This window comes from Flavobacterium sp. NRK1 (assembly GCF_024054175.1).
GTDB lineage: Bacteria > Bacteroidota > Bacteroidia > Flavobacteriales > Flavobacteriaceae > Flavobacterium.
Map to the genome: position 1 here is coordinate 1,194,054 of NZ_JAMXLA010000001.1, position 40,429 is coordinate 1,234,482.

32 protein-coding genes (1 of these 32 running past the window's edge) are annotated in these 40,429 nt (G+C 39.4%); 14 read left to right on the forward strand and 18 right to left on the reverse strand.

The genetic code is table 11. The features are described from left to right. From NHE85_RS05670 to NHE85_RS05680, 3 genes are all read right to left on the reverse strand, one after another. Positions 1 to 74, reverse strand: the start of a protein-coding gene (locus NHE85_RS05670) for a hypothetical protein (RefSeq protein ID WP_374676572.1). 1,543 nt of this gene lie to the left of the window's left edge; the window shows 74 of its 1,617 coding nt (coding positions 1-74); the start codon lies at positions 72 to 74; its stop codon lies beyond the left edge, outside the window. 31 nt (positions 75 to 105) lie between these two features. Then, positions 106 to 972: a DUF58 domain-containing protein gene (locus NHE85_RS05675; RefSeq protein ID WP_252810519.1), complete on the reverse strand. Its 867-nt coding sequence runs from the start codon at positions 970 to 972 to the stop codon at positions 106 to 108. Between the two features lie 81 nt (positions 973 to 1,053). Next, complete coding sequence (locus NHE85_RS05680) at positions 1,054 to 2,058, reverse strand: MoxR family ATPase (protein WP_252810521.1); 1,005 nt, start codon at positions 2,056 to 2,058, stop codon at positions 1,054 to 1,056. A gap of 398 nt (positions 2,059 to 2,456) precedes the next feature. Here NHE85_RS05680 and NHE85_RS05685 point away from each other — a divergent pair, with 398 nt between their 5' ends. The 7 genes from NHE85_RS05685 to egtD all read left to right on the forward strand — a co-directional run bounded on the left by NHE85_RS05685 (position 2,457) and on the right by egtD (position 8,819). Then, the gene (locus NHE85_RS05685; RefSeq protein ID WP_252810524.1) at positions 2,457 to 3,326 is read left to right on the forward strand and encodes an aldo/keto reductase family oxidoreductase; all 870 of its coding nucleotides are present in this window, start codon (positions 2,457 to 2,459) and stop codon (positions 3,324 to 3,326) included. A gap of 83 nt (positions 3,327 to 3,409) precedes the next feature. Further along, positions 3,410 to 4,162, forward strand: a complete 753-nt coding sequence (locus tag NHE85_RS05690; RefSeq protein WP_252810526.1) for an SDR family NAD(P)-dependent oxidoreductase — start codon at positions 3,410 to 3,412, stop codon at positions 4,160 to 4,162. 47 nt (positions 4,163 to 4,209) lie between these two features. After that, positions 4,210 to 4,617 carry a four helix bundle protein gene (locus NHE85_RS05695; protein WP_252810528.1) on the forward strand — a complete coding sequence of 136 codons (408 nt, stop codon included), beginning with the start codon at positions 4,210 to 4,212 and terminating at the stop codon, positions 4,615 to 4,617. 30 nt (positions 4,618 to 4,647) lie between these two features. Continuing rightward, on the forward strand, positions 4,648 to 5,796 hold the full coding sequence (locus tag NHE85_RS05700) for an ATP-binding protein (RefSeq protein ID WP_252810530.1): 1,149 nt from the start codon (positions 4,648 to 4,650) through the stop codon (positions 5,794 to 5,796). A gap of 68 nt (positions 5,797 to 5,864) precedes the next feature. Further along, positions 5,865 to 6,593 carry a metallophosphoesterase family protein gene (locus NHE85_RS05705; RefSeq protein WP_252810532.1) on the forward strand — a complete coding sequence of 243 codons (729 nt, stop codon included), beginning with the start codon at positions 5,865 to 5,867 and terminating at the stop codon, positions 6,591 to 6,593. A 115-nt stretch (positions 6,594 to 6,708) separates the two neighbouring features. Next, a complete protein-coding gene (gene egtB / locus NHE85_RS05710; protein WP_252810542.1) occupies positions 6,709 to 7,863 on the forward strand; it encodes an ergothioneine biosynthesis protein EgtB in 1,155 nt (384 codons plus the stop codon). A 5-nt stretch (positions 7,864 to 7,868) separates the two neighbouring features. Further along, positions 7,869 to 8,819 carry an L-histidine N(alpha)-methyltransferase gene (gene egtD, locus NHE85_RS05715; protein WP_252810543.1) on the forward strand — a complete coding sequence of 317 codons (951 nt, stop codon included), beginning with the start codon at positions 7,869 to 7,871 and terminating at the stop codon, positions 8,817 to 8,819. 216 nt (positions 8,820 to 9,035) lie between these two features. On the opposite strand, the gene NHE85_RS05720 is transcribed toward egtD, so the two are convergent. The 4 genes from NHE85_RS05720 to NHE85_RS05735 form a co-directional block, all read right to left on the reverse strand. Then, entirely contained in the window at positions 9,036 to 10,583 is a 1,548-nt protein-coding gene (locus NHE85_RS05720) for an aldehyde dehydrogenase family protein (protein WP_252810544.1), read from the reverse strand. 109 nt (positions 10,584 to 10,692) lie between these two features. After that, positions 10,693 to 11,622 carry a magnesium transporter CorA family protein gene (locus NHE85_RS05725; RefSeq protein ID WP_252810545.1) on the reverse strand — a complete coding sequence of 310 codons (930 nt, stop codon included), beginning with the start codon at positions 11,620 to 11,622 and terminating at the stop codon, positions 10,693 to 10,695. A 149-nt stretch (positions 11,623 to 11,771) separates the two neighbouring features. Next, positions 11,772 to 12,311, reverse strand: a complete 540-nt coding sequence (locus NHE85_RS05730) for a 3-hydroxyanthranilate 3,4-dioxygenase (protein ID WP_252810546.1) — start codon at positions 12,309 to 12,311, stop codon at positions 11,772 to 11,774. Between the two features lie 387 nt (positions 12,312 to 12,698). Beyond that, the gene (locus tag NHE85_RS05735; RefSeq protein WP_252810547.1) at positions 12,699 to 13,775 is read right to left on the reverse strand and encodes an endonuclease/exonuclease/phosphatase family protein; all 1,077 of its coding nucleotides are present in this window, start codon (positions 13,773 to 13,775) and stop codon (positions 12,699 to 12,701) included. Positions 13,776 to 13,907: 132 nt separating this feature from the next. Between NHE85_RS05735 and NHE85_RS05740 the strand changes: the two genes are divergently transcribed. Next, positions 13,908 to 16,679: a carboxypeptidase-like regulatory domain-containing protein gene (locus tag NHE85_RS05740; protein ID WP_252810549.1), complete on the forward strand. Its 2,772-nt coding sequence runs from the start codon at positions 13,908 to 13,910 to the stop codon at positions 16,677 to 16,679. Positions 16,680 to 16,682: 3 nt separating this feature from the next. Next, positions 16,683 to 17,258 (forward strand): hypothetical protein, encoded by a 576-nt coding sequence (locus NHE85_RS05745; RefSeq protein ID WP_252810552.1) that lies wholly within the window; start codon positions 16,683 to 16,685, stop codon positions 17,256 to 17,258. A gap of 148 nt (positions 17,259 to 17,406) precedes the next feature. On the opposite strand, the gene NHE85_RS05750 is transcribed toward NHE85_RS05745, so the two are convergent. From NHE85_RS05750 to NHE85_RS05760, 3 genes are all read right to left on the reverse strand, one after another. Continuing rightward, on the reverse strand, positions 17,407 to 19,272 hold the full coding sequence (locus NHE85_RS05750; RefSeq protein ID WP_252810553.1) for an OmpA family protein: 1,866 nt from the start codon (positions 19,270 to 19,272) through the stop codon (positions 17,407 to 17,409). A 20-nt stretch (positions 19,273 to 19,292) separates the two neighbouring features. Then, a complete protein-coding gene (locus tag NHE85_RS05755; protein ID WP_252810555.1) occupies positions 19,293 to 20,234 on the reverse strand; it encodes a type IX secretion system membrane protein PorP/SprF in 942 nt (313 codons plus the stop codon). A gap of 89 nt (positions 20,235 to 20,323) precedes the next feature. After that, positions 20,324 to 28,687: a fibronectin type III domain-containing protein gene (locus NHE85_RS05760; RefSeq protein ID WP_252810557.1), complete on the reverse strand. Its 8,364-nt coding sequence runs from the start codon at positions 28,685 to 28,687 to the stop codon at positions 20,324 to 20,326. 164 nt (positions 28,688 to 28,851) lie between these two features. Between NHE85_RS05760 and hflX the strand changes: the two genes are divergently transcribed. Then, on the forward strand, positions 28,852 to 30,081 hold the full coding sequence (gene hflX / locus NHE85_RS05765; protein ID WP_252810559.1) for a GTPase HflX: 1,230 nt from the start codon (positions 28,852 to 28,854) through the stop codon (positions 30,079 to 30,081). Between the two features lie 45 nt (positions 30,082 to 30,126). Here hflX and NHE85_RS05770 read toward each other — a convergent pair whose 3' ends face one another. The 8 genes from NHE85_RS05770 to NHE85_RS05805 form a co-directional block, all read right to left on the reverse strand. Further along, on the reverse strand, positions 30,127 to 31,863 hold the full coding sequence (locus tag NHE85_RS05770) for a thiamine pyrophosphate-dependent enzyme (RefSeq protein WP_252810561.1): 1,737 nt from the start codon (positions 31,861 to 31,863) through the stop codon (positions 30,127 to 30,129). A 130-nt stretch (positions 31,864 to 31,993) separates the two neighbouring features. Continuing rightward, the gene (locus NHE85_RS05775) at positions 31,994 to 32,881 is read right to left on the reverse strand and encodes a DUF3078 domain-containing protein (RefSeq protein ID WP_252810563.1); all 888 of its coding nucleotides are present in this window, start codon (positions 32,879 to 32,881) and stop codon (positions 31,994 to 31,996) included. Between the two features lie 73 nt (positions 32,882 to 32,954). Next, entirely contained in the window at positions 32,955 to 33,467 is a 513-nt protein-coding gene (locus NHE85_RS05780) for a DUF2480 family protein (RefSeq protein WP_252810565.1), read from the reverse strand. A gap of 109 nt (positions 33,468 to 33,576) precedes the next feature. Further along, positions 33,577 to 33,900, reverse strand: coding sequence for an SUF system Fe-S cluster assembly protein (locus tag NHE85_RS05785; RefSeq protein WP_252810567.1), 324 nt, complete (start codon positions 33,898 to 33,900; stop codon positions 33,577 to 33,579). 8 nt (positions 33,901 to 33,908) lie between these two features. Beyond that, positions 33,909 to 34,328: a SufE family protein gene (locus tag NHE85_RS05790; protein ID WP_252810569.1), complete on the reverse strand. Its 420-nt coding sequence runs from the start codon at positions 34,326 to 34,328 to the stop codon at positions 33,909 to 33,911. 5 nt (positions 34,329 to 34,333) lie between these two features. After that, complete coding sequence (locus tag NHE85_RS05795) at positions 34,334 to 34,789, reverse strand: hypothetical protein (protein WP_252810571.1); 456 nt, start codon at positions 34,787 to 34,789, stop codon at positions 34,334 to 34,336. Between the two features lie 10 nt (positions 34,790 to 34,799). Beyond that, positions 34,800 to 35,255 carry a hypothetical protein gene (locus NHE85_RS05800; protein WP_252810574.1) on the reverse strand — a complete coding sequence of 152 codons (456 nt, stop codon included), beginning with the start codon at positions 35,253 to 35,255 and terminating at the stop codon, positions 34,800 to 34,802. 4 nt (positions 35,256 to 35,259) lie between these two features. Further along, positions 35,260 to 36,474 (reverse strand): aminotransferase class V-fold PLP-dependent enzyme, encoded by a 1,215-nt coding sequence (locus NHE85_RS05805; protein ID WP_252810575.1) that lies wholly within the window; start codon positions 36,472 to 36,474, stop codon positions 35,260 to 35,262. Positions 36,475 to 36,736: 262 nt separating this feature from the next. On the opposite strand from NHE85_RS05805, the gene NHE85_RS05810 reads away from it, so the two are divergent. The 4 genes from NHE85_RS05810 to NHE85_RS05825 form a co-directional block, all read left to right on the forward strand. Continuing rightward, positions 36,737 to 37,615 carry a hemin ABC transporter substrate-binding protein gene (locus tag NHE85_RS05810; protein WP_252810577.1) on the forward strand — a complete coding sequence of 293 codons (879 nt, stop codon included), beginning with the start codon at positions 36,737 to 36,739 and terminating at the stop codon, positions 37,613 to 37,615. Then, positions 37,605 to 38,639, forward strand: coding sequence for an iron ABC transporter permease (locus NHE85_RS05815; protein ID WP_252810580.1), 1,035 nt, complete (start codon positions 37,605 to 37,607; stop codon positions 38,637 to 38,639). Before NHE85_RS05810 ends, NHE85_RS05815 begins: the two co-directional genes overlap by 11 nt. A 4-nt stretch (positions 38,640 to 38,643) precedes the next feature. Beyond that, a complete protein-coding gene (locus NHE85_RS05820) occupies positions 38,644 to 39,420 on the forward strand; it encodes a heme ABC transporter ATP-binding protein (protein ID WP_252810582.1) in 777 nt (258 codons plus the stop codon). Between the two features lie 12 nt (positions 39,421 to 39,432). Continuing rightward, positions 39,433 to 40,429 (forward strand): hemin-degrading factor (locus tag NHE85_RS05825; RefSeq protein ID WP_252810584.1); only part of this gene is annotated, 997 nt, incomplete at its 3' end.

Here is a 40,429-nt window from a genome sequence, read left to right on the forward strand (position 1 = left end):
TGAACCTGCTTTTGCTGCCCGAAAACAGTTACGGCAGCCAGTAGGAATAGTATGGTATATAGTTTTGTCCTGATCATTTTTATTTTGTTTTAACCAATGGTTATACTACCTGGACTTAAAGTAGCCCAGCAGTTTGGTTACATACGACTCGTCAACCCTCGTGCTAAGGGCACCTGCACCGCAGCGGCTAAAGGTATCTTTAAAATATTTAAGCCTGTCCTGATAGTAATTGGAATATTGCTGCCTTACCGATTTAGAACCTGTATTTACAAGCATGCTTTGCCCTGTTTCGGCATCAAGCATATTTACAAGCCCCAGGTTTGGCATTTGTTCTTCGCGAACATCAAATACTCTAACACCAGTAATGTCGTGCTTTTTTGATGCTATTTTCAACGTATGCTCATAATCCGGCGTTGCCATAAAATCGGAAATAAGAAAAACGATAGCTTTCTTTTTAAGTACACCACTCAAAAATTTAAGTGCCAGCCCTACATCAGTTTTTTTGCTTTTAGGCTGAAACTCTATCAATTCCCTTATAATACGCAACACGTGCGATTTACCTTTTTTAGGCGGAATAAAAAGCTCTATCTGGTCTGAAAAAAGTATAAGCCCAATTTTATCATTATTCTGGGTAGCGCTAAAAGCCATAGTAGCAGCAATTTCTGTAACTATATCTTTTTTAAACTCATTTTTTGTACCAAAACTTTCAGATCCCGAAACATCTACCATAAGCATCATGGTAAGTTCGCGTTCTTCCTCAAATACTTTTATGTAGGGTTCATTGTAGCGTGCTGTAACATTCCAGTCTATAGCGCGCACATCATCGCCAAACTGGTACTGCCTTACTTCGCTGAAAGTCATACCACGCCCTTTAAATGAGGTATGATATTCTCCCGAGAAGATATGATCGCTCAGCCTTCGCGTTTTGATCTCTATTTTCCGAACCTTTTTTAATATATCTTTTGTTTCCATAACGTTAGTCTAAAGTCTAAGGTCTTAAAGTCATAAAGGAACACAGACGTTCGGCTTTATGACATTTGACTTTATAGCTGATTAAGGCACTTCAATTTCATTAACTATTTTGTTAATGATGTCTATTGAAGTAATGTTTTCTGCCTCTGCTTCATAAGTAACCCCAATTCTGTGGCGAAGCACATCGTGTACTACCGCTCTAACGTCTTCAGGAATTACAAACCCCCTGCGCTTAATAAATGCATAACATTTTGCAGCATTGGCAAGGTTAATACTACCCCTTGGCGATGAACCGAAACTAATAAGCGGTTTCAGGCTTTCCAGTTTATATTTTTCCGGATAGCGGGTAGCAAATATTATATCAAGAATATATTTTTCTATTTTTTCGTCCATGTAAACCTCTCTTACAGCTTCCTGAGCGCGTAAAATCTGCTCAAGAGTAACCACCTGATTTACTTTTTCAAATGCACCTTTAAGGTTCTGGCGCACCACAAGGCGCTCATCCTCCATTTTAGGATAGTCTATAACTGCTTTAAGCATAAAACGGTCAACCTGTGCTTCAGGCAGCGGGTAAGTCCCTTCCTGCTCTACCGGGTTCATGGTTGCCATTACTAAAAATGGTTTTTGCAGTTTAAAAGTCTCCTCTCCTATGGTTACCTGTTTTTCCTGCATGGCTTCAAGCAACGCCGACTGTACTTTTGCAGGAGCCCTGTTAATCTCATCGGCAAGAACGAAGTTGGCAAAAATTGGCCCCTTTTTAATAGAGAACTCATTTTGTTTAATGTTATAGATCATTGTACCTACCACATCGGCAGGAAGCAGGTCGGGTGTAAACTGAATACGGCTAAAGGTTCCGTGTACCGCCTGGCTAAGTGTATTAATAGCAAGGGTTTTTGCAAGTCCCGGCACACCTTCAAGCAATATATGCCCCTGTCCTAAAAGGCCAATAAGCAAACGTTCAATCATATACTTCTGTCCAACAATAACCTTGTTCATTTCCATAACAAGCATGTCTACAAAAGCACTTTCCCTCTCTATTTTTTCATTAATCGCCCTAATGTCGAGCGTTGATGTATTTTCTTCCATATCCTTATAAATTTTGGAGTGTGAATTTAGCAATGTTAAAGTAACGAAACAAATACATTTTTAATATAATTTTTGTTTGTTAATGAGTTGTTAAAGCAATTCATACTTATGGTTTATTTAATGTTAACAATTAAATATCAAAATCCTTTTGCCTATTCAGCATCAAAAGTTGTGCCTTTGCAGATGCATTTCCCTCTGAATAAATTATAAAATGGCAGTATAGTATCTGAAAGCTTTAGTTAAAAATGCCGAGTTTAATCTCTATTAAATTTAGCCGCTAAACACCTGTTATGATGCTCAAAATACTGAAAACAGGCTTTTACTATTATTTTAAGTTGTTAGGCATGCATCTAAATAATGATTTGATTATTTTTATAGTCAAAATCTTAAATTAAAAAATGAGTATTACACTTTCTCCTATAATAGCCGGAGCCATGAACTGGGGCGTGTGGCAGGCTAATTTTACTACAGCCGAAATGGCAAGAATGATTCACTCCTGCTTTGATAACGGCATTACCACTTTTGACCATGCCGATATTTATGGCGGCTATACAACAGAAGCCGAATTTGGTAAAGCATTTACCCAAAGTGGTATTGCACGCGAAAAAATTCAGCTTATATCCAAATGCGGAATTCAGCATACTGTTGGCAACAGGCCAACCAAGGTAAAACACTACGACTATTCTAAAGAATACATACTGTGGAGTGCCGAAAACTCGCTGAAGTTTTTACAGACAGACCATCTTGACATTTTGCTTTTACACAGGCCCAGCCCGCTTATGCAGCCTGATGAGATTGCCGAAGCTGCGCAAAAGCTTAAACAGGAGGGTAAAATTAAAGCCCTTGGGGTTTCTAACTTTACTACAAGCCAAACCGAACTTATAAGAAGCCGTACCGACGTATTCTGCAACCAGATAGAATTTTCGGCCACGCACCTAAACCCAATGCTTGATGGCAGTTTTGATTATATGATGATGAATAACATTAAACCTATGGCATGGAGCCCAATAGGTTCTATATTTAAAGAACACAACGATCAGTCACACCGCCTTAAACTACTGCTTGCAGAACTTGTTGCAAAATATGGTGTTACCGCCGACGTTATTCTTTTAGCATGGATAATGCAGCATCCTGCCGGAGTGGTGCCTGTATCAGGCTCTGCAAGTCCTGAAAGGTTTAAAAACCAAATGAAGGCTGTAAACCTGAAACTGGAACTGGAAGACTGGTTTGCCATCTGGACAGAAAGCATAGGTAATAAAGTGCCTTAAAAGTCGTAAAGTCTGAAAGACGAAAGTCCTAAAGCCATCATCCAATTTTTTAATTACTAAATCTTTTCAATTTTTAATACAGTATGAAAACAGCATTAATAACAGGCGCTACAAGCGGTATAGGCCGTGCTACTGCACGACTGTTTGCTAAAAACCATTACAGGCTTATTATCTGCGGAAGACGCGAAGACCGCCTTGCCGAACTACAGGATGAGTTTTCGCCGCTAACAAAAGTACATACGCTAAACTTTGATGTTCGCCATAAAAAATCGGTAGCGCAATCTATAAAGTCACTTCCTAAAGAGTTTGCCAATATAGATATACTAATAAACAATGCAGGGAATGCCCACGGCCTTGACCCAATAGAAAATGGCGATGTTGATGACTGGGATGCAATGATAGACATTAACGTAAAGGGCCTTTTGTATGTTAGTAAAGAGGTTATACCAAGTATGGTAGAACGCAAAAGCGGACATATTATAAACATTGGATCTATTGCAGGAAAAGAAACCTATACCAACGGTAATGTATATTGTGCAACCAAACATGCTGTCGATGCTATAAACCAGGGCATGCGTATGGATTTAAACCAATATGGCATACGCGTTGGTGCTATAAACCCGGGATTGGTTGACACCGAATTTAGCGAAGTACGTTTTAAAGGCGATACCGAACGTGCCAGTAATGTATATAAAGGCTATGAACCACTTAAACCGGAAGATATTGCCGATGTTATTCATTTTGTGGTTTCAAGACCTTACCATGTAAATATTGCCGATTTGCTTATACTGCCAACGGCTCAGGCGAGTGCTACAATAGTTAATAAGAAATTATAGAGTTATTGAGTTGCGGGTTTCGGGTTGACTTACTCTTATAAATAATTATGGCTAAAATAGAACGTTTTGAAGATTTACAGGTTTGGCAATTAGCCCGAGAGATATGTAATGATATATGGACACTTTTTGAAACCACATCATTAGGCAAGGATTACGAACTGAAAAACCAAATGAGCCGTTGTTCGGGTTCTGTTATGGATAATATTGCGGAAGGTTTTGAAAGAAACGGAAACAGAGAATTTATACAATTTCTGAGTATATCTAAAGGATCTTGTGGCGAATTGAAATCACAATTGTATAGGGCATTAGATAGAAAACATATATCGCAGGAACAATTTGATATTATAACTGCAAAAGCAGAAATTGAAAACAAAAAAATTGGTTCATTTATAGTCTATTTAAATTCAAAAGATTACAGAGGCAGTAAATTTTGTAAAACATTTCCGGCTCAATAAGAACCCGAAACCCAATAACCCAATAACCCGATGATTAACAAACGCCTCTTAATTAAAAACCTGCTCGCTCATAATGACGAGAGCAGCTTTTATGATAAAAAGAGGCAGCTTAACCTGCATACCAAAGAGGGTAAAGCTAAGTTTGTTAAACACATATGTGCGCTGTCTAATTCTAACCCCATAAACAATTCTTACATTGTTGTAGGTGCAGAAGATCATGATAACGAAATACTGGGAACCGATTTTTATGACGATAGCCGTATTCAGAATCTGGTAAATGCCTTTCTGGTAAATCCGCCTTCAATTCAGTATGAAAATGTACCCTTTCCAAACCTGCCTAAAGATAAGGTTATAGGGCTGGTTACCATCAAACCAAAAAGCGGTACTTCTTACTTTAAAAAAAATGTTTACACCATACCGGCAGGTGCCATTTTTATTCGTCGCGGCAGTAATTCTGTTCCTATAGATGCGCTGGATAATCAAACTCCTGAATATCATCAGAATGCCGAAACTGTGGCCGGCATTGAAAACAGCTCCCGAAACAGTATAGAACTTACGCTTGAAGGGGTTATGGACTTTGTAACCAACCGCCACAGAGATATGTCGGCAAAATATAAAGTGTTTAAAGAGCTGTTTGTAGTATGCTGGGCAGGCAATAAAAAAGTGGTTAAAGGGCGTACTTACTACTCCCGTGTGGATATTGAACTTATAAATGAACAGATCAAACTGTTTTATTCTGCTCTTGATGAGGTAAGCATTGAGTATAACGAAGACAGTTTTTCTATTACAGAATATGTAGCATTAGGGCTAAACGACAAAACCAGTTATTATCCGCTTGAGGAAGTAAGCATACGGTTTCAGGATAATGGCTATTATAAAATGGATTCGGTGCTATTGTTTGAGCCTCCGCAATATAACCGCAAAATGATGTATCATATTTATAACGCCAACCTCTCGCTTATAGATAAGCTAAATAAAGGCATATCATTATCGGAACGGGAACAGAAAGACCTGCTTAACCTTTCCTCTACCCTTATGATATGCCACCTTAATGGTTTTACCGAGGCAAAACAAAAGCTTATAGATGCAAAACCGCTATTAAAAGCCTGGCCCGATGAGCAGGTTTATATTTCGTTTAAAGAAGCTATGCGTGTACTCCGCAAAATGAAATATGCATAAAAGTCAATTTTACCTTATGAATAACAATTTGTACTACAGTCTTTTTAAAAATTTCGTAAACTTGTAGTATGAGCAGAACATTAGTAATTGGCGATATACATGGCGGATATAAAGCATTGATTCAAATACTTGAACGCGCAAAAGTTACAACTACAGACAGGCTTATTTTTTTAGGCGATTATGTAGATGGCTGGGGACAGTCGCCCGAAGTAGTGGACCTGCTTATCAGCTTAAAAAATACCCATCACTGCATTTTTATGCGTGGAAACCATGATGATTTGCTGCTGGAATGGCTAAAATCAGGCACATATAATGATGAATGGTTTAATCATGGTGGGAGGCTAACTACCGAAAGCTATAATCTGCTTACCGAAGATAAAAGGCAATTGCATATACTTTTTCTGGAAAGCCTGGAAGATTATTATCTTGATGATGACAACCGCCTGTTTGTTCATGCCGGGTTTACAAATCTTAACGGGGTAAAACACGAATACTTTACCCGCCTGTTTTACTGGGAACGCACATTATGGGAAACAGCACTTGCGCTGGATAAAAGCATGCCGCGCACCCACCCTAATTACCCCAAACGTTTTACCCTTTATAAAGAAATATTTATAGGCCATACGCCCGTTACACGAATTGGGCAAACCGTACCTATAAATATGGCAAATGTATGGAATACTGATACCGGAGCCGCCTTTAAAGGCCCGCTTACTATTTTAGATGCCGATACTAAAGAGTACTGGCAAAGCGACCCGGTTTATACTTTATACCCGGATGAAAGTGGCAGAAATTAAGGGTGTCATAACAGCAAAACTGTGTTTTAACAAATGTTAGTGTTACGTTAAAAAAAGAAGGAAAAAACTAACACGTTGCCATTCTTTGTAAATTAGTAAAACCAACTTTTTTTAAATGACACTTTTAGATCAATATATAAACGTTCGCAAATATACAGAAGAGATTTGCAGACTGCTGCATCCGGAAGACCATGTACCGCAGCCTGTACCCTTTGTAAGTCCGCCTAAATGGCACCTTGCACACACCACCTGGTTTTTTGAGGAATTTTTGCTAAAACCCCACTTACCAGGCTATAATGTATTTAACGAAGATTTCAGCTTTCTTTTTAACAGCTACTATAACAATGTTGGCAAAAGGGTTTTAAGAGCCAACAGGGGCGCTATAACACGCCCTGCAACATCTTATATTATAGAATACCGCCATTATGTAGATATGCATATGGAACTGCTGCTGCAAACCAAAGCTGCACATCCTGATATACACAGCCTTATAGAACTTGGCTGCAACCATGAGCAGCAGCATCAGGAATTGTTATTTACCGATATTAAATATATCCTGTCCTGCAACCCTATATCGCCGATATATAACGAAGATATTACCTGGGAAAACCAGCATAACATTGAAGATGGCTTTGTTACAATTGATGAAGGCGTATATGAAATTGGTTTTACCGGAGAAGGCTTTAGTTTTGATAATGAGCACAACCGCCACAAGGTATATATTAATTCTTTCGAAATTTCCCGATCGCTTGTTACCAATGGTGATTTCATAGAGTTTATAAATGCAGGCGGATACCATAACTTTAACCTTTGGCTTGATGAGGGCTGGAGCTGGGTAAATGAAAACAAGATTACATCTCCGCTTTACTGGCACAAGGCCGAAAGCGGATGGCAATACTTTACACTATCGGGTATGCAGGATATTGATCCTGATGCTATGCTTACCCACATTAGCTTTTATGAGGCATTAGCATTTGCCGAATGGAAAAAAATGCGCCTGCCTACCGAAGCCGAATGGGAAGTAGCTTCGGCAGAATTTGCTTGGGGCCGCCGCTGGGAATGGACACATAGCGCATACCTGCCCTATCCCGGCTTTGCAAAACCCGAAGGGGCTGTAGGCGAGTACAATGGCAAATTTATGATCAACCAAATGGTATTGCGGGGCTCATCATGTGCTACACCCGAAGGGCACGCACGCAGCACATACCGAAACTTTTTTCACCCGGACGAACGCTGGCAGTTTAACGGCATCCGTCTTGTAAAACTCTAAAACACATGAACACAGCCCTCATAAATCCTTTTGCCGAAGACATACTTGAAGGACTTACCGCAAAAGAAAAGCATATTTCGTCTAAGTATTTTTATGATGATAACGGCAGTCGTATTTTTATGCAGATAATGCAGATGCCGGAATACTATCCTACTGCCTGCGAATTTGAAATACTTTCGCAACAGTCGGGTGCTATTTTTAATAAAATAAACCTGCAACAAAAGTTTAATATTATAGAATTTGGCAGTGGCGATGGTACGAAAACCCGCCAGCTGCTTAAAACTTTTTTAGATAAAGGTGCCGATTTTACCTATATACCCATAGATATTTCACAGGAGGCAAATGATGCCCTTAAACGCAACATGAAGTCTGTATTGCCGCAACTGAATATAAAACCCCGCACGGGTGATTATTTTGAAGTTCTGGACACTTTACAGGGCGATAAAACTCCTAATTTTTTCTTGTTCTTAGGTGGAAACATAGGCAATTATAAAAGAGAGGAAGCCCTGGACCTTCTTAAAAAGTTTAATGCCGGAATGAAAAAAGGCGATATGCTGCTAATAGGTATGGATTTAAAGAAAAATCCACGTACAGTACAACGCGCCTACGACGATCCGCATGGCATTACACGCGCCTTTAATATGAACTTGCTGCAACGCATAAACCGCGAACTGGATGCCGATATAAACCTTGATCAGTTTGATTTTTACTGCGATTATAATCCAAAAAGCGGCGAAGTAAACAGTTATTTGGTAAGCCTTAAAAAACAGCATTTTCATAGTACGGTACTCAATACAACTTTTCATTTTGAGAAAGATGAGCTTATATGGACAGAACTTTCACAAAAGTATAGTTTTGAGGAAATTGAATCTCTTGCCGAAGCCGCTGGTTTTAATGCAAGCCATAACTTTTTAGATTGCAGGCATTATTTTACTGATAGTTTGTGGATCAAGTAAGTTATGGTTTAAAGGTTCAGAATTTTGGGTTGTGATTCTGAGGTAATGAAATGAAGAATCTGTTAGTGCGAAAATAAGTTTCTTTTAGTAAACCACCCCGGCTTTCAGCCACCCCTCCGAAGGAGGGGAAGGTTATAACTGAAATTTGTTGTAAAACAAGAAAGGCTGCCTTTTAAAGACAGCCTTTGCTAGTAACACAATATAAAATTAGATAGATTACAAATCAAATTTGATACCCTGTGCCAATGGCAGCTGTGTACCATAGTTTATAGTATTGGTTTGTCTTCTCATATAGGCTTTCCAAGCATCAGAACCACTTTCGCGGCCTCCTCCTGTTTCTTTTTCGCCACCAAAAGCACCACCAATTTCAGCACCCGATGTACCAATATTTACATTGGCAATACCACAATCAGATCCTGCCTGAGAAAGGAATAACTCCATTTCTCTCATATTATTGGTAAATATAGAAGAAGACAGTCCCTGCGGAACACTGTTCTGCATATCAATTGCCTCTTCTAAGCTGCTGTACTTCATTACATATAATATCGGTGCAAATGTTTCATGCTGTACAATTTCAAAGCTGTTTTTAGCTTCAATAATGCAAGGTTTTACATAGCAGCCGCTTTCATAACCTTCGCCCTGCATAACACCGCCTTCTACAATTACTTTTCCACCTTCGCTTTTAGCTTTTTTAATAGCATTAAGGTAGTTCCTAACCGAATCTTTATCTATAAGCGGACCTACGTGATTACTACTGTCTAAAGGATTACCTATTTTTAACTGAGCATACGCTTTTTTAAGTACCTCTATAGTTTTATCATACATGCTTTCATGAATAATAAGCCTTCTTGTGGTAGTACAACGCTGTCCTGCAGTACCTACCGCGCCAAATACAGCTCCAACAAGTACCATATTTAAATCGGCATGTTCAGATACAATAATTGCATTATTCCCACCAAGTTCAAGAATAGTATTTCCAAAACGCTCGGCAACGGTTTTAGATACGTGACGGCCTACTTTTGTAGATCCTGTGAAAGAAACCAACGGCATGCGCTTATCATTATTCATAAGGTCGCCATTTTCCCTTCCGTTTATAAGACAGCTAACGCCTTCCGGAATATCATTTCTTTCTAATACCGTTTTTATAATGTTCTGGCATGCAATACCACATAGCGGAGTTTTTTCGCTTGGTTTCCAAACACAAACATCGCCACATACCCAAGCCAGCATAGCATTCCAGCTCCATACGGCTACCGGAAAGTTAAATGCAGAAATTATACCTACAATCCCTACCGGATGATATTGCTCATACATACGGTGCATTGGCCTTTCGCTATGCATTGTAAGTCCGTAAAGCTGACGTGATAAACCAACTGCAAAATCGCAGATATCTATCATTTCCTGGACCTCACCAAGACCTTCCTGAAGGCTTTTACCCATTTCATAAGAAACAAGCTGGCCAAGAGCTTCTTTATTCTTGCGAAGCTCATCACCCATCTGGCGAACTATTTCACCTCTTTTAGGAGCAGGAACAAGCCTCCATGTTTTAAAAGCTTCTTCAGCTTTTGCCATAGCAGCTTCATAATCTTCTTTTGTTGAAGATTTTACTTTAGCTATAAGTGTTCCGTCTACCGGTGAATAGGATTCTATAATAGCACCATTAGCAAAGCTATTGCTTCCGGTTGATGTACCATCATTAATATCTTTTATGCCTAATTTAGATAAGGCTTCCTGAATTCCGAATTGGTCGGTAAGTGTTGCCATTTAACTTTTCTATTAAAAATTGTTATATTTTACAAATGTATAGAATTTTGATTAATCCGTAATTTATATCCTTTTAATTTAATTTTAAATATAAAATAAACGGTAGATTTTAAAAAAAATTCTTTTTTCTGAACAATATCACTCCAACTGCAGAAAGCAGTAATGATACACAAACTATAATTGCAAATCCGTAAGGGCTATCCTGTAATGCATTGGGTACATTCATACCGTATAAACTTGCCACAAGGGTAGGTATCATAAGGATGATAGATATTGATGTAAGCCTTTTCATAACCACATTGAGGTTATTAGATATTACAGATGCATAGGCATCCATCATTCCGGTAAGTATATTGCTGTAAATATTGGTGGTATCCTGCGCCTGTTTAATTTCAATCTCAACATCTTCCACCATATCAGGGTCAAAAGTATCTTTATAGGTTTTAAGATTCTTAATTCTGTAAAACAGCAACTCATTACCTTTTAAGGATGTTATAAAATATTCAAGGCATTTTTCCATCCTGAACAGTGCCTGAAGGTCTTCATTCCTAACGGATTTTTCAAGGTTGCTCTCGGCATATTTTATACCCAGGTTTATTTGTTTCAGGTACTTTTGAAACCATATACTTGATGAAAGCAGCAGCCTGAACACCAAAGAAAAATGATCTGATACCGTAATATTTTTACGCTGTGAGTAAGTAACAAAATCTTCTATAAGCTCATTTTCAACAAAACAAAGCGATATGCATGTTTCATCATTAAAAATAACACCTAACGGCGCAGTTGTATAAGGCAGTTTTAAGTCGTCATTTTTAAAAGGCATCCTCATAACAATAAGGCACCAGCCATCTTCAAACTCAATACGGGGGCGTTCGTCTATATCGTCAATATCGTTATAAAAAGCCTCCGGAAGTTTTAAGTCTTCAAGTAAGTATCTTTTTTCAGACAGGGTTGGGTTTACGGCGCTGATCCAGATAGATTCGGGCTGGCTTGCAGTTGCAGCCATACCTGTAGCATTGTTGTTGTAGTACGTAATCATAAATGCATTCCAAATGTTGGTCAACAGGGAATGCACCAGGGCAGTTCCCTATCGAAGATTAATTAATTCCCGATGATGATAATCGTCCATTACTTTTTGTAAAATTTGGTGCAAAGGTACTGTTTATGATAGTACTAACCTAAAAGTTGCTATTTTTTATCGGTATATCTGGCATCTGCTTCAAGAACATGGCCGCATTTATTGCAGGTGCGCAATTCTTCCGAATTATAAAAATGCTTAAAATGCGGTAAAAAATCCTTTTCTATATCGTGTAGTTCAAAGTAAACTTCGTGCAGTTTATTATTGCAGTTATCGCAAAACCAAAGCAATCCGTCTGTAAAACCTCTGCCTGCACGCACCCTTTCTATAACCAGCCCGATAGAGTTCTCGCCCCTTACAGGAGAATGAGGCACTTTACCCGGATGCAGGTACATATCACCAGCATTCAATTCCATTTCTTTACGCTCTCCATCTTCCTGAATAATCACTTTTATACTGCCTTCAAGCTGATAAAACAATTCTTCGGTTTCGTTATAATGATAATCTTTACGGGCGTTAGGCCCTGCTACTACCATAACAATATAATCGTCAGAAAGCGGGTAAATATTTTTATTGCCTACCGGCGGTTTTAAAAGATTGCGGTTATCTTCTATCCATTTGTTAAGGTTAAAGGGTTTCATGATTGCCATGATGAGGTATTTTAAATTGAAGTACTAAGGTACGGAGTAAAAAATAAAAAAATATGATAAAAATCAGGCTCTTCTTTTATTTCGAAATAGTTTTTATGAGCACGAGTGAAGCTAAGGCATTAAATTTTGTGGCGTTAAGCAAATTATACAAATTAGCGTTAAGAAGCATTCGCTGTTTGAGCGAAGCGAGTTCGAATGGTTTAGCTGATTTGGTAATTTGTAGCCTAAGAAGTTAGAGCCTTGAATTTTTGGTTCTTTTGTTTCAAGACAAAAGAACAGAATAAAAGCGCATAATGGCATTGTGCGCTATCACATAGACCTTAAGACTTATAAGGGTTTTTTCGACTCTGCTTCGCTAAACTCAAAATGAACCGCACACAATAATCACTATTTTTTCATCTCCTTTATCAAATACATATATACCGAAAAATGGTCACTAAACCCCGCCTCACCATTGGCATTCCGTAACGGGTAACCGCTATATCTCCCCGTAGGTTGCTTTAGATACTCTTTATCAAAAATACCTGCTTTCCAGTAACCCAGATTACTATAATCATTAGTCAGTAACGCTTGCGAAATAATGATCTGGTCAAAAAGATCCCACGCATCTCTATAAGCCACAGTACCTTTTCCATTGCGTGACATCTCCTCCATTGGGTTAAAAAGTCCGCCGGGTTTAACCTCTTCTTTAAAGCGTTGTGCCTGTAGTACTTTTTTAATGCTTTTATTATAAGGCCCATCGTTAAAATCGCCCATTGTAATTATTTTAGCATCAGAGTTTATACTCAACAACGAATCGATAATTTTTCTATTAAGAGCGGCTGCAGCCTCGCGATACGGACTACTTTTCTTTTCACCCCCGTAGCGCGATGGCCAGTGATTTATTATAAAGTGTACCTCTTCACCTTCAAGCAGTCCGGTAACCAAAACCTGATCGCGCGTAAAAAGCTGAGATGCAGGTTTCTTCTTTTTTCCCGGCTTAATTGGTTTTACCTGAACAGTATCTCTAATAATCAGTGGAATATTTTTATAGCTTGTTGGCCTAAAAGCAGCTTTGCGATATAAAAATGCTACATCGGTGCCACGGCTGTCGCGTGAATCAAAATGCACAATGCCGTAATTTTTTTCCAGCAATACAGGTTCTGCAATCAGGTTTTCCAATACGCGCCTGTTTTCAATTTCGGCAAGCCCAATTATGGTTGGTGCTTCGGTATTTTCATCTGTACCAACTTCTGTAAGTACCCTGGCAATGTTTGCCAGTTTAGTTTTATATTTTTCGCCCGTCCATACCTGTTTGCCTTTCGGCAAATACTCATCGTCTCCCCTGCCCGAATCGTTAATAGTATCAAACAGATTCTCAGTATTGTAAAAGGCAACAGTATGTATTTTAAACTGCTTTTTTTGCCCTGCGGCAGAAAAAGCTATTATTATAATTACAAAAAAAATCAGATTGGCTTGTTTCATGGTACAATTGCGAGATGCTAAAATAATAATTAATAGTTGCGCAGTACAACAATTTTTGCAGGTTATAGTAATACTATTCCTATTTATTTTATTTTTGAACCCCGTTAACCAAAACCAACACACAACCTATTAATGCGCATACTGCTATTCCTTTTTGTGCTGCTTGAGTCTATTACCCTGCAGGCACAAAAAACGGCATCGGTACTTGGCAAAGTAATCGATTATAAAACACAGGAACCCATGCCTGGGGTAACAGCTACATTACAGAGTAATGGCCGAGAAGCAATAACCAATGCCGAAGGCTTTTTTGTCCTGGACAAAGTTCTGGTAGGCGAACAGTTTCTTACCGTTGCTGTTACAGGCTATGTATCGCAAAACTTCAGCCTTAAAATAGTTGCCGGCCGTGCACTCGATCTTGGTATTATATCGCTTGAAGAAGATATTACCAGCGAGCAGCAGCTCGGACTTATAACCTTAACTGACAACGACCTTGCCGACGGTAACAGCGGATCTGAAACCTCTTCGGGTTTATTGCAGGCTTCACGCGATGTTTTTCAGCAGGCTGCTGCCTTTAACTGGGGGCCGGCACGTTTTAGAATGCGCGGATTAAATACCGAATATGGTACTACCCTAATTAATGGCGTTACCATGAACCGTGTATATGATGGCAGACCACAATGGGCAAACTGGGGCGGACTGAATGATGCTACCCGTAATCAGGAATATACAACCGGCACAGCTCCGTCTGACTATACTTTTGGAAGCCTTTTAGGCACGCAAGCCATTACTACACGGGCATCTGCTTTTCGCAAAGGTTCGCGTTTATCGTTTGCAGGCACAAATACCTACTATAGCTACAGGGCTATGGCTACCTATGCTTCTGGGCTTACTGCAAATGGGTTTGCTTATGTGGTATCGGGTTCGCGAAGAGGTGCTAAAGAAGGTTATTTTGACGGAACCAATTATGGCGGTAACTCATTGTTCCTGGCTATCGAAAAACGTTTTAATAACAAACACAGCTTAAACTTTACAGGTATTTATGCCCAAAGTGAACGCGGACGCAACTCGCCAAATACACAGGAAGTAACTAATATTGCCGGGGTTAAGTATAATGCCTATTGGGGCAGTTACAACGGAGAGAAACGTAACTCGCGCGAGAAGAACATTGAAGAGCCTATATTAATGCTGAACCACTACTGGAAAATTGATACTAAAACTACACTAAATACTAATGTTGCCTATCAGTTTGGTAAAATCGGCAATAGCCGTTTAGATTATCAGTATGCCCCTAACCCCGACCCAGGTTATTATACCAAAACACCAAATTATTTTGATGATCCTGCGGAGGCTGCCAATGCACCCTTTTTAATCCAAAGGCAACTGGACTGGAATAGTCTATATGAAACCAACAGACTTTCGCCCGATGGAAGAAGCAAATACATTGAATATGAAGACCGTACTGACGATAAAACCTTTACAGCCAGTTCAATTCTTTACAGCAGGCTATCATCGGCAATTGCACTTAATGCGGGTATGAGTTATAAAAAATTAAAATCGCATAACTACCAAAACCTTACTAACCTGTTGGGTGGCACTTATTTTTCAGATATAGACCATTTTTATTATGGCGATTATGCACAAACAGATCTCAATCACCCAAACAGACAGGTAGGCGAAGGCGATGCTTTTGGCTATAATTATAATTTGTTCGCCAATACAATAAATGCCTTTACGCAATTTCGTTTCAGCTACCGCAAAATAGATTTTTACCTTGCCCAATCGTTTAGCCGTTCGGTATACCAAAGGGACGGATTATTCCGCAATGGTTTATATCCCAATAATTCTTTCGACGAAAGCCCAAAAACAGCATTCGAAAACTTTGGCTTTAAAGGAGGGTTAACCTATAAGTTAAACGGAAGGCATTTGTTTATTGCCAATGCATTGCGCCAAAGCAGGGCACCATCTTTGCAAAATACATTTGCCAATGCAAGGCTAAACAACACTGTTATGAGCAATATTAGTAATGAAACATTGTCTAATCTTGACGCCAGCTACATTTTACGTATGCCAACTATTAAAGCCCGTATAACCGGATTTTATACCACTATTGAGAATGCTGCCGAAACATCATCTTTTTACGGCGAAGGCATTTTTGAAGGCGATAATGCCGATGCTTTTGTTGCTGAAAATGTAACAGAAATAAACAAACGTATGATGGGACTTGAACTTGGTATAGAATATCAGCTTACCCCAACTATAAAACTAATGGCATCGGGTGCACTTGGGCAATATACATATAGCAATAATCCTAATGTATCGCTTAACAACGACGCCCTTGCCATTATAAACAGTAATGACGATGGTACTACCGTTATAGGTTCACCATTAACAACAACCGATTTTGGAAAGGCATACCTTAAAAATTATAGATTACCCGGCATGCCGCAACAGGCATTTTCTATAGGCGCAGAATACCGTGACCCACATTACTGGTGGATTGGTGCCAATGCCAATTACCTTGCTGCCAATTATGTTGATGTTTCTGCGTTGCTGCGAACCAAACATTTTTTTGAAAATCCCGACAGTCCCGGTAATGCCTTTGAAAATATAGATGAGAACCGCGCAAAACAAATGCTTCATCAGGAAAAGTTCAGTTCCTTTTACCTGTTTAATATTGTTGGCGGTAAATCGTGGAAAATAGATCGTGGCACATATCTGGGCTTTTTTGCCAGCATTAATAACCTGTTTAACAAGACCTATAAAACGGGCGGCTTTGAGCAGTCGCGCAATACCAATTACCGCGAACTGGATAATGATACTGCCGATGGCACACCATCATTTGGCTCTAAATATTACTATGGTAACGGAAGGACATATTTTATGAATGTTTATCTTAATTTTTAAGCTATGAAGAAACACATAACTCCCTTTATGCTACTTTCTTTACTGCTTGCAGGCTGTGTAAACGATGACGATACTACATTACCTCCTTATGAACAATTGGTTTACCTGCAGGATTTTGAAGAGGCACAGGATAATACTATTTTAGACATTACAGGATTTACCAATTATTCTGAAACCGGAACCAGCCTTTGGACAGAACAATTATTTGACAACAATGGTTATACTGAATTTACAAATACTACCGAAACTAGTGCTGTAGGCTGGCTTGTTACCCCTGCCATAAATTTAGGAATTATACAGCGCACTTTACGTTTTCAGTCCGCACAGCACCATATGCCACAAGATGGTAGTAAACTTGAGGTATTTATAGCTTCCGATTTTAACGGTACTGATGTAACTGCTGCCAACTGGGTGCCTCTTGAAGCAAAAACACCCGACATATATACCGACTGGTATAAGTTTATATCTTCCGGAGAGATTAATCTTGCCCAATACTCGGGAGTTGTGCATATAGCTTTTAGAGCTACTCATGCTACATCGGCAAGCGGTTATTATATAGACAACGTAAAAGTATATTAGCAAAAACAATTTAGATAGCGCTGTAAAGCCAAATAAAGACTCCTGAAGCATATTCTGCGAAATCATAAGGAAATAGTATTAAAAAGCAAATCCTGCCCAAATGGGCAGGATTTTTAATATAGATTGGTTTGTTAAGAAACGCTCAATATTATTTCTTCACGATAAGGAATTCACTCCTTCTGTTTTCTTTGTGCTCTTCTTCTGTACAGTTATCGCCACATTTAACTTTAGGCTCACTTTCACCGTAACCCTGTCCTGAGATACGTTCTTTAGCAATTCCTTTAGAGATAATGTATTGTACTGTAGCTTTAGCCCTGCGGTTAGATAATGCCATGTTGTATTTATCTGAACCTCTGCTGTCAGTATGTGCTTTAACCATAACTACAATTGTAGGGTTAACTTTCATCGTTTCAACAGCCTTGTCAAGCTCAAATGCAGCCTCTCTGGTAATGTTGCTCTTATCAAATTCAAAGTATATCTCATTAAGAGCTATAACCGGAGTAGTAATAGGAACTTCGATTGGTGTAAGGTCTGCAGCTACATTTACCGTACCACCGTTAGTTTTAGCTATCGGGAAGCTTCCGTTTTCGTAACCATCCATAGATGCCTGAATAGTGTAAGCCCTGTTACAGTCTACGCTGTAGGTAACTTTACCGTCAGGACCAGAGGTACGTCTTTCAATTACGTTATTTTTATCATCAAGTATTGCTACGTTAGCATTAGAAAGTATCTTACCTGTTTTAGCATCTCTTACCAATACTATAGCTTCTACGCCACATACCGGAGTTGCAAGGTAAAGTTTATCTACACCGCTGCGGTTACTTGAGAAGAAACCAATATTTTTAGTTGTGTTAAAGCTAAATGCAAAATCGTCTTTTGATGTATTTACAGGAGCACCAACGTTTTTAACGTCTGTACTTTTGTTAAAGTCGGCAACAAATACATCAAGTCCGCCAAAACCATTTGGCCTGTCAGAAGAGAAGAATAACTTGTTATCATCAGTAATAAAAGGATAATCTTCATTACCTTCTGTATTTATTTTAGAACCAAGATTTACAGGCTCGCCATAGCTATTGTTGCCTTTAACTTCTACTTTCCAGATGTCAAAACCTCCCATTGAGTTTTCCCTGTCTGAAGCAAAATATAATGTTTTACCATCTTTGCTTATTGACGGATTTTTAGAAGACCAGTGTTTGCTGTTGAAAGGAAGCAGTACAGGCTCCCCCCATTTGTCGCCGTTTTTCACAGTTTTATAAAGATAGATCTGTCCTATTTTAAGATTCATATCTTTATCTCTTTCAAACTGTTTTTTCTCGTTAAAGCTCTCGCTGTTAAAGTACATTGTTTTCCCGTCTGCACTTACAGCAGCAGGGCCATCATGCCATTTTGTATTCAGGTCTGATACCGGAGTAGGCTCACTGAATGTTCCGTTAGCATTGTAGGTAGAGGTATAAAGGTCTAGGAACGGCTGTTCGTTTGTTCCGTATTTTTTTCTTGCTGTGTTTCTTGAACTTGAAAAATAAAAACTGTTATCATCAGCAAGTACTCCGCCGAACGATCCGTATTTGTCATCATTGATGTCAAGTACTTTCTCGTCATACATTTTCGGCTGGTTTTTTAGTTTAGGCAGGTAGTTAGGATCCTGGTTAAACTGAATTGCTCTCTGGTCCTGTGGTGCCATAGAAGCAAATTTCTTCATTTGGGCATTAGCCTCTTCATACTTGCCCTCTACCTTAAGCATTTGTGCATAGTGGTAATACACTTCTGCTTCCTGAGGGGTAGCTGTTGCTTTTGCATACCACTGTACAGCCTCTTTTGAGTTGAATATGTTGTAGTAGCTCTCTGCTATCTGCTTGTAAACATAAGGGCTGCCATCCAGTTTCTGGTATTCTTTGGCTGCATCTATATAATCAAGCTTAGCATAAAGTTTGTCTGCTCTTTTGGTTTCTTTTGTTTGGGCTGTTACTGCCATAGTAGCTAATACAAGACCCATTGTAATATATAAGTTCTTCATTTTCTTTTAGTCGCTTTAGATTAGAAATAACGTGGTGAACGTGATACTTTTTTAGGGAAGTTCAAATCAAACAACAATATGATCTCGTGAGATGCAGGTGTTGTTACATTAAGGTCTGATACAATGTGGTCATAAGCATAACCTAATCTCAGGTTAGGAGTTATAGCATAGTTTACCATACCGCCAAAGCTGTCATCAAGCCTGTAGGTAGCTCCTATCTCAAAGCGTTCAAAGAATAAAAAGTTAAGTGATCCGTCTATAGAGGGGGAAACACCAAATGCCGATTTAAACATAAATGATGGTTTCATCTTCAGGTTGTCGTTAAGCTGGAATACATATCCACCGGTAATAAAGTAGTGCGATTCTTCAGATCCAAACTGTTGTTTTGAACCACCTCCGGCAGGAGTATAGTCAAGGTGCTTGCTTTTCAGCATATTCGGTACAGATGCTGCAAAATAGTATTTGTTGGTGTAGTAGAAAAAACCTGCTCCTACGTTAAAAAATGTATTGTTCACATTTTGCTGGAAAGCAGGATCTCCCGGATCTGGCACGTGGCCATTACCAATATCGCTGTATAAGCCTACATTATGAAAAGTAGCACCGGCTTTTAAACCAAGAGCCAAACGGTGTTCGCCACCAAGGTTTAGTGTGTATGAGAAATCCGCATAGGCGTTAGTCTCTTCTACAGGCCCTATCTTATCATTGATAACCGATAATCCCAAACCTACATTCTTACCTACAGGGCTGCTCCCTGAAAAGGTCATGGTAGTTGGAGAATCTTCAATATCTACCCATTGCTTGCGGTATAGCAATCCAAAAGAAAGATTTTCTTTTGAACCTGCATAAGCAGGGTTAATAACATTCATGTTATACATGTACTGTGTGTAGTGTGGGTCCTGCTGTGCCGTAGCATCTGCAAGGCCGCCCAGAGCCAATAATGCTGCAAGGTAAAGTTTCTTCATGTAATGTGTGTTTTGCTTCGTTATTGTAAAAATATAAAAAAAAACAAACCCCCGCCATTGGGCAGGGGTTTGTGGCAAACTTTTTTAAATTATTCTTGCCTGTTAATGTAAACCCATCCGGTTTTAGTTTCTCCGTTAGAGCGTTCTATCATATAGAAGTAAGTTCCAGTAGGTAACTCGTCTCCGTTATTACCTCGTCCAACCCACTCGTTAGTATAGTTAGATTTGCTGTAAACTTCCTGTCCGTAACGGTTAAATATTTCAAGTTTTTTAACACCAAGCGCTGTTAAGTCAAACTCGTCATTCATACCATCACCATTAGGAGAGATACCGCGCGGAATATCACATGTTGTACTAAGTACTTCAAATGAATCTACGCTAACACAGCCACCGTCTGTAACAACAGTTACCGTATACTCACCTGCCATTGTAGGCTCGATCTTACGATCTGTAGAAGTAAATCCTTCAGGACCTGTCCATGAGTAAGTAGCATGATCTATATCAAACGAACCATCAACATCGGTTACTTCAACATAGTAAATACTAGACTCACAATTATCTAAGAATGCAAGTTCAATAAGTGAAGTATCCTGAGATACCTGAATGCTTTCAGTATGAGTACAATCACCTATCGTTACAGTTACTTCATAAGTACCAAACTCTGTACCCTGTATGCTGGAAGAGTTACCTCCTGCAGGAGCACCGTTTACAGTCCATGCATATGTTGCATCGCCTGCATTAAAGTTAGCAGGGTTAACCTGTACCGTAACATTTTCTGCAAGACAAGACACATATGGTCCGCCAAGTGTAAACTGAGGTGTAGGGTTAATAGTTACCACAAATGAATTCTCGTTAGTACAAAGCGCATTATCAGGTGATACAGCATACACATAAATAGTTTGTGTACTTGTAACAGTATCGCCTGCATTAAGCATAGTACCGGTTCCGCCAGATGCTGTGTAATAGTTATTACCAGCAGACAGAGCAGGAAGTACATAACTGTCACATGCTGTTTCATCTCCAGGAGCATCAGCTACCGGGCTAACTGTAACATTTACAGTAAAGCTTACTTCAGCAGAACAGTTTGGCACTGTACCGGTTTCTTCATACACATAAAGCATTTGTGTTGTAGAGATTACATCTCCTGCACTTAGCATAGTACCGGTTCCGCCCGGACCTGTATAATAATTTTCATTAGTATCAAGCGCAGGAAGCGTATAGCTGTCACATGCATCCACATCTGCAATAGCATCTACTACAGGCGAAGGATTTATTGTTACATCAAATGAATTTTCAGCTGTACATGTTGCAACTGTAGGTGATACAGCATACACATAAATAGTTTGTGAAGCAGTAATTACATCTCCAGCAGCCAGCTGTGTACCAGCTCCTCCGGTTTCTGTATAGTAATTGTTATCTGCACTTAATGCAGGTAATACATAGCTATCACATGCTGTTACATCTTCAGGATCATCAGCAGTTGGTACAGGAACTACTGTTAAAGTAGAAGTAGCAGTACCAACACATCCGTTTTTAGTAACAGTAACTTCATAAACACCACCTTCTGTTACAGTTATAGAACTTGTAGTATCAGGCAGCGGATTAGTATCCAGTGTCCATGAATAAGTAGCTTCTGTTTCAGTGAAATCTCCAGGAGTAACTGTTATAGTAGCAGAAGTACCTTCACATACTGTTGCATCCGGAGTAACTGTAAACTGAGGCGGAACATTAGAGATAATTGTCTGGAATGACCTTGTAATAAAGCAAGGCATATCATCTTTCATTATTCTTACCCAAACAGTTGTTGTAGCATTAGTTACAAAATCAGAAGACATTTCATTAGTATCTTCTACAGCATCCTGCTCTGTAGGATAGAACTTGAAGTTATATCCTGTAGGATCTGCAAATACATCTGCAACTGCTTCATTAAGATCAAAAGTAACATCTTCACCGTTACCACACTTAGTTATGTTAACCGGATCTTCAGCTGGAATAATTTCAGCCTGTACCTGTATAGAGAAATCACTTTCCCTTACAATAGTACCACCATTACATAACTGGTAAGAGGCACGTGCTGTCATAACAATTGTACCTGTTTCGGTAGCACACACTTCAATCTCCGGTGTAGTTGCATAAGGCTGGCCATTTTGCAGCCATTCAAAATCAACTGTAGTTGCACCGTTCGGCGTAAATCTCCATGCTTCTTCTGTAGCACTCCACGGACCTGTATTTCTATTTGGCGGTGAGAATGCAACGGTACCATCGCTGTTCTGAACACCGATAAGACCTACACCACCCTGCCAAGAAGTACAAGGTACTCTTCTCTTAACATATACTTCAATAATGTTAGTTATCTCATAAATTACGATCTGAGAGCTTTGAGGACCGATTGCCTGGTCTTCAGGACTGTCAGTACTACATCCAAACTGAGCAAGCTCATTAAAGCTTACAACCAATGCGCGACAAGGGTAGTTACCTAAAACCTGATAATTGATATTAGGGTTATCCCAGTTATTATTTGTCGGGTTAGGGTTAGTATCCTGATAAACACCATAAATAGCATTTAACTGAGGGAACGTTGTGTCAGGAATAGTCTGACTGAAAGACCATCCTGAAGGACCTCCGGATGCATTATTAGCATTAAAGCTTACAATACCATTAGAACCTACCTGAGCAGCGTTATAAACATCGCCCATGAAACAGAATTCGAAAGGAAGTGTAATTTTAGGAGACCAGATATCATCCTGATCTACCGGCATCTGAGTACCACCTAATGTTGGGAATGGAGGATTAAACGGTATGCTGGTAACTTCGTATGAAGTAGTTTCTGCAGCATCAATATAATATTGTCCTGAGAAATCAACACAAAGTTCTTCTCCTGCACAAATTGTATATTCTGTATCCGGTGCTATAACTTCAAAGTTCTCATCTACAACTGTTATATCGGCACAGGCCGGTGGTGTAAATATTGAGAATTTAAGCGGTCCAGACCAGAAGCTGTTATCGTCAGGTCCGCATATAGATCTTACATAATACTCATATGGCGAGCTAGGAACAAGATTTTCTATTACGTAAGAAGGATCATCATTTACAATTACACTTGTTGCAGGGTTTGCACTAGGGAAACCAGCTCCTTCAGCCTGAATAATAACTTCCCACTGAGTTTCTGTTCCACCAGGAGTCCATGTTAATTCAGTTGTATTTGGAGAGTTAACCACACTTGAACTTGCAAGATCTGTAGGCTGTGGACAGGTTAACTCTGAACAGAAAGCAATACCGGTATAGATAACAGTATTCTGATCTGAATTTAATGTACCTGCAATTCTCTGGAATACGGTTTGTCCGTTAAACGGATTCACGATTTCCAAACCTACCTCGTCACCATCAAAGCCCTGGTCGTCAAAAAATACCTGATATGGTAAACCAGAACATAATGGGAAAGAAACTGTTACAGGACCGTTACCAGTAGTTAACTGAGGACCAAGAACACCAACAACAATACCTCCCTGGCTAACTGTCATGGTAGTACTACCCCAACCGTTATTTGCCGAGTCTGTTAATATGAAGTCAAGAGAACACTGATCTACAATTTCACAAAGGTTAGTGTGGAACGCATATGGCCCAACCCAACGGCTGTTATCATCAGGTCCGCAAATAGCCCTTACATAATATTCATATTGAGTACCAGGCTCCAAATTAATATCATATACAAAAGGATTTGTCGGTGCAGCAGTACCTACGGTGTCTTCACCCGGTATTGGATCTCCTGCCTCTACAACATAAACTTCCCACTGTGTAGCCGATCCGTTTTCTGTCCAGCCAAGAGTTGCAGAAGTCATACCAATATTATCTGCTGTCAGGTCGCTAGGTTTAGGACATGTAAGCACTTTAATATCAATATTATCTATTGCAGCAGGGCTGGTAGTTGTAAATGTATTATTTCTCCACTCAAACACAAAACGCTGAGTTGTTCCTGCTACAGATGTAACCGGCACAACATAACTTGCAGTTTGCCAGTTAGCACCATTAAATAAGCTTGTAGGAGTTATAAGTATACGATCTGCAGCCGCAGTAATAGCTGTACCCGCTACAGGGTTAAAACTTAACGGCACCATCCATACTCTTACGTTATCATTTGTTTCACCTACGTTTTTCCAGTCAAAGGCAAAATCAAGATCTGTAGCGCCCGCAGGTATAACAACATCTCTGTAAGCATGTACAGTAGAAGCAGTAGTACCATTGTAGCTGTTAGTAACACCATTATCGCTTGAAATATATAACGAATTGGCAGGGCTGTTAAATGTAGCGCCACCCACTACCCATTTATTAGGTAATGTACCGTTTATATATGTAAATCCTGGATTTCCTGTACCGTCAAAATTTTGAGTGTAAGGAAGGTTAACAGGAATTTGCGGAGTATTAAAGTTAATACCGCCTATCCAGAAACTTGTTCCGTCAGCAGCACCACAGTTACTTCTTACCCATAAGTAATAACTTGTAGAATCAGGCAGGCCTGCAAGGGTTATTGTAGGTGAAGTAGTATAACCTGTAGGCGTTGTACCGGCTACCGGAGCAACAGGGCTGGTAGTAAGGTAATAATCATAACCTGTAGGTGCAGGTGTAGGCGCTGTCCATGTAAATGTAGCATTAGCAGCATCTATAGAAACTAATGATAAGTTAGACGGAGCAGAACATGTAATAGCCGAGAAGGTAATATTATCTACAGCAGCCGGAGTGTCTCCAATACTGCCATCATTTCTCCACTCAAATATTATTCTTCTTATTGAGCCATCCCAACCTGTAGAGTTAACCACATTATTTACAGTAGTCCATGTACCGTTATTGTTTAGGTTTCCACCTAACTGAACGCCACCGCTGGCTCCTGTAGTAATTTGTGTACCCGGTGTTGGAGTAAATGTAACCGGTACAACCCAAACTCTAAGGTAATCACAACATGATTCACCAACTGCTTTCCAGTCATATTGGAAAAGGATTTGGTTTGTTGGTATAGAGGCAGGTAACTGAATGTCTCTATAAGCGTGAACTACACTGCTGGCATTATTATCATATCCATAATCAGTACCATTATTAGTAATATACAAAGAGTTAGCAGGGCTGTTAAATGTAGAACCGCCAACTACCCATTTATTTGCCTGAGTACCGTTATTTAACGTATAAGCCGGGTTACCAGTTCCGTCAAAATTCTGAACGTATGGCATATCCGCAGGAATTTGCGGCGTGTTAAAATTAAGCGGGCCAATCCAGAAACTTGTTCCGGCAGTACCACCACAATTACTTCTTACCCATACATTATAATTAGTAGAATCTGCCAGGCCTCCTATAACTGTTGTTGTAGCACCTACAACATTACCACTTGGTGTAGTAGCATCTGTTGGCGGTGTGGTACCTGTAGAATAGTAGTAATCATAACTTGCCGGCGGCGCAGTTGGCGCAGTCCAGGAAATGGTAGCCGACGAAGTTGTAAGTGAATTTAAAACTAAGGCTGACGGTGCAGGGCACGTAACAACCTTAAAGTTAATATTATCTATTGCAGCCGGAGGATTATTTCCTGTAAATGTATTGTTTGTCCATTCAAAAACAAACCTTCTTACAGTACCGTTCCATGCAGCCGGTGCAGTAACTACGTTATTTTTAGTACTCCAGTTAGGATTTCCGAATATATTACCACCTGCCTGTACACCTCCGCTGGCTCCGGCAGTAATTTGTGTTCCGGGAGTTGGGGTAAATGTAACAGGTACAACCCAAACTCTTAAATAATCTCCGGTATTACCTACCCCTTTAACATCATACTGTACCAATATCTGGCCAGAAGGAATTGAAGCAGGAAGTGTAACATCTCTATAAGCATGTGCTACAGTAGCTAATGTTTCATTATAAGCATTTGTAACACCGTTATCATTAGATATATATAATGAATTAGCAGGGCTGTTAAATGTAGCGCCTCCTATAACCCACTTATTTGGCTGAGTACCATTTAGCAGGGTAAAGTTATTTGATGCACCGTCAAAATTTTGAGAGAAATCCATATCTCCCGGAATCTGAGGTGTTGCAAACATTAATGGCCCTGTCCAGAAACTCTTATCAGTATCACTACAATGTGCTCTTACCCAAACGTAATTTACTGCCGATGGAATAAGCGGTGTAATTGTAGCTGTAGTACCCGGTACATTTTGTGTTGGTGTAGTAGTATCTGTAGGAGCAGTTGTATCCTGAGAAACATATACATCATATGAAGGAGGTACTATTGCAGGAGCTGTCCAGTTTACTACTGCCTGAGTATTAGTAGCAGAAGCAAGTACAAGGTTTGTAGGCTGAGGACATGTAACAATTTTAAAATTAATATTGTCTATAGCTGCAGCCGGTGCGCCACCAACACTACCATCATTTTTCCACTCAAATACAAGCCTTTTTACAGTACCGTCCCATCCTGTAGGAGATAAAATAGTTGTATAATTTGTCCAGTCAGAAGTATTGTTAAAGTTACCACCTATCTGAATACGGTCTGCTGACGAAGTAATTGTTGTTCCCGGTGTTGGCGTAAAGCTTGCCGGAACCACCCATACACGTAAATAATCACAACAAGATTCACCAAATGCTTTCCAGTCAAAACTAAGTGATAACTGTCCTACTGCCGCAGGCATCTGTATATCTCTATACGCATGAACTGTAGATGATGTTGTAATTACATAGTCATTAGAAACACCATTATCATCTGATATGTATAATGACGTTGAAGGGCTGTTGCTTGTAGCGGTACCTACAACCCACTTGTTAACCTGTGTGCCGTTACCAAGCGTAAAGCCATGAGGCCCACCATCAAAGTTTTGAACATAATCAAGCGATGCTGCAACCTGTGTAGTAGTAAACAGGAATGGACCTGCCCAAATACTATACATACCGCCTGCACAGCTTTCTCTAACATAAAACTCATAAGATGTAGCAGGAGTAAAAGGAACTCCGGCAGAAGTTGCACTTACAGGATATCCTGTATTAGAAGTTACAGTTGCACCTGTAGAAGGTAAGCCAGAACCTGCAGGCTGAACTGCAACCTGCCATGAAGTTGCTCCTGCTGTACCCGGTGTCCAGATAAGATTAGCAGATGTCCCTGTTATAGTATTAGCAGAACCCGCTGTAGGCTGCGGACAAAATACCTGCTGAATAGTCAGGGTATATGGCGTAGTTTGCGGAGTTCCGTTTGTAGATATTACTATATAATACGTAGTTCCTGCCGTCATAGCAAACGCAGGAAGATTTACAGGGTTATTTGCACTCGCAACACCACCATTTAAACATGATACGCCAATATTGGCACAGCTGCTGTAAATAAACATACCTGCAGCCCCGCCTGTACCTGTTAAGGTAACACTATAGTTGCCTGAAGTATCCGGTGTATATGAATATACAACATCATTACCCGCCAGGTAGTTACCGGTACTGTTACAGCCTGTACCAGTTGTACCTTCATAAACGTCGGTAAAGTTTGCAGTATTATTTGTAGTACTATAGCTGTTGCCCGAAGGTATAACTATAGGATTTTCACACGTTTCTCCAATACATCGTGTTTTGAAGAAAACAGGTCCTGCCCATGCACTCTTTCCTCCGTCGGAACAAAGTGCGCGAACATAAAATTTATAGCTTGTACACTCTAAAAGACCTCCTTTAACAAAAGGAAGCGTACCATTATAAACTTCTCCTGTTCCGGTTGGAACACCACTTTCAAGAACTGTTTCAATTTCCCAGGAAGTTGCCGTAGTACTTGTCCAGTTAAAAGTTGCACCATTTAATGTTCTTGCAGTTACCACAGGGTTAGTTGGCCCAATACAAATTGCAGACACACTAACATCATCTAAAAACCAACGGTCTTTATTGTTACCCTGCATTACAAAACCAACACGAACATTCATACCTTCCCATGAAGCAGGAATAGCAAGTGTTTTTTCAAGCCACTCGGTTTGCTGAATGCCGTTAAGGTCTATCTCATTATAAGTAACCAGTAAGCTAGTTGCACTTGCAGTAAAATCTTCAACTGTTACCGGATCGGTATCAGCGGGATCAAATGCCGCAATGTAAATTTTGTAGATACTTCCCTGATCACCTGAAATAGTTAACCTTGACTGAAATTTCAGTTCGGCATTTGCAGGTACAGGAAATACTTTTGTAATCAGCCAGTCTGAAGGAATGGCTGCTGTTGGGGCTACCGTCTCTTTTTGAAGATACGCCGAGTACCCATCTCCACCGAAAGGCGGCTGAGTACCATTACCCGGAATCGTTTGGGCCCACGTTACATTGGGGCCGAACTCATTGATTACTACCCAATCTGGCGGTGCGGCGGGAGTGCCTGTCCAGGGGTCATCGAAATGCTCCACTGGCAGCTGCGCATACGCAAAAAAGGACATCAATGATACAAAGATCATTAAAGTAATTTTTTTCATAATTTATGGTTTAGCTAAATTTAATCTCCAAATATAAAAAAATATAACATATACATAACAATTTAGTGAAATTTAACATATATTTTACGAAACACTCTTTTCAATTATATGTTTGAAAATTTAATGCCTTATTTTTCGTAATTTTACATTTTTATCACAAAACTATGCTTGAAAAAGAGACGATTAAATTCGAAAGAACTGTTATTGCCGGTGTTATTACGCAATCTCAAAATGAAGAGAAGCTTAACGAATATCTTGATGAACTTGAATTTTTAACCTTCACTGCAGGGGGAGAAGTAATAAAACGCTTTTCGCAAAAAATGGAACGCCCCAATCCTAAAACCTTTTTGGGTACCGGTAAAATAGAAGAGATACAACTATATATTAAAGAGAACGATATTTCAACCATTATTTTTGATGATGAGCTGTCGCCGGCACAGCAAAAAAATATTACCCGCATACTTGATATTAAGGTGCTTGACCGTACCAACCTAATACTTGACATTTTTGCACAACGTGCAGAGACATCTTATGCCCGTACACAGGTAGAACTGGCACAATGCCAGTATTTGCTGCCAAGGCTGTCGGGTATGTGGACTCACCTTGAGCGTCAGCGTGGAGGTATTGGTATGCGCGGACCCGGTGAAACAGAGATTGAAACTGACAGACGTATAGTGCGTGACCGTATTGCCTTATTAAAAGAAAAAATACGAACTATAGACAAGCAAATGTCTGTACAGCGCAGCAACCGCGGGGCAATGGTAAGGGTAGCACTGGTCGGATATACCAATGTGGGAAAATCTACACTTATGAATGTTATTAGTAAAAGCGAGGTATTTGTAGAAAATAAACTTTTTGCAACACTGGATACTACCGTTAGAAAAGTGGTTATTAAAAACCTGCCTTTCTTATTATCTGATACCGTTGGTTTTATTAGAAAACTACCCACACAGCTTATCGAATCTTTTAAAAGTACACTTGACGAGGTTCGTGAAGCAGATTTACTTTTACACGTAGTAGATATATCTCATCCTGATTTTGAAGACCATATAGCATCAGTAAACCAGATATTACAGGACATAAAGTGTTTAAACAAGCCTACTATTATGGTATTCAATAAGATTGATTCCTATAAACCGCTTACCATTGATGCTGACGACCTTACTACCGAAAAAACGTCGCGCCACTTTACCCTGGAAGAATGGAAAGCTACATGGATGAGCAATGTTGGGGAAAAGAACGCTCTGTTTATATCAGCCGTCAATAAAGAGAATTTTGAAGAATTCAGAGAGAAGGTTTATGAAGCTGTAAGAGAAATTCATATTACACGATTTCCTTATAATAAATTTTTATATCCTGATTATAAAGAAAATACTGCAGAAGAAAAAGAATAAAAATGCCCCGCTTGGCGGGGCATTTTTTATAGCGCAAATATTGTGTTATAGCAAATCGTTAAGATGCCTGTAGTTAGATTTTACGGTATCAAGCACCTCATCCATACGTCCGCTTAAAATAAGTTTTCCCATGCTTTGAGCGTAACCTTTAACCTGCTCCCACTCTACTTTTGGCGGCATAGCCAGCGAGTCAGGATTTGTCATTACATTTACCAGTACAGGGCCTTCAGTAGTAAAGGCTTTTTGCAAAATTTCACGCAATGCGCCCGGATGGTGTACAGCCATACCTGTAAATCCCATTGCCTGTGCTATAGCTGCAAAATCAGGATCAACCATATCGGTTTGATTGTCGGGCATTCCTGCCACTTCCATTTCAAGCTTAACCATTCCCAGTGCCCTGTTATTAAATACAATTAACTTTATTGGCAGGTTATACTGTTTTATAGTAGCCAGGTCACCCAACAGCATAGATAATCCTCCATCACCGCACAAAGCTATTATTTGCTGGCCAGGACTGCAAAGTGCAGCGCCCATAGCCATAGGCATAGCATTTGCCATAGAACCATGATTAAAAGACCCGAGCAGCTTTCTTTTACCAGTAGCATGTATATACCTTGCCCCCCAAACACAGCTCATGCCTGTATCTACAGTAAAAATAGCATCATCATCTGCCAGTTCATTTATAGTATGCGCTACAAACTCCGGGGAAATCTTATCGGTACTGCCCGAATTCTCTACATAAATGTTGAGATTCTCTTTTACGTGATCATATAGTTTTAATTGTGCTTTTAAAAAACTATCATCCGATTTTTGATTTATAAGCGGCAGCAAAACCTTAAGTGTATCTTCTATTTTTCCGCAAAGGCCCATTTCAAGTTTAGCACGTCTGCCCAGCTTTTCGGGACTGTCATCTATCTGAATAATTTTATTCTTCAGAGGCATAAATGCCGTATATGGAAAATCTGTACCTAATAATAATACAACATCGGCTTCATGCATGCTGTGATATGCCGAAGGCAGCCCTAAAAGCCCTGTCATCCCCACTTCAAAAGGATTGTTAGGCTGTATTGCCATTTTACCCCTGAAAGAATAACCTACCGGCGCATTAAGCAAAGCTGCAAGCTGCACAACCTCATCATGCGCTTTGGCTGCACCTATACCGCAAAAAATAGTTATTTTATGGTGGCTGTTTAATGCTTCTGCTAATTGGGATAGCTCATAATCTGAAGGACGAACAACAGGATTGCTTCTGTAATTATGCATAGAGGTAATACTCTCTTCAGCAGGCATTGCAGATACATCTCCCGGCAGCCCGAAAACAGCAACTCCCTTATGATGAATAGCATGCTGAATGGCAGTCTGCAGCATTCGGGGCGCCTGTGCAGGTGTAGATGCTACCTGGTTGTAACAGCTGCAATCGTCAAAAAGGCGTGTTGTATTGGTAGACTGAAAATAATCTGTCCCAAAGTCGGGAGTATTTATTGTAGAAGCGATAGCTATAACCGGAACACGCGTGCGGTGAGCTTCATATAATCCGTTAATTAAATGTATGTGCCCCGGCCCACAGCTTCCTGCACAGCAGGCAAGCCCTTCAAGCTCTGCCTCGGCAGCAGCAGCATAAGCTCCGGCTTCTTCATGCCGTACATGTATCCATTGAAGTTTACCGTTACGCCTTACGGCATCGTTTAATTCATTAAGACTGTCGCCTGTTACAGCGTATATTCTTTTTACTCCATTTTCAATAAGCATTTCCACAATTTGGTCAGCTACTTTTTTTGCCATAATATGTAGTATTAAAATTACTGTAAGTTACATATTATATGCCTTAACAGCATTTATTTAACGTTATTTAATACAAATCGAGCCGGCATTTTGCCGGCTCGATTTGTATATGTATTATAGCATAAACTATTTAAAACCCGTAGTTAGCTGCTACACCAAAAACCTGGCGGACCTGCAGCCCTCTATAGGCATTATCGTCATAAATAGTCTGGAATGACAAGTTGGTAGTAAGGTAACGGTTTATGCGCATTACTATATTTAACTGGTAGTTAATATCTACATTCTGAGGATCTTCAAGATAGTTTGAGTATAAACCAAGTATGTTCTCAAAAGTAACATTGGCAATAACATCAAGCTTATAATAAGCAGAGGCATTAAAACCAAGTTCATATCGAACAGATTTACCTTCTTTTACACCAAAATATGCTTCATCAGGCAGGGTAAAATTCTTATCTACAAAAGTAAATTTAGATGTAGCCGGCGAAAGGTTAAAATAAAAGTTTTCATCTCTTTTATACAACATACCAGGACCTACCATTAAGTATCCCGGAGAAAGAAAATTGGTATATTCTTCCCTGTGTTCTGCTCCAAATTCATCTCTGGAATAGTTGTATCCTTTTGTAAATTGTGTCCTGAAATTTAAGAAGGCCGAGTAAAACCATCTTTCAGTGGCTTTTTTACCTAATATTGAATTAAGCTCAAGCCTGTCATCTGTTTTTTTAGCAAAAGAAGACGTTTTGGTTTTTACTATACCGTATGAAGCAATAACTTTATTATCCCAGCTCCAGTCGCCTTTTTTATAATTAAAATCATAATTAACGCCTAAAGTACCGGAAATAGTATTTTCTCCACCGGCAACCCAGTTATGGAAAGTAGACTGATTAAATAACAGAGAAGCATTACCGTTAGTGTACCATGGCCCAACAGTATCTTTTACCGTATTTTTTTCTCCACCATCTTGTGCATTGACACTTAGTGAACCCACAAGGCATAACATAAATAGTAGCTTTTTCTTCATAATTAGTTCATTGCTGTTTTCACAAATATAATTAATTACAAAAAAAATATTCTTACTTTTTTATTAAAAAGCCCTATTTCTTCTTGTATAATGGTACTGAAGAGCATGCCTCGCCAAACATTAAACTCTTAGCAACAGGCATAAGTTTTTGAGTAGCCATAACATAGGCTTCCTGCGGTACAGGTTTGCGCGAACATCCTTTTATAATAACAGGCTTACCCTCATATGGGGTATAATCAAGATCATTAAGTATTTGCTGATATAGCTGGATATTGATGTCTTCTGCCTTACCCTGAACTATTTTTTTTGCAAAAGGCTGCAAATAAGTAGTAATAAGCATATAAGCCCACGCAGGTACTATAGCATCGGTACTGCAATATAAGGCCGTAAATTTGCCACTGTATTGCTGCCAGTCATGGTTTTTAAGGGTTTCGCGAAATTCTTTCTCGCGAAGCACGAAGCCTTCCCATAGCCAGCCGGATATATCTATGCCAACACGTTCTCCTTCCGGGTAATAATCTTCAAGATCAAATACCTGAAGAACACTATTGGCAACGCGGTTTATTATTTCTTCTTCTTTTTCCATGTTCTTTGTTCATAACAGTTTTGTCATTTCGGGCAGGGAAGTAGTCTCATAAAGATTGTGACCTCGCTGCGTTTCACTCAAAATAACAGCGCCAGAATTTGAAACGCTTTTACAGCATTCCTAATTCAAGCTTGGCCTCTTCACTCATAAGGTCGCGGCTCCATGGCGGATCGAAAGTAATCTCAACCTCAGCAGCATTAACCCCTTCAATTTTTTTTATCTTTTCTTCTACTTCCATAGGAAGGCTTTCTGCAACCGGGCAGTTGGGTGAAGTAAGTGTCATAAGTATCTTAACTTCGTTATCGGTATTAACCATAACATCATAAATAAGCCCAAGTTCGTAGATATCTACAGGAATCTCAGGATCATATATTGTTTTAAGCACTTTAACTATATCTTCTCCCAGTTGTGCTGTGTCAATTTCTTGTTCCATAATCTTATTTAGCTTTTGGCGCTAAAGGCCAGTGCATACATTTTTATTTGTTTAATCATAGACACCAGCCCATTAGCACGGGTTGGCGAAAGGTGCTCCTTAAGTCCGATTTCATCTATAAAATCGGTATCAGCTTCAAGTATATCTGCGGGTTTTTGGTTAGAAAACACACGGATAAGTATGGCTATAATTCCTTTAGTAAGTATTGCATCGCTATCGGCAGTAAATACTACATTGCCATCTTTCTGTTCGCCATGCAGCCATACTTTACTCTGGCAGCCTTTTATAATATTTTCTTCAGTTTTGTATTTTTCTTCTACCAACGGAAGCGAATTACCAAGATCTATTACATACTGGTAACGCTCTTCCCAATCGTCGAACATAGAGAATTCGTCTATAATTTCTTCCTGTATTTCTTTAATCTTCATTTTTATTATTTTGCCTTCATGTCAGACATGTTTAGTATTCTGTGAACAATTCCTGATATTTGAGCCGGAGGATTGCCATGATCAAAAGTACTGCTCGTGTATGTTGTAGTGCCTTTAATAACTTTTAGGTTAGCAGCAAGTGCAGCATCGGCATAGTTTTTAGTAGATGGTGCTTTAAGGTCTTTAAGACCCTCAAGGTTCATTTTTCTGGCATTGCCCATAAGATAGTTCCAGTCGCTGCTGCTTACAGGCTTGCTTACTACATTTTTCATACCACGATCTTTAATGGTAATAATACTATCCTGTGTTACAACAACTTTATTGTAAGCACCACGTGTTTGTGCCTCATATTCAAATGAAAGTGCTGTTTCCGGATTGTTATTGCCCGCCACAGCTGCTTTTTTAGAAGAACAGCCTACTACAAAGGCAACGGTCAAGAGTACTAATGCGATTTTTTTCATTGGTTGTTGTTTAATGTGTTAGTTGTATGCGTTCAATTTGAGTAGTATGAATGTTTAATAATTTCGCAACAATTGCTTCTATTTCTACAGGAGGATTACCATCGTCAAACTCCTGAGTTTTATATATTGTATTGTTTACAGCTATTTTAAAAACAGCTTTCATAGGCTCTTTTATATATACCCTGTCTTTTGGTGTAGTTAGATCTTTAAGCTTTCTAACATTTAAATTGGTAATCATTCCATTCAGTTCTTCCCAATCTTCATTTTTTGTAGGTCCATTGCTACTCCTACCCTCACCGCTCATAAACTGTGATACAACTGTGTTCTTATGATCTACCAACACCCTAAGACTATCATTTTTTAAAGCTGCCTCATAAATAAAGGAAACATTTTTACTTTGCACAGCCTTTTTGGACGAACATCCAATAACAAAAATTATAGTACATAAAAGATAAAGCTTTTTCATATCATTATCCCAGCATTCGCTGTGCTTTAAGTACAGCCTGCACCAATGCATCAATTTCTTCTTTTGTATTATAAAAAGCAAACGATGCCCTTACTGTACCCGGAATCTCAAAAAAGTTCATTACCGGCTGGCAGCAATGGTGGCCTGTACGTACTGCTATTCCCATTTTATCTACAATAGCTCCAATATCATACGGATGGATATTACCCACATTAAACGATATTACCGATGTCTTTTTATCTGCCGTTCCTACTATAGTAAGTCCATCTATTTCAAGCAGCTTTTCGGTACCATAGGCAAGCAGTTCATTTTCATAAGCTGCTATATTATCCAGTCCTATAGTGTTTAAATAATCAATTGCTGTGCCAAGCACTATACCGCCTTCTATGTTTGGGGTGCCTGCTTCAAATTTATGAGGCAGATCTGCATACGTGGTTTTCTCAAAAGTAACCTCTTTTATCATCTCCCCTCCACCCTGATATGGCGGAAGTTTGTGCAGCCATTCTTCTTTGCCGTATAAAACTCCCGATCCGGTAGGGCCACAAGCCTTATGTCCTGAAAAAGCATAAAAATCACAGTCAAGCGCCTGAACATCTATTTTAAGATGCGGAGCCGCCTGTGCGCCATCTATAAATACAGCAGCACCGGCTTTATGTGCTTTTTTTATAATATGCTCAATAGGATTAATAGTGCCTAATGAGTTAGATATATGATTAACAGCAACCAGTTTTGTTTTTTCGGTAAGCAGCTTTTCATATTCTTCCATTATAAGCTCACCCTTCTGGTTCATTGGTATTACTACCAGTTTAGCTCCTGTGCGTTCGCAAAGCATTTGCCAGGGCACTATATTACTATGATGCTCTATTGCAGACACCATAATCTCATCGCCCGCTTTTACAAAAGCAGCAAACCCGTTGGCAACCAAATTAATACCATGTGTAGTACCTGCCGTAAAAAGTACTTCATAGGCATGTTTTGCATTAATATGGTTTTTTATTGTCTGGCGGGATATTTCATATGCATCGGTAGCCAGTTGGCTCAGCGTATGCACTCCACGGTGAATGTTTGCATTTATAGTGCTGTAATAGCTGCTTATAGCATCTATTACAACCTTTGGTTTTTGAGATGTAGCCGCATTGTCAAAGTAAACAAGCGGTTTGCCGTTTACGGTTTGGTTTAGTATTGGAAAGTCGTTTCTGACTGATTGTATATCTAACATTATAATTCCTCCTGTAATATGTATTCCGATAATGACCGGATAAATTTTATGCAAATTTACGGCATGTTTTTTTAATAATGCTTTTTTGCCATAACATTTAAGAATGTGTTTATTAATAATACTTATATCTATTAGCAACTACAGAAAGGCTCAGGTATTTATTTGTTAAAAAGCTTATTTTAATTTCTTATTTTTTTTCATTCTAAATAAAAATAATACATTTGCGGTAATTTAGATTAAATAAAAATAACCAATTCATTTAATGAAAAAAATCAAACCAATACTTGTACTTGCACTTATAATGATGACCGCTTTTTCTTGTAAAAAAAGTGAAAAAACAGCAGAATCAATTACAGAAAATACCAAAATTAAAACCGAAAGAATAATTTCTTTAAACGGAGCTATAACAGAAATTGTAGCTGCCCTTGGCCATGAAAAAGATATTGTTGGAACAGATGTTACCAGTACTTATCCTGAAACTCTTAAAAAAATGGCAAAAGATCTGGGCCATGTGCGCAGTATATCTATTGAGTCTATTATGGCACTGCAGCCTAACATTATTTTAGCTACCGATAAAGATATGAGTCCTGAACTTTTAGAAAAAATTAAAAAATCAGGCATAAAAGCGGCAGTATTTACTCAGGAGTTTTCACCTGAAGGTACTAAAAAACTTATTGAAGATGTAGCAAAAGCACTGAACAATACAAACTACGAGGTTTTACAGCAAAAAGTAGATGCTGACAAAGAAAAACTTAAAAGGTTTAAAACTGCTCCAAAAGTATTGTTCATTTATGCCAGGGGTGCAGGTATGCTTATGGTATCTGGTAAAAATACCCCAGTTGAAAAAGTTATTACTCTTGCCGGCGGACAAAATGCCGTTACAGATTTTGAAGACTACAAACCACTTACTCCCGAGGCACTTATAAAAGGCAATCCGGATGTAATACTTATGTTTACCTCCGGTCTTGAAAGTGTAGGCGGTGTAGATGGAGCGCTAAAAATAAAAGGCGTAGATAAAACCAATGCCGGAAAAAACAAAAAAATAATAGCAATGGATGGTGCATTGTTATCAGGCTTTGGTCCACGCTTAGGCGAAGCTACTACACAACTGAACGCTCTTTTAGCTGAAAATGCGAAATAAACTCCCCTTATACCTCATCTGTAGTTTACTGCTGCTGGCTTTGCTGGCAGTAGTATCTTTATACATGGGTGTATATGAGTTTGAAAAACATTCCATTCTGCAACTTTTAAAAGGCATAATAAGTAATGATGCCTCTGTATCTGATGCCGACCGTTTTGTAATGATGGATTTGCGCCTGCCCCGTATTGTTATGGCAATACTTATAGGCAGCTCACTGGCGGTATCGGGTACCTGCCTGCAGGGAATGTTTAGAAACCCGCTTGCAACGCCCGATCTAATTGGTATTACCTCCGGCGCATCATTATTTGCCTCAATAGCTATTGTTTTGGGTGTACAGCTTAAAGCATACATTCCTGAATTTATGCACTTTTCATTAATCAGTAGTATGGCTTTTGTGGGTGCATTGCTTACTATGATACTTGTTTACAGAATATCTACCATAAACGGTAAAACAAACATTGTAGTAATGCTGCTTTCGGGCATGGCTATAGCAGCATTAGGCTTTGCTATAACCGGTTTTATAATATACATATCTAAAGAAGAGCAATTGCGCGACCTTACATTCTGGAACTTAGGAAGCCTTGCCGGAGCTAACTGGGCTAAGAACGCCATACTGGCAGTAATGATATTTTTGGCCTATACCGTATTAATAACAAAAGGTAAAGCACTAAATGCCATGATGCTGGGCGAAAAAGATGCTGCACATCTGGGCATAAAAGTAGAACGCATAAAAAAGCAAATTATACTACTCACGGCTTTAATGGTGGGCACATCGGTAGCTTTTGCAGGTACAATAAGTTTTGCAGGCCTTATAGTGCCATATATACTGCGTATTGTTTTTAAATCTAACTATCATATTATTTTACCGCTAAGTGCGGTAGCGGGCAGCATATTATTGCTTACAGCAGATACCATAAGCAGAACCATTGCCCCGCCCAGTGAAATACCTGTAGGCATACTTACAGCACTTATGGGAGCACCTATTTTTATAACCATACTGATAAGAAGCAGGAATACAATGTAATACTATGTTAGAAGCCGAAAAAATATCATACGTGCACCGCAAATTCTCTATACTGGAAGATATAGATGTTACCGTAAATACCGGAGAACTTCTGGTTATTGTGGGGCCTAATGGTGCAGGTAAATCTACACTGCTTAGTCTATTGGCAAATGAACTTACCACAACTGGCAAAGCCGTTTTTTTTAAGAAAAAAACCTTTAAACAATGGGATGATACTGAGCTCGCCAAAAGCAAAGCAAAGTTTTCGCAAAGTAACAGCCACGATATTCCGCTATCAGTAAGCAATGTGGTAATGATGGGGCGCTACCCTTACTTTAATTCAATTCCACATAAAACAGATGAAGAAGCTGTTTTAAAAGCCATGACAGCAACCGATGTCACGCATCTGGCACAACGGGACTACAATTCGCTTTCGGGCGGAGAGAAGCAGCGTGTACACCTAGCAAGGGTACTCACTCAGCTGGACAATGATATAAACAACACACTTGTTTTTCTTGATGAACCTCTTAATAACCTCGATGTGCTGCACCAGCACCGAATAATGCATACCATTAAGCAGTTTACCCAAAAAGGGCATACGGCTGTTATGGTACTGCACGACCTTAACCTTGCTGCACAGTTTGCCGATAAGGTTATGCTGCTTAAAAAAGGCAAAATAGTAAGCCACGATGTACCGCAAAAGGTATTTACCCGCGAAATTATAAGTACAGTGTACAATTTTCCGTGTACTATTTGCTCTAACCCGGTAAACAATAATCCGTTAATAATTTTTGGAACTTAATTTATATAGTTTATGAGTACAATGACCAATTCTTTAAAATCTCAGTGGGAAGCACTAAAAGCAGAGAACCCCCATTTAAGAATAAGAAATGCCGCAGAACAGCTTGGCGTAAGCGAAGCAGAGCTTGTTGCAGCAAGCATAGGTGAAACGGTAACACGTCTTCGACCTGAATTTGCAGCTATACTTACCGAAGTTGAAAAACTGGGTAAAGTAATGGCACTTACCCGTAACGACGAGTGTGTGCACGAACGAAAAGGTATTTATTTAAACCCCGACTTCAGCTCTCCGTTTGCAGGCTTATTTGTTGGCGAAGATATTGATTTGAGAATTTTTCTTTCTCACTGGGATAAAGCTTTTGCAGTAGCCGAAAAAAGTGAGCATGGCGATAGAAAGAGCCTTCAGTTTTTTGGAAAAGACGGTCTTGCCATTCATAAAATATACCTGACTAAAGATAGTAACGAAACTGCTTTTGATGTACTTGTAGAACAATTTAAATCAGACAATCAAAATACAGATGAAACTACCGTTGAGGTTCCTTTAATTATTGATGAAAAACCGGATTCTGATATCGATGTTAAGGGCTTTCAGGAAGCCTGGTTAAACCTGCCAGACACACATGCTTTTTTTGGTATGCTTAAAAAATTCGGCGTTACAAGAACGCAGGCGCTTCGCCTGGCTCCAAACGAACACCTTGCCAAAAAAGCGGATAAAAATATAGTAGTAAAAATGCTGGAAGGCGCAGCCGAACAGAAACTTCCTATTATGTGTTTTGTGGGTAACAGAGGTAACATACAAATACATACAGGCCTTGTGCGTAAAACCATGTGGCATAACCAGTGGTTTAATGTAATGGATCCTGACTTTAACCTGCACCTTGATACCGACAAAATTGCTCAGGTATGGATAGTGCGCAAACCTACTACAGATGGCGAAGTAACCGCTGTAGAAGTTTATAATGAAATAGGCGAGATCATTGTTCAGTTCTTCGGCAAGAGAAAACCGGGCGTTC

What these genes read in the sequence shown, in the direction of transcription:
- NHE85_RS05675 (WP_252810519.1), bottom strand. Translation starts at nt 972, where the DNA reads ATGGAAACAAAAGATATATTAAAAAAGGTTCGGAAAATAGAGATCAAA.
- NHE85_RS05735 (WP_252810547.1), bottom strand. Translation starts at nt 13,775, where the DNA reads ATGAAACAAGCCAATCTGATTTTTTTTGTAATTATAATAATAGCTTTT.
- NHE85_RS05700 (WP_252810530.1), top strand. Translation starts at nt 4,648, where the DNA reads ATGATTAACAAACGCCTCTTAATTAAAAACCTGCTCGCTCATAATGAC.
- hflX (WP_252810559.1), top strand. Translation starts at nt 28,852, where the DNA reads ATGCTTGAAAAAGAGACGATTAAATTCGAAAGAACTGTTATTGCCGGT.
- NHE85_RS05750 (WP_252810553.1), bottom strand. Translation starts at nt 19,272, where the DNA reads ATGAAGAACTTATATATTACAATGGGTCTTGTATTAGCTACTATGGCA.
- NHE85_RS05705 (WP_252810532.1), top strand. Translation starts at nt 5,865, where the DNA reads ATGAGCAGAACATTAGTAATTGGCGATATACATGGCGGATATAAAGCA.
- NHE85_RS05695 (WP_252810528.1), top strand. Translation starts at nt 4,210, where the DNA reads ATGGCTAAAATAGAACGTTTTGAAGATTTACAGGTTTGGCAATTAGCC.
- NHE85_RS05785 (WP_252810567.1), bottom strand. Translation starts at nt 33,900, where the DNA reads ATGGAACAAGAAATTGACACAGCACAACTGGGAGAAGATATAGTTAAA.
- NHE85_RS05760 (WP_252810557.1), bottom strand. Translation starts at nt 28,687, where the DNA reads ATGAAAAAAATTACTTTAATGATCTTTGTATCATTGATGTCCTTTTTT.
- NHE85_RS05690 (WP_252810526.1), top strand. Translation starts at nt 3,410, where the DNA reads ATGAAAACAGCATTAATAACAGGCGCTACAAGCGGTATAGGCCGTGCT.
- NHE85_RS05740 (WP_252810549.1), top strand. Translation starts at nt 13,908, where the DNA reads ATGCGCATACTGCTATTCCTTTTTGTGCTGCTTGAGTCTATTACCCTG.
- NHE85_RS05800 (WP_252810574.1), bottom strand. Translation starts at nt 35,255, where the DNA reads ATGAAAAAGCTTTATCTTTTATGTACTATAATTTTTGTTATTGGATGT.
- NHE85_RS05820 (WP_252810582.1), top strand. Translation starts at nt 38,644, where the DNA reads ATGTTAGAAGCCGAAAAAATATCATACGTGCACCGCAAATTCTCTATA.
- NHE85_RS05725 (WP_252810545.1), bottom strand. Translation starts at nt 11,622, where the DNA reads ATGATTACGTACTACAACAACAATGCTACAGGTATGGCTGCAACTGCA.
- NHE85_RS05745 (WP_252810552.1), top strand. Translation starts at nt 16,683, where the DNA reads ATGAAGAAACACATAACTCCCTTTATGCTACTTTCTTTACTGCTTGCA.
- NHE85_RS05755 (WP_252810555.1), bottom strand. Translation starts at nt 20,234, where the DNA reads ATGAAGAAACTTTACCTTGCAGCATTATTGGCTCTGGGCGGCCTTGCA.
- NHE85_RS05775 (WP_252810563.1), bottom strand. Translation starts at nt 32,881, where the DNA reads ATGAAGAAAAAGCTACTATTTATGTTATGCCTTGTGGGTTCACTAAGT.
- NHE85_RS05790 (WP_252810569.1), bottom strand. Translation starts at nt 34,328, where the DNA reads ATGAAGATTAAAGAAATACAGGAAGAAATTATAGACGAATTCTCTATG.
- NHE85_RS05805 (WP_252810575.1), bottom strand. Translation starts at nt 36,474, where the DNA reads ATGTTAGATATACAATCAGTCAGAAACGACTTTCCAATACTAAACCAA.
- NHE85_RS05810 (WP_252810577.1), top strand. Translation starts at nt 36,737, where the DNA reads ATGAAAAAAATCAAACCAATACTTGTACTTGCACTTATAATGATGACC.
- NHE85_RS05780 (WP_252810565.1), bottom strand. Translation starts at nt 33,467, where the DNA reads ATGGAAAAAGAAGAAGAAATAATAAACCGCGTTGCCAATAGTGTTCTT.
- NHE85_RS05815 (WP_252810580.1), top strand. Translation starts at nt 37,605, where the DNA reads ATGCGAAATAAACTCCCCTTATACCTCATCTGTAGTTTACTGCTGCTG.
- NHE85_RS05730 (WP_252810546.1), bottom strand. Translation starts at nt 12,311, where the DNA reads ATGGCAATCATGAAACCCTTTAACCTTAACAAATGGATAGAAGATAAC.
- egtD (WP_252810543.1), top strand. Translation starts at nt 7,869, where the DNA reads ATGAACACAGCCCTCATAAATCCTTTTGCCGAAGACATACTTGAAGGA.
- NHE85_RS05770 (WP_252810561.1), bottom strand. Translation starts at nt 31,863, where the DNA reads ATGGCAAAAAAAGTAGCTGACCAAATTGTGGAAATGCTTATTGAAAAT.
- NHE85_RS05720 (WP_252810544.1), bottom strand. Translation starts at nt 10,583, where the DNA reads ATGGCAACACTTACCGACCAATTCGGAATTCAGGAAGCCTTATCTAAA.
- NHE85_RS05795 (WP_252810571.1), bottom strand. Translation starts at nt 34,789, where the DNA reads ATGAAAAAAATCGCATTAGTACTCTTGACCGTTGCCTTTGTAGTAGGC.
- NHE85_RS05685 (WP_252810524.1), top strand. Translation starts at nt 2,457, where the DNA reads ATGAGTATTACACTTTCTCCTATAATAGCCGGAGCCATGAACTGGGGC.
- egtB (WP_252810542.1), top strand. Translation starts at nt 6,709, where the DNA reads ATGACACTTTTAGATCAATATATAAACGTTCGCAAATATACAGAAGAG.
- NHE85_RS05680 (WP_252810521.1), bottom strand. Translation starts at nt 2,058, where the DNA reads ATGGAAGAAAATACATCAACGCTCGACATTAGGGCGATTAATGAAAAA.